Below are 57,671 nucleotides of genomic sequence, written 5' to 3'. Positions count from 1 at the left end.
AAATTAAACCGAATACCATGTATATTATACCGATTTCAACTAATTTATTATAACTGTGCCAAAATTTATTTTGCTGCTCATTATAATTTTTAATTTTCTTTAATTGAATATAAAAATATATACAGTATAAAATATATATTAAGGCGAAATTAGCGATATTAAAACAAAATGAAATTATTTTAAAAAAATAAGGTGTAAATCCAATATTAGTAATTTTATTCAAAAATAAGAATATTTCTTGATTTAAGCCGCAAAAATTATAAAAAACTTCAAGCATCATTTTAAATATTTATGTTACAAGTAACAGTACTTGGATGTGGGGCATCTATAGGCGTACCGGTAATCGGGTGCGAGTGTAGTACTTGCACATCTCCTTCACAGTACAATAAAAGGACTAGATCAGCAATATATATTAATGATGAAAATAGTCAAATATTAGTTGATTTTGGTTTTGATATTAGAAATCAACTCTTACGCGAAAAGATAAATAAGCTCGATTGTGCTATATTAACACATGGTCATTCTGATCATGTGAACGGTATAGATGATTTGCGAGTATTTACTTTTATGCAAGATAAGACATTTGAGATATATACAGATCACAATAGTGTAGCAAAGCTTCATACAAAATTTGATTATCTATTTAACATGTGTAAGTTACTTGCAACTAAATCTATTAATTTTTTTGATAAGATAAAAATTAATACTATAGAAGTACAGTTTTTTAGACAGCATCATGGTCCTATAGATAGCTTAGGTTTACGTATAGGTGATTTTGTTTATTCGCCTGATGTGATTGGTTTTCCTCCTGAATCAGAAAAATTTTTAAAAGATATAAAAATATGGATATTAGATTGTATGGATTATAGATCAAATCCGAACCATGCAGGACTTGATAAAGTTCTAGCATGGCGAGAAAAATATAATCCTGAGGAGATATTATTAACTAATATGAGACACACAATAGATTATCATGAGATTAAGAAAGTACTTCCAAAAAATGTTAAGCCCCTTTATGACGGTTATAAATTTATGGTTTAGTTTATGATTATTTTAGAAAAAGTTTGTAAACATTACGGCAAAAATTACGCAATTAAGAATATTGATTTAAATTTTACTACCAAGGAAACTACTGTAATAATTGGTCCTTCTGGAAGCGGTAAAACTACTTTGCTTAGAATTTTAAATAATTTAGAAGAACCAAGTAGTGGTACTTTTTTAGTAGATCAGCAAAAGCTAATGAAAAAAGATAGAAGGAGGCTTTGTTTAAAAGTTGGTATGGTTTTCCAAAATTTTAATCTCTTTCCTCATTTCACTGTAGGAGAGAACCTAATGTATACACCGATAAATGTTTTAAAACTGCCGAAAGAACAAGTAATTTCTATGGCAAAAGAATTGCTTACAAAATTTAAGTTAATACAAAAATTTTACGCATATCCGACAAGTTTATCAGGAGGACAAAAACAGCGTATAGCAATAGCAAGGGCTTTAATGGTGAAACCAGAAATTTTGTTATTCGATGAACCGACTTCAGCGCTTGATCCTGAAAATATTAAAGATGTTATAGAGAATATAAATTTATTAAAAGCTCAAATGAGCATGGTAGTGGTTACACATCATGTGAAATTTGCAAAATTAATAGCAGATCGGATTATTTTTATGGATCAAGGACAGATTTTAGCAAATCAACCTGCGAATGAGTTTTTTAAAAAACCTGCATCGCATCGAGCTAGGTTATTTTTAGAAAATATAGGTGATTTGATTTGATATGTACATTTTATCATAATGAGCTTGCAGTAAAAACCTTGTGTTTTTTCTAGATATCTTGGTCAAATTATGGCATAAAACACAAAATGTGTATTTATATAGAAATTACACATAAATATCACCATTGCTTTAAGTATATATTACTATCATCATCGTACTGTTTTGATACAGATATGAGTAAGAATTACTAAAAAACTATGTATTACAAGGAAGCGAAATTTTATACAAAGGTTAAATGAAGAACACAACATTTTGAAATCAGAAAGCAGTTACTATTGATAAAAGTTGTTTCAGTAATGGCAATTACATTAATGATAGAAAATTTAGATTTTAAAAATTCACATTGCTATACTTAAAAAATTCTATTAGTCTTAATTATTTAAAGGCCTATAATAGGTTATCAGTTATTAGAAAAGATTTAAATTAAGCAAGGAATGAGTAACTTAAATATTGTAATTTTGCTAAAAAACAACATAACTAGTTGTAAACTAGGAATACTATCACTAATATCATTTTTAGTTTACTTAAAAATCAAGTTTCTATTCTACAATAGATAATTTGCATTTAAAAAACATAAACTATATTATCTAGGATATAATGTATAAACTTGTTTATCTGAATTTAACAGTAATAATAGACATATAAGAGATAATAACTGCTATCCACATTGTTATCCAAAGGTTGTATCTGCATCTATTATGCTATTGTATTGGATATTCTTAAAACAAAGTGAGGTTCAAATTAAGTATTTAATCTTTACTCAGTCTATAATTTATAGCTTTATATCAGATTATAATGAATCAAGAATTGCAGTTTTTTTACTGAAAAATGTGCTAGGGCTTTTATCTGATTATACAGATTAATAATATATATACTTATTCTTTGTTTACTTTTACTTAATATATTATGAATAAAAGACTCATAAAACTTATTTTTATTGTTTGTAGCGCTGTAATTGTAACTGGTGTATTATACAAATGTATTAATCAGACTTATCCAAAGTTTTTTAAAGAGTTACAAAATATAGTGAGTTTTTATGCATTATTATTACTATTATTTAGTATAATTTACAGTACTTTTAGTAAAAATGAAATATGTAGATCTTGTTTCCAATTAGCAATGTGGGCAGCAATTTTTTTGTTGATAATAACTGGTTATGCCTTTAGATTTGAACTGCATTATGCTTATCATAGAGTAATTTCTGCCTTAATCCCATCATATAAATGGTCTACCCAAGTCGGAGAAATTATTATAGCCCGTAGTGGAGATGGGCATTTTTATATCAATGCTTGTGTAAATAACGTAAAAATAAAATTTATGGTCGATACTGGTGCAAGTGATATAGCTTTGACTAAAGAAGATGCTCAAAAATTAGGATTTGACTTAACTAAATTAAAATATACTAGAACTTATCTAACGGCTAATGGCGAGAATAAGGCTGCACCTATAACATTAAATAGCGTAGTAATCGGTACAGAATTTAAGAACATAAAAGGACATGTTGGGCTTGGTAATCTTGATATTTCACTACTTGGTATGTCATTACTTGAGCGTTTCAAAGGTTTCAGGATTGACAAGGATTTATTGATATTGAATTATTAGACTTAATCAGCATTGTGAGTTGCCATAATAGGTTGCTTTACAATCTCCTGAAAAATCCTAGGATTAATTTTCCTCTCACAATGATGATTTAAGCAATAAAAATGCTAACTTAAAACGGTATTTTAAAGCCTGGTGGTAAGCTCATACCGTTTAAAGCTCCTGATAAAGAATTTTGTGAATCTTCATCACATTTTTGTTTAGCATCATTAAAGGCAACTTTAATTAAATCTTCAAGTATTTCTTTTTCTTCTATTTTTAATAAAGATTCATCAATTGAAACCTTTTCAATTTCTCCTTTGCCAGTAATAATAATTTCAACCAGCATGCCGCCTGCTTTACCAGTATACCTTGTATTTGCCATTTGTTCTTGTGCTTCTTGCATTTTTTTTTGCATTGATTGTGCTTGTTTTAAAAACTGATTAAAATTTACCATAATTCTATCCTTTAATTTTTAGTAATATATCTGTAATTTTTACATTCGGGAAATGTTTTTTTATTAAACTAAAATCGTTACTTGTTTCAATCTTATTTATTAACTGACCCTTTAAAGTTTGTTTGTTTTGCTCTTTTATGACTATAAATTCAGGCTTTTCTTTAGTAAAAGCAGTTAACAAATCTTCTATTTGTTTCTTTATCTTGTTTGTAACTTTAAGACTACAGAACTCTAATCTATTATCACTGAGTTTTTTCAGTTCTGTATGATTGAGCAAAAAATAATATATATCTATCTCATTATTTTTATATAGATATTCAAGAAAATCTAAAATTTCAAATTTTTTTTTATTCCTGAATTATCTGCATTCATTATATTAGCATTAGAATCATTAAGTAGCGGCAGTGACGTTGAATATATAGATTTTATAACTAACATTTCCGTCTCTATTAGTTGATTATAGGAAATTTTTATTTCTGTGACTCCCTTATTATATATTTGCCATAAGATTGATAAGTGTGCTAAACTGATTTTAGCTAATATGCTTTTAGTCCTATAATTAAATGATTCATATATTGGTAGACTATAATTAGGTAATATTTTTACTTTGTTAAGATAAGCAATAAAATCTGCTACTGATTGTATAAAAGTTTCAAGATTAACCGAAAAACGATAATAAAGCTTATTTATTAAATTTATAGCTTTTTCTGTTTCTTTACTAATTATTTTTTCTATAAATTCTAATATAAATGAAGCATCAACAAGTCCAAGCATTTGATTAATTATTTGAGAACTAATTATATTATCAGATTTCGCAGACATACTAGCTGCTTGATCTAAAATAGACACTGCATCACGTGCTGAACCTTCAGACTTATGAGCTATAATTCTTAATGCTTCTATATCTGCTATTAAATTTTCTTGCTTAGTTATATATTTAAGTAGCTTAAAGATTTCTTCAAAACTTAAACGTCTTAAATCATAACGTTGACATCTTGAGATAATAGTTGAAGGTACCTTTTGTACTTCAGTTGTTGCAAAAATAAATATTACGTGAGGTGGTGGTTCTTCTAAAGTCTTAAGAAGTGCGTTAAATGCTCCTTTAGAGAGCATATGCACTTCATCAATAATAAAGATTTTATGTTTACCTTGTAGAGGTTTATATTCAGCAGATTCTATAATTCTACGTATATCATCTATGCTAGTTTTACTTGCTGCGTCAATTTCAATTATATCTGGGTGATTATGATTATTAAAACTGACACAATTTGTGCATTTTTCACATGTTTTAATAGTCATATTTTCAGTAATTAAGGCAGAACAATTTACGGCTTTAGCAATAATACGAGCTGAGGTAGTTTTGCCAACACCTCTAATACCAGTTAAAAGATAACCTCCGACTAGTCTATCGTTTAAAATAGTATAGCTTAAAATTTTTACTAGTACTTCTTGCCCTTGCAGTTCAGTAAAATTATTAGGACGATATTTCCTTGCAAAAGGAATATATTGATTAGATGAATTTTCTAGCACAATTATGATTGTTATAAGATTTTTGATGTTATATTTTGTCACCGCTAGCAGTAAAGGTATACGGCCATCTTTATGAAGTAATAATACACTTCTGAGATTGCTTCGTCGAATTACTACAAAATTCTTATGTCAATGACTATTAATTGGTTAAGCAACGATACTAGTAATGACCCACAGAATCTTACTCTGGCTGCTTCTTTTCAGATCTGACCAACTAAGCAAGAGCAATGCCCACTACTAGTATAATTAACATAACCTGTTTACTTTGAAGAAACAACATATTTTTTTTCTATTTCTGATTTTATTAGTCTTTCAGGTGGACTGAATATTTCAGGGTTTTTAAATTTAAATAAATCATCCGAAAATTTTCGTACTTTAGTTATTTTATCAAAAGTAATAGTGACCATATTATGGTCTTCAAATATTTTTAATTTTTCAATTTGTTTAATATTTTTATTAAAAGTAATTTCGCTGCGCTTTTCTGTTTTACTATGATAGATAGTAATATTAACAATATTTCCTTTGTTAATTATTGATTCCAAAACAAAATCCTTATCATAATCCTCATTATCTTCTAATAAAAAATTGAATATATTTTCACTGCGATTAATTCGGCTTACTTGTTCCATATCATAATCATATATCGATACGAAATTTTTAGTACCTATTATAACTAAAGGGAAAGGTGGATAATAATTACATCTGAAATTATAAGGTTTTTGGATTAGTAATTTTCCTTTAACTATTTTACCGTAAGAGTCTTCTTGAGTAAAATCTATCGCGACTGATTTTATCGTGCGTAGATAATTTTTAAACTCTGAGAGATGTATATTATTATTTGAATATGCCTTAATAGAGCTTAAGCAAAAACAAATAATGATTAAGAACAATATTTTTTTCATTTTTATTGTTTTGTATTTTAAATTATGTTTAAAATACTTTAGTTATATTATTAAAACAAATATTTTATGAAAATTGTTGCTTTAAAAGAAAAAGTAAAAAATGAAACACGCGCTGCTATAACACCTGAAGTAGCTGGATTACTCATTAAAAAGGGATATGCAGTGACTGTAGAAAAAGATATAGGGTTCTATGCTGGTTTTCTTGATGAAGAATATGTTGCAGTCGGTACTAAGATATCTTCAGTGCCTCTTGAGATTATTTCTGATGCTGATATTATATTAAAGGTACAACCTTCATCTGTTACAGATAAATATAGCGAGCTTGAATTCGCAAAAGAAGGGGCAATTATCGTAGGATTATTATCACCATATTTAAATCATGAATATATAAAAGCAGCAGCTAAAAAAAATATTACTACTTTTGCTATGGAGTTTGTGCCGAGAATTACTAAAGCTCAAAATATGGATGTTTTATCTTCTCAAAGTAATTTAGTAGGTTATAGAGCGGTTATTGAAGCAAGCTATCATTATACTAAAGCTTTTCCAATGATGATTACGGCAGCAGGTACAATTCCAGCATGTAAAACTTTAGTACTTGGTGTAGGTGTTGCTGGTCTTCAAGCTATTGCAACAGCAAAGAGGCTTGGTAGTATAGTTGCTGGATATGATGTAAGAATTGCTACTAAAGAACAGGTAGAAAGCTTAGGAGCTAAGTTTGTATGTGTAGAATTACAGGAAGATTTGCAGGATAGCTCAGGTTATGCTTCAGAAGGCTCTGAAGCTTATAAAGCTAAACAAGAAGAGTTTTTAGCTAAAATTATTAAAGGATATGATATAGTTATTACTACTGCACAAATTCCAGGGAAAAAAGCCCCTATTCTTGTTACAGACAAAATGATAGCATCTATGATGCATGGTTCAGTGATTGTTGATATATCGACTAGTACAGGTGGAAATGTAGAAGGTTCAGAACCGGATAAGATTGTTACTAAGCACGGTGTTACAATAATAGGTTTATTAAATCTTGCATCTAAGATTGCTAGTGATAGCTCAAAATTATATTCTAAGAATTTGTATAATTTTCTAACATATGCGTTGCAAGACGGTCAATTTAATATGGATGATGAGTTAGTGCGTGATATGTTGATTACAAAAGACGGTAAAATTGTTAATTACATAATAAGAGAAAAATATGAATCAATTACCGATAATGGCTAAACAGGCTGCTGAAATTGCCTCTAACACTCAAGAATTATCAAACAAGTTAAAAGATTTGGTAATAGATACTAGTTGGCAAACAAACGCTACTATAGACCCGCTAGTGTTTGCTATAACTATTTTTGTATTAGCTTCTTTTGTTGGTTATTATGTTGTATGGAAAGTAACTCCTGCGCTTCATACTCCGCTTATGTCTATTACTAATGCTATTTCAGGTATTATAGTTATTAGTTCTATGATTGTTACAAGTAATTCTGCTTTTGAGTTTTCTAGTCTACTTGGGTCTTGTGCAACTTTGCTTGCGTCTATAAATATTTTCGGCGGATTTATAGTAACAACAAGAATGCTTGAGATGTTTAAGAAGAAGTTATAATGTCGTATTTTTTTATAAATGAATACCACCATATCATCACATGAATAAATGATGTTGTGACATTAAAGTTCATTATAAATCCAGCTCTTTATATTCAACGGTAACTACTTCGTATGATTTTAATCCTTTTGGTGTTATGACTTCTACAAAATCACCCACTGATTTTCCAATTAAAGCTTTTGCTATAGGAGAAGCGATTGAAACTCTTTTTTTAGTTATATCGGCTTCATATTCTCCTACAATAACATATGTTACTTCTTCTTCAGTATCGTCGTCGATCAAAGTAACAGTAGCTCCAAATTTTATGTTATCCCCCGATAATTTACAAATATCAATAATTTCCGCTCTTGCCGTCATATCTTCAAGCTCTTTAATACGCCCTTCTATAAATGCTTGTTTTTCACGCGCTGCTTCATATTCTGCATTCTCGGATAAATCTCCATGTTCTCGTGCTTCTGCTATATCTTCACTAATTTTTTTACGTTCTACGTGTTTTAAATGTTTAAGCTCGTGTTCTAATTTTTTAAAACCTTTAGCGGTGATAGGAAATTTTGTATTCATAAATATATTGTATAAATTTAGTAATTTTAGTATACTATTTTCAATAAAATTGATTTTAGCAAGTATATTTGTAATAATTAAATTTGTCAAATAAGCCTTTTGAATTATTTAGTGTTTCCTAGATACATTGTGATTGACTGTATACTTTGTATTGTCGAAGTATCCAGATAACAATTAAAATACAAAAATTCGTATAAACTAGATCTCGTAAATATAAATCACGTGATGAAAACTGTAGTGTTATTTTTATATAGCAACAAATTAGTAATTTTATGGAAATCGCAGATTTTGACTTTGAGAAAAAGCGTAAAATTTTTCACATATCAGCTATAATATTCCCGATGTTTTATTTATTTATCCCAAGAATCGCTATTGTATTACTATTATTTATAGTCACTGCTATTACATTATATTTAGATGTAATGCGCCATAATAATGCAAAAATTAGAAAATTTGTAACTCGATTTTTTTCAAAAATTATAAGATTAAAGGAAAATAACGGGTCTTTTGCTTTAAGCGGTATTAGTTTTATGATGTTAGGTTTTTTCTTAACTTCTATTCTTTTTCATAAAAATTTAGTTATTTGTTCGTGGTTGATTTTAATTATTTCAGATTGTTTAGCGGCTCTTGTCGGTATTAAAATAGGAAACAGTTTGAGTAATGGTAAATCAATAGCTGGTTCTTTTACTTTTTTCGTTTCTGCGCTTTTTATAAGTATATTAGTTTATTTCTATTTAGGATATAATACAAGTTTTATTATTATCATTATAAGCTGTATAGGTGCTACGGCAGCTGAATTTTATTCAAACGATTTAAGAATTAATGATAATTTATCTATACCGTTTTCTTATTGTTTATCGACTACTATTTTCTCCTACATAATATAATGAGAGTTACACAGGAATTTTATGAGCTTTTAAGAAATCGCATTAACATATCTGATGTAGTAAGACAAAAATTAGCTTTAACTAGAAAATCTAGTAATTATGTAGGCTTATGTCCTTTTCATCAAGAAAAGACACCATCTTTTACTGTTAGTGATAGTAAGAGATTTTTCTATTGTTTTGGCTGTAAAGCATCTGGTGATGTTATAAAATTTACTTCTAATATTAGTGGTCTATCTTATAATGAATCTGCTATAAAGCTTGCAAACGATTATGGTATAGAGATACCGAAATTAACTGTAAAACAGAAAGAATTTTATGAAGAATCTGATAATATTTTAAATATTTTAGAGCTTGCTAATAAATTTTTTAGAACGCAGTTAACTCCTGAAATACTAAATTATTTAAATCAAAGAAATATTACTGAAACGACAATAAAAGAATTCTCAATAGGTTTTTCTCCAAGAAATAATAAATTTGCAAAATTTTTTCTTGATAAGAAGATAGATATTACAACGCTTGGTCAAGCAGGTTTAATTGGCAAGCGCAAAAATGGTGAAATATATAATTTATTTTCTAATCGTATTACTATTCCAATTAGAAATATTTACAATAAAATTGTAGGTTTTGGTGCTAGAGTATTAGGGAACGGGTTACCTAAATATTTAAATTCATATGAAACTATAGTATTTCAAAAAAACGATACTCTATACGGTGAGCATAAAGCGATAAGCAGTAGCTATAAAAAAAATCGCTCGATTTTAGTAGAAGGTTATTTTGATGTTATAGCACTACATCAAGCAGGTTTTAGTGAAGTGGTTGCGAGTCTTGGTACTAGTGTTACTGAGAATCACTTACACAAATTATGGCGTGCTTGTGATGAAATTATATTATGTCTTGACGGTGATAATGCAGGAATAAAAGCTAGTATAAGAACTATTAACTTAGCATTACCGCTTGTTAATAGTGAAAAGAAAATTTCTTTTATTAGATTACCAAGTGGACTTGATCCTGATGATGTAGTAAATAAAAACGGTGCTGATTTTTTTGCAAAGCTTATAGATAAAAGAATAAGCTTGTCAGAAATGATTTGGTATATTGAATATAGTGGCAAGAATTTTAAAACTGCAGAAGAAAAAGCTAATTTAGAGAAAAATTTAAAAGATTACTGCAATAAAATATCAGATAGTAATTTAAAAGCAAGTTATTACAGGTTTTTTAAGGATCAAATATGGCAAAATTTAGTCATAAAGCAGAAGAAAATTATAACTCAGAACTTCAATTCATCTCTTATAGCTTCAAGTCACTGCTATTCGGAGCTTGAAATGCTAGAGCATGCTTTTTGTGCTTTGTTAATTAAGTTTCCTATAATGCTTGCAGAAAAAGATATTAGGGATTTCATCTTAAATTTAAACTTTAATAATAAATCGCTTGAAGAATTTCGTAATTGGTACTTAAATGAGATTATAGATAATAAAGTAGAAGAAAGTGAAATTACTGCAATTGTGGAAAAAACTAGCTTTTTTGATATTTTTTTATTATTATCAAAAGCTGATAATTTGTTTTTAGATATCTCATTTAATAAAAATAATATCAGACTAGATTTATTATGGCAGTGGCTGTATAAGAAATATTATCTAATAAATTTACAACAAGAATACGCTATTAGCATAAATGGTAATCATGACTTTGAAAAAGTTTTATTATATAAAAAAGAAATTCTAAAGATTGTAAATGAGCTTCAAGTGTTAAACGAATCTTTTATTAATCAGACGATAACTTAAAAGCAAAAAGCATATAGGTATTTAATGAGCAATAGCAATATAGACAATGATCCAGCGAAAATAGATAGTTTACTTAGAAAAGCTAAATCTAAAAAGATACCGGTCACTTATGATGATATAAACAAAGCTCTCCCTCTTAATAAAAATCCTTCAATAAGGCAATTAGAAGAAGCTATATTAAAATTTTCTGATGCAGGAGTAGATATTTTAGAATCTAATGAAGATGATGAAATTAAGCTTGATATCGGAATTGATGAAGAATTTAAGCTATCTACTAATGTTGATAATGAATCTGAGGATGAAGTAGAGGAAGAAAATATAGGTAGTACTGATGACCCTGTGAGATTATATCTTAAGGATATGGGAGGTGTTGATCTTTTAACTCGTGAAAATGAAGTAGAAATAGCAAAAAGGATTGAGGAGGGACGCAAAACAATGACTGCTTCCTTATGCAGAAGCCCTGTTGCTATGCGTTGTTTTATAGTATGGTATGAAGATTTAGTTAATGAAAAAATGTTACTACGTGATCTGATCGATTTAGAAGCTAACATGTTACATGATGAAGTGCACGAAAATGATGAAGAACATAATAGTGAAACTGAAGTAGAAGAGCATGAGGATAATCACTTATCTATGTCTAGAGTAGAAACGCAAATATTGCATAATATAATAGATCGTATGAAAAAGATTTCTTTTATATGTGAAGAGCTGCTCATTGAAGCTAAGAAATGTTATGAAGAATCTTTTGATCCGAAAGTTTTGCAAAATAGTAGAAAATATAATAATAATTTAGAGTTATTAATACATGAGGTTTCGGAAATACATTTTAATTCTAAAAGAACGGAAGAGATTTTAGGTAAAATGTATGGAATAAATCGTGATTTAATTAATAAAGAAACAGCTTTTTTAAAACTTGCTGAAAAATACGGAGTCACACGTCAAAATTTCCTTGATGAGTATATAGGATCGGTTATCAATGCAGCATGGAAAGAAAAAATGCTCAAAAATAAAAAAGTTGCTTGGAAAGAGTTAATTACTAAAGAATCAGATTATATAGATCAAATGATTAATGAATTATCAGTTATAGAATCTAATACTGGTCTTTTAGTTAATGATTTTAAAAAACTAGTAAATACTATACAAAAAAGTGAGAGACAAACGCTGCAAGCAAAAAAAGATATGATAGAAGCAAATTTGCGTTTAGTTATATCGATTGCGAAAAAATATGCTAATAGAGGCCTACAGTTTTTAGATTTAATCCAAGAAGGTAATATAGGACTTATGAAAGCAGTAGATAAATTTGAATATCGTCGCGGTTATAAATTTTCTACTTATGCCACTTGGTGGATTAGACAAGCTATAACAAGAGCAATTGCAGATCAAGCAAGGACTATACGTATTCCTGTGCATATGATTGAAACAATTAATAAGATACTTCGTACTTCAAGACAAATGCTTAATGAGCTTGGATATGAACCAACAGCAACAGAAATTGCTAACCGTCTTTCAATGCCACTTGATAAAGTGCGTAAAGTTATGAAAATAGCTAAAGAACCTATAAGTCTTGAGAATCCAGTGGGTGATGATAGTGATGGTGGTCAATTAGGTGATTTTATCGAAGATAAGAATGCAGTAGCACCGATTGATGCAGCAATTCAGTCAAATTTACGAGAAGTTACCACTAGAGTACTTGCGACACTCACGCCTCGTGAAGAAAGAGTACTGAGAATGCGTTTCGGTATAGGTATGAATACTGACCATACATTAGAAGAAGTAGGACAACAATTTAAAGTAACTAGAGAACGTATAAGACAAATTGAGTCAAAGGCTTTAAGAAAGTTACAACATCCCATTAGATCAAAAAAACTTAATAGTTTTAGAAACGGTGGAAAACGTGGTGATGGTAATCCATCAGATTTACTAGAAGCATGATAATACTTATATACTCATGTGGTTTTATTATGGACATTGTATCATAGCAGGCATTCTTAGGTCTAATGGTAAAGTCATAGGATGACAGTGAGATATTATGTATCGATATAAAATTACAATTGAATACTTAGGAACGCATTTTTCAGGATGGCAAAGACAAGCAGGAGTGCTGTCGGTACAGCAGATATTGGAAGAAGCGATTTATAAATTTTCAGGTGAACAGGTAACATTGTTTGGATCAGGGAGAACTGATGCTGGTGTACATGCTATAGGTCAAATAGCACATTTTGATCTTTCAAAATATTTAGAACCTTACAAAATTATTAAAGCTATTAACTATTTCGTAAGACCGTATGCTGTAGGAGTATGGAATTGTGAATTGGTCTCCAATAATTTCCATGCTAGATTTTCAGCCACTTCACGGCATTATATATATAGAATTGTTAATAGAACTTATCCATCTGTAATTGATTTAAATAGAGTATGGTGGATTAGTGCACCTTTAGATGTTCTAGCAATGCAGCAAGCTGCTACTTATCTATTAGGTAAACATGATTTTACTTCATTTAGGTCTAGTTCATGTCAATCAAAATCACCTATAAAAACTTTAACTGAAATTAACATTATTAAAGAATACGAAGAAATAAAATTATATCTCTCAGCTCCATCATTTTTACATTATATGGTACGTAATATTGTCGGTAGTTTAGTACTTGTTGGTAAAAATATTTGGCAAGTAGAGCAAATTAAAAATGTTTTAGATGCAAAAGATAGAAAGGTAGCTGGTCCTACCGCTCCTGCATTCGGACTTTATTTTATAAAAGCAGAGTATTAATTTTTTTAAAAAGAATTTATCTTATAATTTTTAGTGCTACTATAACAGTAGCTGTGTTATCGCAAGACAAACTAAATAAGTGTAGGATAATTAATTCTACACTTCACTTGTCAAATACAATAGTTAATATTTTCTATGTTTGACAATGATTTTGTTTTTTAAAATTCAGATAAAGAAGTATAACTGTAGAAAAGTAGACAGGAAAATTGGATTAATTGAAATATTTTTAGATGTCAATTATTTTTAAAGTTAATATACAGTAATGTACTATTCATTAGTTCAAGTGTCAAGAACAGTTATACCTTAATTTATTGTATGATCTTCTGATCATATATAAAATATTTTTTCAAATTTCAAGCAATGAGTGATGCATTTTTATTTGTATCATATGAACATAATCATAACAAAGAATCAGAAACAATTGTTATGTTAACTACATAACTTTAACATACTAATCTTAATTGATGTGAATACATTGCTTTCTTAATTATTGTCTAAGTTAAATTATTAAGATATTTTGTTAAATAAAGCATATTTCTAATAAAGCATGGAAGTGTTGACAAAAAAGAATTAAAATTAAAGATATCCAAATATATAAAAAATTTTAATCTTATAACAAAGCTTCGATAGTGCTATATTGTTGTGTGATGAATTTGAATGCAAATACTCAATAATAGTAGAAATTCTTAATACTATAAATGCTTCTTTGATTGCAGGAGAAAAACTATAGTTGCTCTTAATCATATTGTGGGATCTTTAAAAGATAATCAAACTAAGTATTACAAAATAATAAAGAACAAGCAGAATAATCAATTAATTAACGAAAAACAACATAAAATTTCTGTAGATTGTGCTAAATAGTACAAGCAAGATATTAGATGTTATAAAATAAAATTGTTAGTAATTATAAAACTGATCATTTAATAAGATTCTTCTTATTTTGTATACAATATATTTGAAATTATTTTGCAGAAAATTTCTGAATATATCAGTAGAAAAAGCTAACAAGTATCAATGGAATTAAATGTTTACAAACAATTTTTGTTATACACTTTTATTTATAAATCTAATTTATAAAAATTCTCAAGCAGAAATTTTTTTTCATAAATTGTAATCATTACAGCAATCATGATAAGGTATTAGATTTTTCTGCTAATAATAAATAGTAAAGTACTTAGGCGATTAAACGTTATAATATAAGGCAGTGTGGAACAGTAAATTTCACCTCTTTATCATCCCGAACCTTAATCGTGAGATTCAAAAAAATACAATTTTAATATTTTTTAGAACTCGTGATCAATTTATTAGATGATATAATAATAAAGGGCAGGTATCTTATGTTACTATTAAGCTCAATAATTTTTTATTGATGTTAGTTAAGTTAACTATATCATTGCCTCCAGATTGAGCAATGCTTGCTTTTCCACCTCCACCGCTTCCGCCTAAGAATAAAGAAAGTTCTTTTGCAATTATACCTGCATTAAATTTATCCGTTATAGCTTTACTCACTGCAACCGTAATGGATAATTTACCAACCCCATGTGCGATATATACCACTATTAAATTTTCTAGTTTTTGTGTTAGATTTTCAGCAGCTTGACGTAATATTTTATTGTTTATATTCCCTACTTTTTTATACAATAGCTTTATTCCTGCTATTTGTTCAGCTTGCTTTTTAATTTGCTCTATACTTAAATCTAAACCAGCTAAATGAGCTTTTTCTAATTCTTTCTCAAGCTCTTTGTTACGCTCTAAAATATTTGTTACTTTGGTAATAAGCTCATTTTTATTAGTTTTTACACTGCTTTCTATTAATTTAATTAAATTATCTTTTTCTCTTATTAATTTAATTACGAACTCACCACAAACCGCTTCAATTCTACGAACACCTGCTGCTATAGAGCTTTCGCTTATAATTTTAAAAGCGCCAATATCGCCGGTACGTTTAACATGTGTACCGCAGCATAATTCTAAAGAAGTTTCCCCTATTTTAACTACTCTTACTTCGGAGTCGTATTTCTCGCCGAATAGTGCAATAGCTCCTTGCTTAATAGCATCTTCAGTAAACATAACTGTAGTATTTACTTCATGATTGTTTCTTATAATCTCATTTACCTTATCTTCAATTAACGTGATTTCTTCGTTGGTTATGGCTTTAGAATGATTAATATCAAAGCGTAAATAAGTAGAAGTGACTAATGAACCTTTTTGTATCACTTGTTTACCAAGAATTTTATGTAGTACTGCATGTAATATATGTGTTGCAGAGTGATGAATTCTTAAATTCTTCCTATATTTTATGTCTATATTAAAATTAGCATTTTCTCCTATGTTAATCTTCCCCTTTTTCAAAATACATTTATGTACTATAATAGAGCGTAAATATTTTAAAGTATCTATTACTTCTACCTCAGAATCTTGCGAAAATATCATTCCAATGTCACCCATTTGGCCACCAGATTCTCCGTAAAAAGGAGTTTGATTAGCGATTAACAAAAATTGTGTATCTACTTCCTGAATAGTATCAGCTAAATTATTGTTTTTAATTAATGCAATTATTTTACATTTTGCTTCATTAAGTGTATATCCTAAAAATTCCGTGCTACCGTATTGCTCCTTGATATCAAACCACAATTGATCAGTTTTTGACTCACCTGAACCAAGCCAAGATGTTCTAGCACGTTCTTTTTGTATCAGCATTAACTCTTCGAACCCTTTATGGTCAACGGCAATATCGCGGTTTTTGAGAATATCTTCGGTTAAATCAAGTGGGAATCCATATGTATCATATAATTTAAACGCCACTTCTCCTGATAATTTATTGCCTTTTGTTAATGTTTTTGTTTCTTCTGTAAGGAGTTTTAATCCACGTTCTAAAGTAGTTTTAAACCTAATTTCTTCTTGTTCTAGAATGCTACTTATAAAGCCTTCTGCTATCTTAAGTTCAGGATAAATATTGCCCATTAAATCAACAAGTTTTGGTAATAATTTATACATTAACGGCTCTTTTGCTCCCAGCATATGAGCATGACGCATAGCTCGTCTCATAATTCGACGGAGTACGTAACCACGTCCCTCATTTGAAGGGATAATGCCATCAGCTATTAAAAAGCTACTTGCTCGCAAGTGATCTGCTATAACTCGGTAAGAAAATTTAGCTTCTCCATCTACTTTTACTTTTACTATATTTTCAGTAAAATTAATTATTTCTTGAAATAAATCTATGTCATAATTGTTGTTAACATGCTGTAATACTGCAGTCATACGCTCAAGGCCCATACCGGTATCGATTGATTTTTTTGGTAACTCTATTCTAGTCTCTTTATTGATTTGTTCATATTGCATAAATACCATATTCCAAATCTCGATAAATCTATCACAGTCTTCATCTTTAGTACCTGGAAGCCCACCATATATTTCTTCTCCGTGATCGTAAAAAATTTCAGAACAAGGCCCACAAGGACCAGTATCGCCCATAGACCAAAAATTATCATTTGTTTTAATTTTTATTATACGATCATCCCTCAAGCCTGATATTTTTTCCCAATAAGAAGCCGCTGTATCATCAGTATGGTAAATTGTTACATAAAGCTTATCTTTTGGCAGTTCAAATTCTTTAGTTAATAAATCCCAAGTGTAATATATTGCTTGTTCTTTAAAATAGTCACCAAATGAAAAATTACCTAGCATTTCAAAAAAGGTATGATGTCTTGCTGTATAACCGACATGTTCAAGGTCGTTATGTTTGCCTCCGGCTCTAAGAGATTTTTGACTAGTTACTGCTTTATTATAAGATCTTTTTTCTTGTCCTGTAAAAACGTTTTTGAATTGTACCATTCCGGAATTAACAAACATTAAACTAGGGTCATTGTCCGGAATTAAAGAACTAGCTGGTACATGAGTATGATTATTTGCTTTAAAGTAAGTTATAAATTTACTTCTAACTTCTTCAGTGGTAAATTTAGTCATAGTAAGATATATTATTTAATGTTATTTCATTCTAACTGGAGTATGTTCGTCATGAGCTGGAAAAATTGAAAATTGTGACGGCACAATCTCGTATCAAAGTTCTGATATTGCCGCAGCTTCCTACTGATATTTGCAATGACGGTTTGTATACCCATGCAGAAACGATGTCCAGTATAGTAAAATACACTGAATTATGATTAAAATAAATTTATTTATGAAAAATATTTTTGATGCGATTAAACTATATTTTATTACTATATTAAAAATATTTTCTTTTAAAAGAGAAAAGATAGTAGTGTTATTAGGTAATAAAGGTGTATTTCTTAGTACTTTTCTTAATAATAAATTATTAGATCAATTATTTATTCCTAATCATGGACAGGTAGATTTAACGCCATATAAAAACTTTTTGAGTAAATTTCCAAAAAGCGATGTTTATTGTTTACTTGATGGTAGTGAATGTAAGGCGCGGTATGATCATATACCTATATTACAATCAATAGTTAAAATTGATCCTATTGAACAATTTATTGAAGGTTATTTTAATAAAGAAGACATTATATCACATTGTGTTTACGAAATTAGTACAAAACCAAGTGAAATTTGGTCGACTTTAATTATGTCGTGTCCATTTGAAGCCCCTTTAAGTGATATCATTTCATGCATTATAGATAAAAGATCGCTTAATTTAAAAGGAATTTACTTTTTAACATTAGAGCTAAAAGTTATTATAAATAAAATCGTTCAGAATATACAAAATGATAAATATAACGATTATTTTCAAGTGTGTGTATATGTATCACAAACTAGTGGTATAAAATTTATTATCAAACATAAAAATAATATAATAACAATTAGAAATCTTGATTATCCATTTGACAAAACAACTAACTATGTTCAAGGTATTATAGAACAAGAAATTCATGATTTCTTTATATTATTTAAAAACTATATAAGTAATCTTGATCAAAGAGTTTGTGTAATTCTTATAGTAGATGATGAGTTAAAATCTTTATTAGAATCAACAAATTTTGAAGATCGCAATGTAATCTTTATACCGGTTGATAATATATTAAACAAACAAACTTTAGAAAAAGAAAGATTTATAGATGCTAATATTAGTAGGTTGTTTCTAGAATATAAGAGTTTTCCAGCTTACAATAATAATTTAAAATTAATAAAAAAACTAGTAACTATAAAAGATTTGACATTTAAATTATATACTGCACTACTTATAATATTACTATCAGTAGTTTGTATTATCAAATATAATACAAAACAGAATTATAAAGATATTAATTCTATTAATGAAAAATATTATGCAACAAATCAAGAATATGATAGTATAAAATATAAATATCCTTATATTAAAAACACTACCAGTCTAGCTGATTTATATGTAATAGAAAAATTACTAGAAACGCCTGTACCGTTGCCATTTGATTTGCTTGAAATGCTCATAATTAATTTAAATCCAGCTTTTAAATTAGAGGAAATTAAATGGGAATTAACAAATATAGATAATATTTTATTAATTTCTAAGAGACAGTTAATAATCAAATTAATACTTAAATATCATACTAATAATCTATCAATAGATGAATCACTTAAGCTGTTAGATGATCATATGCAAAACGTAAAAAATAAATTATCTCATTTTCAGATAGATTATGTCATATATAAGGATAAAATACTTGATATATTCGGTAAGTTAGTGATTCCTTTATCTGTTAATGTAGTTGATTATAAGACGTAAGTGTCACAATTTATCTTATCCACTGTGTCCAGTAAAACAATAAAATACTAAAACTATTAGTATTTTACTTGGGTCTAATGGTAAATCCACAGTATGACAAAATAAATTTTTGATTCTTATTGCCACGTGAATGAAAGTCTTACTCAATAACTCAAGGTAAAAGTAATGTTTGAAAAATATATTATGTATTTAAAGAATCTTATATTCTTTCAATTTATTATATATTTCTTCTTTATTTTTTTAACTATTTGGATAATAAAAAATTTCCAGCAAGAATACAGTAAGTCTATTCTTGATAAACAAGCTGCACAAGAGAATTTGACAGAAGAGGTTTTAAAGCTTTATTCTGTCATTAACTCTAAAGAAGAAATATTAGAATCTTACAAAAAGTATGTAGCTTTAAGTGTACCAAATAGTGTAAGGCGCTTCAATTATCAAGAATTAATCCCTAGAATAAAAAGCTTAGGTAATAAATATAATTTAGTAGATCCTATAGATGTTTCTATAAATTCAGTATTTTTTAAAAATAATGTGCAGGTAATTGAAGGCGAAAATGGATCGATTCATGTCAATAATTATAGTATAAATATAAAATATGCATGTGCAGACTTCTTGACTTTTCTAAAAATCTTCTCTGAAATTTATTCTTATATGCCTCCTAATACTCTTATATCTTTTGTACGAGTGCGTAATGAAGAAGTATTAACACCTAAGAATATATATAAACTTTCAGTAAATCACGCTCCTCATCTTATTTATACTAAATTGATATTATATATAAGAGAATTATCCTCAAAGTAAATTACTAAAATGAATAATGCAATAGTACTTAATAATGTAAATACTAATTTATTTAAAAAAGATATTGTTAATAATTTTGTTAATAATCTGACTGAATCTACTTGCTCTACTATTGCAAATATGCTTGCTATAGATTATACGCTAAGACTAAATTCTAAGCCGGAAGCTGAAAAATATATTAAAACATGTGTCGCTAGACTAAAAAGTTATTTAGGTATGCGTGTTATTAATGATGATAATTTTTCTGTAGCATTAGAGCTGTTTGCGATAATGATTTATGAATACGAAAATGAGCAAAATAAAGATAATATTTTAGAACAATCACAAAATATAATAGCAACAAATCTTGTAGAAGTTTATTTTGCAGATGAAAAAATAACGAGTGCTGAAAAAGAAAAAATTACAAATATATTTAAGACGCTTTTAAAGGAGAAGAATTTTGACAAAATAATAAATTATGCGGAGTCGCACAAAAAATTATTTAAGATGTCTGTAATGTATGCAATGAAAAAATATAATGATATTGATCAATCAACAATCTGTATAAAACAAGAATTTTCTAAAATATTAGATATGTCTTTAGCATTTACACAAAAATGTAATATTTTTAAACAAACAACAGGGAAAATTGTAGGTGCTGTTTGTGCTTTATTAGTCGGAGCAATTAGTGTTGCAACTGCGGGAGCAGCTTTTTCTATCATAGTTGTACCGACATCAATTTTTGCTATCCGATATGCACCTGCACTCGGAGAAAAAATTGGAGAATTAATTTTAAATAATGATAATGTAATAAAGCTAGAACAAAGTAATATAGAAAAGTTTATGAAAACATTACAAAATAATAAAGAAAATCTTTTATCTCAAGAAAAAAGAAAAAAAATTAAAAACAATATTACAGTTGTCACTCCTACAATAAATTCTAAATTAATTAAAAAAGTGGTTAATAATAAAAAAAACATAGATAGGATTTACTAAAATAGAATTTTAAAAATTTGCTATATCGTCTTTGTAAATTATTGGATACTGAATGTTAAATTATATGCTCTGTCCATAGAGACAACTTATTTTTTAAGTTAATCCTTGTGTATCTACTCTCTTATTTTGTTTGGATTTTACTTGAGAATGTACAATATTCCTTTTATTATCTTTTTAAAATAAATAAAATAACTGAATGAGAAAAATAATCATATCGGGAATGATAGGTAATGCTGCTGAGTGGTTTGATTTTGCATTATATGCACAATTTGCCTATATTATAGGGCAGCATTTTTTTCCTAATTCTGAAATGCGTGATACCTTAACTTTTGCTGTATTTGCTGCAGGTTTTATAGTGCGGCCACTCGGTGGTATTATTTTTGGTAATATTGGAGATAGATTAGGTAGACGTGCAGCTTTAGTTATTAGTATTATAACTATGACAGTACCAACTGTCGGAATAGGGTTATTACCGAGTTATAACACTATTGGAATTGCTGCTCCAATTATTTTAATTATTATTAGGCTTATCCAAGGTTTTTCTCTTGGAGGTGAGTTTAGTGGATGTATTTCATATATAGTCGAGCATGCTTCGATTGAGAAGAGAGGGCTTGCAGGAAGTGCTTCGTTTGTTAGTATGTGTGCTGGGATGCTGCTTGGGCTATTAACTGCGTCCGGTTTTTCTTATTTTATGTCTGCTGATATTCTATTTGAATGGGGATGGAGAGTACCTTTTATCTTAGGATTATTTATTGGTTCTATAGGTTTATATATCAGAAAAAATTTAGCAGAAAGTCCTATTTATAAAAAAGCTAAAGATAAGGGACGGTTAGCACGTTTCCCTTTACGCGAAACATTAACTCAATATCCAAAAGAACTCATGATTGCACTTGGTCTTTATATTACAGTAACTGCTCCTTTTTATACTTCAACGGTTTTTATCGGTAATTTTATGCAAATACTTGGTTATAGTAATCAACAAAGCAGTATTGTAAATAGTATAATATTAATCGTAATGATGATAGTATTTCCTATATCTGCGTATGTTTCAGATAAGGTTGGGCGGCGTCCTGTATTAATATGTGCGATTATCTTGTTAATTTTATTAGTTTATCCTATTTTTGTAGCCTTAGGATCCATGAATATTACTTTAGCTATAATCTCTCAAGTAATATTTGCTGGAATTATAGCTACTTATATGGGACCTATCCCAACGGTTTTAGTTGAGATATTCCCGACTAGAGTAAGATTTACAGGTGTTGCACTTTCATACAACCTTGCAGCTGCTATATTTGGTGGTACTGCTCCAATGGTTGCAATGATTCTAACAAGAATTACTGGCGATAATTATGCTATTTCATATTATTTAATTGCACTTGCCTTGTTATCTTCTATAATCCTAAAATTCTATAAAGAAACATATAAGAAAAATCTAGTAAATTAGGTATAGATATGAGTGAAGTGTTTGAAATACCTAACGGTGAAAGTAAGGTTTTACTACATTGTTGTTGTGCTCCTTGTGTAGGTCCTATAATGGAAAAGATGATAGATAGTAGCATTGAATATACGCTTTTTTTCTATAACCCTAATATTCATCCTAAAAAAGAATATGAGCTTCGTAAAAATGAAAATATTAAGTTTGCAAAGAAGCATAATATAGAATTTATTGATGCAGATTATGATCCGCAAAATTGGTTTAGAAGGGCTAAAGGGATGGAGTTTGAACATGAGAGAGGTAAACGTTGCACAATGTGTTTTGATATGCGTTTTGAGCGCACAGCTTTATATGCTTATGAAAATGGTTTTAAAGTGATTACTAGTTCTCTTGGTATTTCTCGATGGAAAGATATAACACAAATTAATGAATCAGGAATTAGAGCTGCGTCTCATTACGATGGAGTAACTTATTGGACTTATAATTGGCGTAAAAATGGTGGGGCAAGTCGTATTTATGAAATTGCTAAAGAAGAGCATTTTTATAAGCAAGAATTTTGTGGTTGTATTTATTCTTTGCGTGATACCAACGCTTGGAGAATAGCAAATGATCGCCCTAAAATTGATATCGGCAAAGAGTATTATTAGAATTGCATATATTATGTGAAGATCAATAATATTGATATTTAAAATTAACAATTTAATTTATAGAGATATGAAGATAATAAACTTACAGAACTTCATTGCATCATGGTATTTAATGAGTATTATGTCATGAATTAGGTGTTCAAAGATCGCAAGATAAAGCTGACAATTTGAGTTCTAATATATAACTTGATTATGAAAAAACTATCATTTCAACAAATTATTCTGATATTACAAAATTATTGGCAAGATTATGGTTGTGCGATATTGCAGCCTTACGATGCTCATGTTGGAGCAGGTACGTTCCACCCTGCAACTGTGCTTAGATGTCTTGGTACCAAACCATGGTTTGTTGCATATGTTCAGCCATCAAGAAGACCATGTGATAGCAGATACGGTATGCATCCGAATAGAATGCAACATTATTATCAGTTTCAAGTTATTTTAAAACCATCACCAGATAATATTCAAGATTTATATCTTAAAAGTTTAGAATGTTTAAATTTAGATTTAAAAACCCATGATATTAGATTTGTTGAAGATGATTGGGAGTCACCGACACTTGGTGCCTCAGGGCTTGGTTGGGAAGTATGGTGTGATGGTATGGAAGTATCACAATTTACTTATATGCAGCAAGTTGGTGGGATTGAGTGTTATCCTGTTGCCTGTGAAATCACTTATGGCTTAGAGAGACTTGCTTTATATATTCAAGGTATTGATGAAGTAAAAGAGCTCGATTGGAACGGACAGATAGGGGAAAAAGCTTTAAAATACGGTGAAGTAGATTTTGAAGCTGAACGGCAATTTTCAAAATATAATTTAGAGTTTGCAGATAGTGAGATGTTGTTAAGACATTTTAAAGATAGTGGAGAACAATGCGAGAGGTTAGTGAATGTGAACTTACCTATGCCAGCTTATGATGAGTGCCTTAAAGCAAGTCATTACTTTAATCAATTAAATGCGTTAGGTGTAATTAGTGTAACTGAGCGTGCTTCTTATATTTTACGAGTGCGTTATTTAGCTAAAATTTGTTGTATCAAGTGGTTGGAGTTAAGTAGTGAGTGAATTATTATTAGAGCTATTTAGTGAAGAAATACCTGCATTTATGCAAAAAAATGCTGAAGAAGCTTATTTAAATATATTCACAAAAATTTTTAAGGAAAATGAAATATTTGCACAAGTACAAGTCTTCGTAGGACCTCGTAGGATAACACTACATGCTACCAATTTGCCAAAGGTTATTTTGCCAAAAGAGGAAGAAATTAAAGGGCCAAGTATAGAAGCTCCGGAAATCGCGATTAACGGCTTTTGTAAAGTGCATAATGTTAATAAATTCGATCTTTCTACTAAATTAATAAATAAGAAGCTATATTATTTCTTTGTAAAAAAGACACAAGCAAGAGAAATGAAGGAGATTTTGCCAAAGATTATTATAGATGCTATTAATAAATATAGTTGGATAAAATCGATGTTTTGGGGTTGTTATAAAATAAAATGGATAAGACCTTTACGAAATATTTTATGTATATTTGACGGTGAAATATTACCACTGCAATTTGGACATTTAAGCGCTAATAATATTACTTATGGGCATCGTCTTACTAATAATAAAAAATTAGAAATAATAGATTTTGAAAATTATAGAAATAAGCTTTTAGAAAATAACGTTATTTTAGAAAGATTAAAGAGAGAAGAAATCATTAAGGTTGGCTTATTAGAGTTGGCAAACGCGCAAAATCTAAATATAAAACAAGATGCGCGTTTAATAGAAGAAGTAACAGGGCTTAACGAATTTCCTGTCGTATTACTTGGGAAAATACCGCAAAAATTCTTAGAATTACCTGAGGAAGTAATAATCTCTGTGATGCGTAAACATCAGAAATATTTTTGTCTATTCGATAAAACTGGAAATTTTGCTCCATATTTTCTCTTTGTTATTAATGGTAGATTTGTAAATATTGAACTCATTCTTCAAGGAAACGAAAAAGTTTTATCAGCGAGGCTTGCTGATGCTTTATATTTTTATAAGCATGATATAGCTAAAACTTTAGAATCAAGATTCTCTAAATTAGAATCTGTAATATTTCATGCAAAGCTTGGTAGTTTAAAAGAAAAAGTCGATCGTATAACCGATATTTGTCGTTATATAGCTCCAGATAATATAGATTTAATTATGGCAGCTAGACTTTGTAAGAGTGATCTTGTTTCTGATATGGTTGGAGAATTTCCTGATTTACAGGGGATTATGGGCTATTATTATGCAAAGCATGAAGGGCTAAATGAAGAAGTAGCTAAAGCAATTAGAGACCATTATAAACCTCAGGGTTTAAACGATAATGTACCTAGCGGAAATGCTACATTACTTGCTTTAGCAGACAAGTTGGATAGTTTAGTAGGTTTGATTATAGTTGGTGAAACGCCAAATGGTTCAGGTGATCCATATGCTTTAAGGCGTCAAGCTCTTGGTATAATAAGAATAATAATTGAAAATAAATTAGAAATAAATTTTATTAATTTAATTAATTTTGCTGTAAGTTTATACAAGGTTCCAACTAATACTCATTTAGATTCAGTAATATCTTTCTTTGAAGAAAGAGCAAAATTTTACTTTAAAAATGATTATGATATTGCATTAATTAATGCAGTTCTTGATTTAAATTTAGTGGATACCAAATTTAAGCTTGATACATTAAAAGAATTTTTAGTACAAGATGTAGGTAAGCAATTATTAAATGCTTATAAACGAGTTAGTAATATAATTGGTAATCAGAAAATTACTGGCTTAGTTGATGTGAGTCTATTTAGTACGCAGTATGAAAAAGAATTATTTGAAGTAATTCAAATAATTTCTCAACAAATTATAGCTATAATAGCTAATAAAGATTATAAGAAAGCATTAAATTTATTATCATCTTTATTGAAACCAATTACTAGCTTTTTTGATAACGTACTTGTTAATGATTCTGATCCAAAAATCGCTCAAAATCGTTTATCGTTATTACACAATACTTGTGAAGTATTTGATAAAGTAGTTAAGTTTTGTCGTTTGTAGCTTCGTTATCGCATATAGCGTTGATATTTGGATTACTGCTACCTTTGTTATTTTGTGTTTTATTCACGGTACTATTAGTATATTAGTAGTCTTTTGGATATTGTTGTTAAGTCACAATGTGACACTTAATTGAAACCTAACAAAATTAATGCTCAATAAAGCAGTACAATTTATCAAATCCGGTAAAGTAGTTGTGTTTCCAACTGAAACAGTTTATGGGATTGGTGCAGATGCGACAAATAATGAAGCATGTTTAAAAATTTTTCAGTTTAAAAATCGTCCAGTTATTAATCCACTGATCGTGCATGTTGCATCCATAGTGCAAGCAAAAGCTATAGGTGAATTTAATAAACTTGCTGAAAAAATAGCAAGGAAATTTTGGCCTGGACCATTATCTATCGTTGTTCCATTAAAAGATAATGTAAATATTGCCCCTAGTGTAACTGCAGGGCTAAATACAATAGCACTTCGGATACCATCTTATTCTATAGCATTAGCGCTTATCAGACAATCAGTTGTACCTATAGCTGCACCAAGTGCTAATCCTTCAAACTATATTAGTCCGACTAACGCTGAGCATGTTACAAAACATTTTAAAGATAATCGTGAAATTTTTATTTTATCTCCTGAAATCTATCAATGTGAATATGGTTTAGAGTCAACGATCATTGATACTACAACTGTTATTCCTACTATTCTTAGAGAAGGGTTCATCACGTCTGAAATTTTAGAAGAGTTACTTGGAGTAAAAATTTTAAAAGCATCAGAAATAAATAGCATAGTAAAAGCTCCCGGCATGCTTCAAAAACACTATTCTCCCAATGTGCATATTAGATTAAATGCTATAAATTTAAATGATAAAGAAATTGGATTAAATTTTGGCAATAGTAATCTTACAGGAAAATTTGCATTGAATTTAAGCACTGAAGGTAACTTTATAGAAGCTGCAGCAAATCTTTATTCATATTTAAGAATTCTTGACGATTATGCAGCTCTTAATGATATAAATTGTATAGCAGTTGCGCCAGTACCTTTAACGAATATTGGGGCTGCCATTAATGACCGGTTAAAGCGTGCTGCAAAATCATAAATTTTGCTGTTCTATTTTCATTAATCGCTTTTTGATGATATTTGGTGATTATATAATTATCATGCGGTTTTAAATAATCATCGTTATGAATAATTTCAAAATTACCGTTTTGTCTTATTAGTGTAATTGTTTCATAAAAATAATTTTCGATATCTGAAGCAAACACTAAATTACCATTATTTTTTAGCTTATTTTGCAAAATGTTAAGACGTTCCTTATTCAAAATACGTTTTTTCTTTTTTTTGTTTTTTATCCATGGATCAGGAAATAAAATATAGATTCCATCTAAACTATTATTTGGTAAATCGTTTAATATTAAATCTAAATTATTAGGGAATAATAAAAAATTCATTATGTTATGTTGAGCTGCATGTTTTAAAACATTTGCAACTCCGTTTAAATATACCTCTACTCCAATAAAAAGTGTATCAGGGTTAATTTTTGCTTGGTTAATGAAATGCTCGCCCATACCAAAGCCTATCTCAAGAAATATTTTACGCTTTTCACTTGCAAATTTTTCTTTGGAAAATAAATATTTTGGTAATTCGTTATCTAATAATTTTTGTTGCATTTTTGATAAGCTTTTGCCGATTCGTCTTGCATATGATCTATTTAGATTAATAGGTGATATTTCTATTACTCTGTTGTGTGATTGTAAATCTTGATAAATATGATCAATATTATAGCCATAATTCAAAAAGATTTGACACACTTTTTCTGCTTGACTAAACCCTATTTCTAGTATAATCTTACCATTTGGTTTTAAGAATTGTTTTGCATTTTTGGCAATTATACTATAAGCTTCCAAACCATCTTCTTCAGCAAATAATGCAATGTGTGGCTCGTAATTTATTGTTTCAATTGCCATTTCTAGTTTTTCAGAATGCGATATATAAGGCGGATTGCTAACTATAAGATCAAACTTTTGCTTGTTTAGTTTTTCAAACCAATTGCTATGAATAATCTGAATGCGATCAGTTACATTATGTTTTATGGTATTACTTTTAGCAACTTTTATTGCATCGACACTTATATCGGTTGCAATTACGCTCGTGTTTGGTAGTTCGCATAATAAACTGATAGCAATGCAACCGCTACCTGTTCCGAGTTCGAGTATGTTGTAATGCTGTATTGTCTTCACTGAATCTAGGCTTTTTAATTTGGAGCACGTGTTCAAGTCATTGCGTGACACTACTAATCCTATGACCACATCTATCAAAATTTCTGTATCTATACGTGGGATTAATACATGCTTATTCACAATAAATTCACGCGAGTAAAATTCTTTAATACCTGTAATATATGCTATTGGTTCGTGCTCTAACCTTCTCTCTAACAGTTTTTCAAAAGCTTCTATTTCAGCTTCACTCAATTGTTCATTAAGCTTAATAAGTAAATGCTCAATAGGTTTATTTGTTACATGCTGTAATAAAATACGCGCTTCTAATTCTGGTAAATTAATACCTATTTTATTTAATTTATCGTTAGCATTATTAAGAATTTGCTTTATAGAATATTGCATTGGATAGAGGTATTTTTTTGCATCTTTTCTAATATTGTTTATTATTGTTGCATAATGAATGTACTAAGGAAATGTTTATTATCGATATTATTATCTATATGGTTGGTATGTTGATCTGAATTTAATTTATTATGAGCTTTAACAATGATTGAAAATAGCACGCATCATCTATTAAATTATTTGTCAGAGGAGCGATTAAAGTCGAAAATGCTAGTTTGCATCTAATATTCTTGTAGTAAATATGTTTCTGATTTTATCAATCTTAATTACAGATTTTAAGATTTAAGTCAGAAAGTCCATTTTTTCATGATTAAGCTCTAATTAGAAAATTGACTATGTGAAATATAAGCTTTTTATTTACATTAGCTACTTCTGCAGCTAAATCATTAGCATATCTTATGATATGTAAAGATATAAATATATTATTCATTATAATTGAAATACAATTTATGTCAACCTATCTTTTACTTAGATTTTTTATTCTTAAAATCTTGTCTATAGTGCCTAATCGGTTATGATCTCTTGCATATCTCTTGGTATCGCACAAGAAAATTCCATAATCTTATTACTAGTTGGATGTGTAAAACTTAAATACCAAGAATGCAGAGCTTGGCGTTTAAAATCTATTAATTTAGCTTTTAGTTTAGGTGGCGAATTAATAATTTTACGGTTGTTATTACCATAAGTTTGGTCACCAACTACCGAATGCTTTAAATTACTTAACTGTACTCTGATTTGGTGCGTTCTACCGGTACTAAGCTTGCATTCCACCATACTAAGAGTGCCGCCGTAAAATAGCTCTAAAGTCTTGTAATGCGTAACAGCTTTTTTTCCACCGTATTTTAATATTGTCATTTTTTTGCGGTTATTTCTATTACGACCTATATTATTATTAATTATTCCTTCTAGTGGATTAATTACCCCCCAAACTAATGCTTTATATTTTCGTATCACCTGCCTTTGTTCTATCTGTTTGGCAAGTAGCATATGAGCTTTATTATTTTTAGCAACAACCATCAAACCTGTAGTTTCTTTATCTAAACGATGTACTATTCCTGGCCTTTCTGCTGAACCAATATCTGATAAATTCTTTGTATGGTGCAGTAATGCATTAACAAGAGTATTATCATGATGTTTTGCACCTGGATGTACAGTTATACCTGCTGCTTTGTTAATTACTATCAAATCATCATCTTCATAAATTATATCAAGTGTTATATTTGCTGATGTAATTTTTAGTTCTTCAGGCTCTTTAAAAGAAAATAATATAGTATCATTCTCCTTGACCAAAACATCAGAATCAGAAATAATCACATCATTAATTTGTACACAAGAATTCTTAATAGCTTTTTGAACTTGATTTCTTGAGACCTTTTCAAGGAGTGATGATAAAGCTTTATCAAGCCTTGTGTTGTTTAGTTCCTTTGGTATATGATATGTTAACATATTTTATTGTAAGATAATGAATGATATTTTTAAATGGTTAAATGCAATCGGTGTTGAATATTATTGCTACGAACACACACCACAAAAAATACCTAATAATACTGAACTCACTGAAAAGCAACAAGTAGAACTTATGCATACAACAGAAGCGGCATGTAATAATAATGTTCATGATAATATCACTTTATCAAGATCTCTTGCAGATAAAGCTAATAATATCGCAGAACTACGAGAATCTCTACTAAATTTTAATGGTTGCGAACTTAAGAAATTTGCTACTAATACAGTTTTCGGTGATGGTAATCCACAAGCTAAAATTATGTTAATAGGTGAAGCTCCAGGGAATACTGAAGATTTAAAAGGGATACCTTTTTGTGGTGAAAGTGGTAATTTACTTGATAATATGTTGTATGCTATAGGGATTTCACGGAAAAATAATTTTTATATTACTAATATGGTATTTTGGCGTCCTCCTGCTAATAGACAACCGACTCTGGAAGAAGTTGATATTTGTAGACCTTTTGTAGAAAAACATATTGCCCTAATTAATCCTAAGTTACTTATTCTAGTTGGTAGCACTGCTGCAACTAGTTTACTTGGAAAAAATTCATGTATTACTAAAATTAGACAAGAATATTACTTTTATACAAATAAATATATATCAACTCCTATTCAAACTACTGCAATCTTTCACCCTGCATATTTACTGAGACAACCTATGCAAAAACGCACCTCCTGGTATGATCTACTAAAGATTAAGGAATATTTAGTGAATAATAGAGTTATTGCATAACTTGTACATCTAATACTATATATATTTTTCCATATATTTAAGCGTACCATATATTTAAGCGTAATATATGTGTAACAAATACAATGTTTATAGCAGCAAACAGTAAATATTTTTGTTAGAAAATTAGATATCATGACACTAGATTAGTGTACTTGAAATTTATTAAATCAAATGCAGCTCATATTTTTTATAAAATTATTCTGTTATTAAATGCATGTAATATAAGATAAATAAAGTATAAAAATACTTTAGAAATAGTAAAAGAAATTTATCACTGAAATTGTTTGTATTATGTGGTTACAGATTTTTTAAAAGAAAAAAATATTAGTATGGTATATTGAAGTGTTAGCGTAATATTTTATGGATCACAATAAGGAGTTATTTTTTCTGTAAAAGATATAGTAAGAAGAGGAGGAGGTATAGCATATAATAAAGCTAATATAAAAATATTATCTAGAAAATTGCATTTTTATTCAAAAAAGCTTTTAACTTATAGCGAAAATAGAGGTGTATGTGTTTTTAATTTTCATTAACCTTACACGTTGAGTAAGATATCAAAGAAAATTTATAAATCATAATTCATTTCTAATTTCCTATAATTAGGGTTATACTTACTGATGTAAAATAAGGTATATACATTATGACTAATGGAAATAATAATAATTTAGAATTTGCGGAATTAAAAATTAGAGGTAAAATGTTTAAATTACCTATACTTAAAGCAAGTATAGGTAAAGATGTAATAGATATAAGTAGGGTATCTGCGGAAGCCGATTGCTTTACTTACGATCCAGGTTTTATGTCTACTGCTTCTTGTCAATCTACCATCACATATATAGACGGTGATAAAGGAATCTTATGGCATCGAGGATATGATATTAAAGACTTAGCTGAGAAAAGTGATTTTTTAGAAGTGGCATATTTGATGATTTATGGGGAACTACCAAGTAGTGAGCAGTATCATAATTTTACTACAAAGATTGCTCATCATGCATTAGTAAATGAAAGATTACACTATTTATTTCAAACCTTTTGTAGTTCTTCTCATCCTATGGCTATTATGCTTGCAGCTGTTGGTTCTCTTTCAGCATTTTATCCTGATTTATTGAATTTTAATGAAACAGACTATGAACTTACCGCTATTAGAATGATTGCTAAGATACCTACTATCGCTGCAATGTCTTATAAATATTCTATAGGGCAGCCATTTATTTATCCTGATAATTCATTAGATTTTACCGAAAATTTTCTACATATGATGTTTGCAACTCCTTGTACTAAATATAAAGTAAATCCAATAATAAAAAATGCGCTTAATAAGATATTTATCTTACATGCAGACCATGAGCAGAATGCTTCTACTTCAACAGTACGAATTGCTGGCTCATCAGGAGCTAATCCTTTTGCATGTATTAGCACTGGTATTGCATCACTTTGGGGGCCTGCTCACGGTGGAGCTAATGAAGCAGTGATAAATATGCTTAAAGAAATTGGTAGTTCTGAGAATATTCCTAAATATGTAGCTAAAGCTAAAGACAAAAATGATCCATTTAGGTTAATGGGTTTTGGTCATCGAGTATATAAAAGTTATGACCCGCGTGCTGCAGTACTTAAAGAAACTTGTAAAGAAGTATTAAATGAACTAGGGCAGTTAGAAAATAATCCGTTGTTACAAATAGCAATAGAACTTGAAGCTCTTGCTCTTAAAGATGAATATTTTATTGAGAGAAAATTATATCCAAATGTTGATTTTTATTCAGGCATTATCTATAAAGCTATGGGTATACCGTCGCAAATGTTCACTGTACTTTTTGCAATAGCAAGAACCGTAGGTTGGATGGCGCAATGGAAAGAAATGCACGAAGATCCTGAACAAAAAATCAGTAGACCTAGACAACTTTACACTGGTTATGTACATAGAGAATATAAGTGTATTGTAGAAAGAAAGTGACGAATTAAAATTCTATTTACTAGGTTATTAATAAATTTGTCTCATAAAGTCAAACTAAAATTATATGAGATATAAAGGTGATAAATTTAGTGATTTAGATGATGAATTAGAAATATAATTACTTCATCTAAAATTTTTTAGCAAAAATCATCATTTTAATAAAAAAGATGCTTTTTGTATTATGTGTTGTCCAATGCGCGATAATTTTTATTTTTTAAATATTACGGAAACCTAGAAAAATTAGAATAATATCACATTCTATAATCAAGATAGAATACCATTAAATAAATTCACATCTGCAATCCTTTTGGAAGATTAATCAGAAGATTAAGAGGAAATTTATAATTTATATTATAATAATTAAAGCTTACTAACAACTTTTAAATTTTAAAACACTTATATCACTAACAAGAAAGTAAAATGCATTTTATTGATGAAGTTAAAATATATATAAAAGGTGGAAACGGCGGCAATGGTTGTATTAGTTTTCATCGTGAGAAATTTGTTGACAGAGGTGGACCGGATGGTGGAGATGGTGGATTTGGTGGCAGTGTTATTTTTAGAAGTAATCACCATATTAATACATTAGTGAACTATCGATATCAACAGCATTTTATCGCAGAAAACGGTGGAAACGGCAAAGGTTCAAATCGCAGTGGTAAATCAGGAAAATCATTAATTCTTGATGTTCCAATCGGTACTCAAATTTTTTCTGAGGACGGCAATATATTATTGCATGATTTCACGGAAGATGAAAAAAGTTTTGAAATAATTAAAGGAGGATGTGGTGGTCTTGGTAACAGCCATTTCAAAACATCTGTTAATCAAGCGCCAAGAAAGCGTACAGAAGGAGAAATTGCGCAAGAAATGTGGATTCATTTGAGACTAAAACTACTTTCTGATGTTGGGCTTGTTGGGTTACCCAATGCAGGTAAATCTACTTTTTTATCTGTTGTAACAGCAGCGAAACCTAAGATTGCTGATTATCCATTTACTACTTTAGTGCCAAATCTTGGAGTTGTATATATTAATGATGAAGAGTTTGTAATAGCTGATATTCCAGGTTTGATTGCAGGAGCTCACCAAGGACACGGACTTGGAGATAAATTCTTAAAGCATATAGAAAGATGTAATGTATTAATACATTTAATAGATGGTTCTAGTCATAATGTAATCGCAGATTATGATACTGTACGTTTTGAACTTGAATCATATTCGGATTATTTAAAAAATAAAATCGAAATCATATGTATTAATAAATGTGATGTTCTTACTGATGAGGAAATACAAAAAAAAATAAAGAAGCTTCAGAGAGTTACTAATAAAGTAGTGCACCCTATTTCTACTTATACTAATCTAGGTGTGAATAAAATAGTTAAACTTGCTTTAGAGATTATAAAAAATCAAATATAGTAATATTTAAGTATTAACTACGTGCACCAATTTTTGTAAAGTAAAACTATAGTAAATAAGAAAATCTGATTTAAATTTATTATTTCTACCTAAATCTACGATTACTAATCATGACTTAATTGTTCTACGTTGTATTATAGCAATGACAATTAATTAACTTTAAATTAAACTAATACGTTGCTGTTCTTCGGTTTCAAGATATTTTTCTAGCTCTTCCTTAGAATATCTCTTTTCTTTAAGTTGTATTTCATTATTAAATATATATTGTACAGTTTTATCTTCTAATGCAGGACCTCTAAGCCCTTCAATGGCTCTAGGATTATTTTTGTAAAAATCAAATATCATATTTTCTTGTCCAGGAAAATTACGTGCTTGCTGCATAATAACTTTTTTCAAATCATCAGGCTCTAGTTGTAAATTTTTAAATTTTGCGTACTCAGCAAGTAATAAGCCTATGCGTACACGTCGTAGTGCTAATTTATTATAATATTCTATTATTTCTTTAGAGGATTTCCCATTTAATAATGATCCATCATGTTTATTTTTATCGGTTTCGGATTTTAAAATATTTTTTTCTTGCTCTAATAAAGATTCTGGTACATCAAAATCTAACAATTTTTCTAACTTATCAAATAAGTTCATTTTCATTATAGTATTAATAGCTTCTTCTGACTCATTTTCTATTTGTTTAGCAAAATGTGTACGTAATTCTTCAAGGCTATTACTCTGGAATTTTTTAGCAAACTCCTCATCAATAACAGTAGGTTCTGCAGTATGTACTGCTTTAATTTGTACTACAAAATGAGCATCTTTACCTGATAAATTTCTAGCATGGTAATTTTCAGGAAAAGTAACATTAACATCTACTTTACTACCTGTTTTAGAACCTATTAATTGTTGTTCAAAACCTGGAATAAGTGTATTACTACCTATTATTACCTTAAAATCATTTAATTTGCCCTCATCAAAAGCTCTATCCTTAATATATCCGATTGCATCAATAGTAACCTGATCACCATCTTTTATTTTTGTTTTACTTTCTTTAGTATAACATTTTGTTAATGCAGCAAGTTTTTCTAATTGTGCTTCGACATCTTTAGAGTTTACTGCTAATTTTGGACGATCTAGTGAGATTTTCTTTAAATCTGGAATAGTAATCTTAGGTAACAATTCTATTTTTACTGTAAATTCTAAAGCTTTATCGGGTTCGTTTTGCAATTCTTCAATTTTTGGTCTGCCGATTATATTTAGATTATACTCTTTAATAACGTGATTTACTAAATTGTTAATTCTTTTTTCTATTATATCATTCCTAATAGAAATACCGTATTTCTTCTTAACAATTGAAATAGGTACTTTACCAACTCTAAAACCCGCTACTTTAACTTTTTTGGTTAAATCAAGTAATTCTTTTTGAATGTCGTAATCTATTTCACTTAAAGGAGTAGAGATTCTTGCATGAAAATTCAATCCTTCATTTTTTAATACGATAATCCCCATTTTAATAATCCATTAATTCTGTATATAGCGTGCAATCAAAATAAACTATAGAGCTGAAATATGCAATAGTTTTTGTAAAATCCTATTATAGGCATTTCTAACTGTGAGTTTTGCAAAATTTACATTTGCTGTTAGATTAATTATCTATTTTTGTCATTAATAAATATTTAGTATGAGTACTTAACAGAACTTTTCTATAGAAGTAAGACCTTGCTTCTTATAATTTTAAAGGCTTACAACAACTTTGGATTCATCAAATATAGATCGGTTATTATATAGTCAAAATCCTTCTGTAATTTCTATTGTTTTTTGCTAATGCTTGAGCATTGAGTAATTGTTTATCATTGCTTGCTCACTCTTTTTCTTGGTTATTCCGTATAACTATCAACTATCTATCTTACTATTTTAGAACTCAACTATTCTTAAGTATAGGTTTAATGAGTGTCATAATTGCAGTTTTATCATCAAAAAAGGACATTGTCATTATTATTAAGTTTTACTTTGTAATCAACTAGCTATAGTCGATTTGTATCAGTGCTTTTTCTTTTTTATGATTTCTACTGTGTTTTGGTCAAGAATAGAGCTTTAAATAAATTTATAGTATTCTATGGTATTTTTTGCAATAAACGTGATGATGAAGGAGTAAAAAAGCAAATAAATTTTGTATAATGTTTGTTACTTTGTTTACCATTATTGTAATCACGAGCTAAACTACTGAAAGTATTATTGATATATAATTCCTAGCTAACAAAAGAAATTATATATCAATTATGCAACACAGTTGAAAATTTCTTGTAATTATGTCATGCAATAAGATGTAAACGTACTTCTTTGTTCAGTTCTTTTGTAGAGGATAATTCTATATCAAGCTCTGCAAATATATGTACTAATGCTGTAGATAAATCGTTAATCATTTTATCAGTATGGGCAGGTGTTGGGATGATACGTAGGCGTTCTGTACCTCGTGGTACTGTTGGAAAATTGATATGTTGAACGTAAATACCATATTCATTAAGGAGCATATTTGATACTTTCGTTGCTTTAATCGGGTCACCAATAATTATTGGTATTATATGACTTTCATTTTTCAAGTAAGGTATATTAAAATGTTCAAAAGAGTTTTTAAGCTTTGTCACTACTTCTTGATGTTTTATTCGTTCTTCATTTGATACTTTAAGATGTCTAATACTATGGGTTGCAGCAGTAGAAATTACTGGTGGAAGGGAAGTGGTAAAAATAAATCCTGGGGCAGTTAGTCTTATAGCGTCGATTAAATTATAGTTGCTCGTGATGTAACCACCGATAGTACCGTATGCTTTAGCAAGTGTTCCTTGGATAATATCAATTTGATTGCTACAATCAAGAAGTTCAGAAATGCCACCACCCTGTTTACCGTATAAACCGACTGTATGTACTTCATCGATAAATGTTAAAGCATTATATTTTTTAGCTAAGTTGATTATGTCTTTGATAGGTGAGAAAAAGCCATCCATAGAGTATGCTGATTCAAAAACAATAATTTTAGGTTTATTTATATCAACTGATTGTAGAAGTTTTTCTAGGTGCTGAACATCTAAATGTCTATATACATACTTCTCAGCTCTTGAACTTGTAATGCCTGCAATTATTGATGCATGATTTAGTTCATCTGAGAAAAATACTATATCAGGTATAATTTTAGCAAGGCTTGCAAGTGTTGTATCATTTGCAACAAAACCAGAAGTAAAAACTAAAGCTGTTTCTTTGCTATGTAAATCTGCGAGTTCTTTTTCGAGTTCAAGAATAGAAATATTATTACCCCCAATATTGCGAGTTCCACCTGATCCTACTCCGTATTCTAGCAATGCATCTATAGAAGCTTGCATTACTTTTATATGTTTGCTCATACCTAAATAGTCGTTAATACACCACATAACTATTTGTTTGTCTTCATACTCTGCAAAAGGGAAATTATCTGCTTGTCTTTTTAAAGACTTAAATTCTCGATATCTTCCTTCACTTTTAATTTTGTCTATATGTTTATTAAATATAGTATCGTAATAAGACATTATTGGTTTGTTAGAAATTTTTATGTGAATTGTAAAATGTACTATGTCATACTTGTTGCTTGAACACAGAAAATACCAATATTCCTATTGGGTTCTGTGATAATGTAGCGTGACGACAATGGATTTTAACTATTTTACATTAAAATTACAAAAGTTTAAAGTTATAATATAGCTTTTTGTAAAATATCATTTAATCTCTTTGAAAATGCTCCTGTATCAGCAATCGGTTCACCTTCTAAAATACAAGCTTGATCAAATATTAGATTTACCAATTCCTCATTATTTTTATTATTTGCTTTTAGATCATTAAAAATTTTTTCTATGATTTTATTTTTCGGATTTAGTTCTAGATTTTTAGCAGAAGCACTTGCTATTTGTTTCTGCTCTATTAAAAAGCGTTCCATACGAATATCCATAGCAGTGTCGCTTACTGCAAGACAAGCAGGGCTTAAAGTAAGTTTTTTAGATATTTTAACTTCTTTTACTAACTCGCCTAGTATTTCTTTAAAATAATCTGTTAGTAATTTATACTCATCATCAGATTTTTTACTATCTGTATTTTTATCCTGAGGTCGTGAAGTAGTATGCTCTACATCTATATCACTTCTTGTCGCTGATTTAATGGCATATCCTTTATACTCGCTATTAACGTTGACCCAAAAATCATCTACTGTATCGGTAAAAAGTAATACATCGATATTTTTATTTAATAACCCTTCAATTTGTGGACTTGAAAGTAATTTATCAGGGTTATCACCGCTTAAATAATATATAGTATTCTGCCCTTCTTTAAAATTTGCTATATATTCGTCAATGCTAATCATTTTATTATGCAATGCACTTCTGAATATGCATACCTCTAATAATTTTTCATGATCGGTTGTAGCTTCACATAAACCCTCTTTTAAAGCACCTCCGAAATTAGTCCAAAACTTATTATATTCTTCAGGTAATTCCTCTTTCTTTTTCCTAAGTTCACCAAGTACTCGCTTTGTAATAGCATTTTTAATTTTTTCCAGTACGTTATTATGCTGTAGTGATTCACGGCTAATATTTAATGGCAAATCTTCTGAATCCACTACACCCCGTAAAAATCTTAAATATGATGGAATTAAATCAATATTTTCATCAGAAATAAATACTCTTTTTATATATAATTTCACTCTCCTTTTACGATCAGGATGAAATAAATCAAATGTTTTGCTTGAAGGGATAAAAAGTAGATTAGTAAATTCTATAGCTCCTTCATTTTTATTATGTAAAGTAACCCATGGATCATCAACTGAATAAGATAAGCTTTTATAAAATTCTTTATATTGTTCTTCTGTAATCTCTGACTTCGGTCTTGTCCATAATGCAGATGCTGAATTAAGCTGGATTTCATTATTACTCGCTTCATCACAGAAATATATAGGTACTGCTATATGATCGGAATAGCTTTTAACTATATGTTTTAATCTAAAATGGTCAAGAAATGTAGTTTCTGCCTTTTTGATATATAAAACGATTTCGGTACCTCTTGCAAATTCTTGTTCTGAATCTGCAACAATATATTCACCAAGGCCGTCTGATTCCCAAGTATAGACTTTATTCTCACCAGCTTTTCTTGAGGTAACAGTCACCTTATCTGCTACCATAAAGCTTGAATAAAATCCAACACCGAACTGACCGATTAGCATATTATCTTTTTTAGAATCACCGGAGAGGTTTTTAAGGAAATTTGCTGTACCTGATCTTGCAATAGTACCGAGATTTTCTATTAAATCCTCTTTATTCATACCAATGCCATTATCACGTATAATAATCTGTTCATTATCCTTATCAACTTTAACTATAATTTTAAAATTGCTATCACCCGATATTAATTCACTATTACTTTGTGATAAATAACGTAATTTATCACAAGCATCCGAAGCATTAGAAATTAATTCTCTCATAAAAATCTCTTTATTACTATAAAGAGAGTGAATCATTAAATTTAAAATCTTGCCAACCTCGGCATCAAATTTCTTTTTTTCTTGTGTCATACTAAACCGATTTTCTTGTTTTTAGATTTGTTACATAATAACACATATCTCTAGAGTCATCTCATGTCTTGTCAACGGTGTCCAAATTATTTACCATATTTTTGGATACAGTAAGAAATGAGATGACAGAAGAAAAATGTAATAAAACTATTTATTTAATATAGGAATTAATAATCAAATTTAAATAGTCTTCGTTAATATTTTTTATCAATATTGTTTTTAAGCTATGAGTATGACCTTTAATAATTTCTATACTACTACGTGATAATTTCCATTCTTTTGCTAGATAATTGATGATTCCTTCATTAGCTTTACCTTGCTCCGGTGCTGCTGTTATAGATAATTTTATATATGGAATATTGTTGATAATTACAAAATTATTAATTAGATTCTGTTTAGAATATGGCTTTACTTTAATATTAATTAAAGCTTCATTTTTAAAATTGTTGTAGATATAAAATTTATTCATAAATATTTTAATTGATCACATTTTTTATTCTTTCTAATAAAAAAAGAATTCTTGCATAAAACTATTTAAACTGATATAAGGTTTACCGTAAGCTACATGCACCCTTAGCTCAGCTGGATAGAGCAACAGATTTCTAATCTGTGGGTCAGAGGTTCGAATCCTTTAGGGTGCGCCATTCTTCATTTTTGTTAAAACATATTAAACTGCAGATGCAATCAAATAAAGCGTTTTTCCATTTTCCAGAAAAATTTGATGAAGCTAATTTTTAATTATTGCACCAGATCTCTAACTAAGAAGCTTTATTTTTTATTTTAAAATTGATTCTCTTCTCTTATAAGAGGAATTAAGCAACCATCATACCACTTAAGCTCATTAAAAAAATAAATCATGAAGTTTTTGCTGATTCTATGTATTGGCAACACTTTTTGTTAAATAACATGATCAAGGTATATTAATTTTACTGAACCGCTTAATTCGTTTTACATTTATGTAGAGTAGAAATTAATAATTGTAATATTATTAAATATTTCCGTTAAGCGAGAAGTAAGAGTTATCCTAATAAATGAAATATAGCTATAGAAATACAAAGGCAATTTTTAAAGCTTATTTTTTTTCAGACAAAGATGTCAATAGCAAATAATTTCATAAGAAAATGCCTAATTACATATCTATTGTTAGAGTAATATGTTCTTGTACAAATTCAATTAAAAAATCAGCAATTATTAAACTATTTTGGTATAAACAAAATATCCTAATTTTTCTAATAATAAAATGTATTAGCAATTCTTTGAATCACTAAAATTTAAAGGAAGTATTATAAAGTAGTATAATCAAATATTGATGATTATAATATGTCATTAACAAGCAACATAACCTAACAGAGATTTAATTGAGAAGGTGTATGCTTTTATGAAAGTAATGAAATTGGATAGTGATATATTGAAAAAGATACACTGATTCAGTAAGAAGGAATACATAAAGTGGCGCTAAAATGTGAAATTAAACATAAGTGATGTTAAAGTAAATATTACTTTAGTAGATAGTAGAAGCAATTATTACATATCTTTAATTTTAAAACGTAAGAACTGTTAAAGGGCAACATATTAAATAATTATTATATAACTACTTTAGAAGAATATGTACTGATTTGTGTAATGACTTAGGAATGCTAGATTTATTTACTCAACCCTTGCAATATGTTTCTTATAAATTTTGTTATAATAAGTATTACTTATTTGTCTTCTGTAATTTGTTATTGTTAATAATGCAAAATTTGAATTTAACTTAGACTCATATGTAATGTTATAGCAGTAAAAATTTTAAAAATTTGGAACTTTCCAAAATAATTTGGTATAGCAGGCATAACATTAAGTTCAAAATCCATGATAAGTGATTGTCTAATGACAATAATTAATAAACATTGCAATAGTAATATGAAATCTAGTTGCTTTATATGGTATATCTTATAATAGTTTAGAATACTTTATATGCTTATAGGGTCTAATTTAACATTTTATTTTAACTTGTTTAAGAGCACGGTTAATTTTGTTAGTATAATATATTGCAAAATTCAAAACAGAATATATGTCATGTATAATCCATTATACCAATATGGCGATGTTTTGTTATTAATTTTTTCTTTCTAAAAAGATTTAATATACTTTTATATATCTCGATTAGTTTTTTGAAAGTTTTAAGTAATGTATGCTTTACATTAGCAAATTTAGGAGTTTCTTGCAATTCACTTCTTGCTACTGTGCTTATAACGGTAATATTTCAAAAATGTATAACGTCAATTTAAGATATAATATAGTAGCAACTATTAAAAGTTGCAAAATTAGTAGCGGAAACCTGTAGCTAAGGATACAATAGGATATTTTATTGTAGTAAACTCAGTTAGATAAATTTCTAATCTTATTATATTTATCATTGAGGATAGGATAGAACAATTTTCTATAATATTACAATAGAGGTGTAATATATCAGCAGTAAGAAATAATGCAGTTACTATAGCACGGGAGTTGCTACTGTAGTTTTGCGTTCATTATGTATCGCTTAAATATCAAAAAACAATAACATGAATAGCCTATAAGATAAAAGTAGAAAGTAGCACATAAAACTGAGCTATATAGTTAAGTAGAGTAAGCATCAACTTTTGGGCAAAAGCTCATTAATATATGGACATATCACAATATCAACGTACCTAATTACAAATAAGATTTAGCGCCTGCTTTTGTATCATTGTTAAACTTTTATTCCTTGTCAGAGCCTATATAATAGGTATCAAAAATTAAATTGTAATTATACTGTTTTGTATAAAAGTCAATTAAGGATTTTATATAATTTTGCTTAATTACAAATTAGAGGAATGTCTAATATATTAGACCAAACTTTATCCCAACCTTTTGTATGAGAAATATTAGGCAAAGTGTGGTGTTTTACACATAGTGAGCTACTGATTTTTACGTACAGTTCTGCTATGAAAGGTGGCACTTTTTTGTCATTCATGCCGGATAAATGTAATTGAGGAATATTATCCACCTGTTTTGCATAATTTATCGGGTTTAATGATTTAACTAAGTAACCGCGATAATTATGATATTTATCAAATTTTTCAGTATCTAAATTACCAGCAATGGTTATAATATCTTTAACATTACTATTTTGAGCAGCAATTAATATTGCAAGTCCTCCACCACCAGAAAAGCCGATTAAGCTAAATTTTTGTCCATTATTGATAATATTTATGACATTGTTAATTGAGTCTACGACTTCCTGTCCCATTCTTTTATCTACCCAATAATCGCTAATACATTTTGAGTTCATTTCTAAAGGAGTGTATTGACAAGGGCGTGCTATATAAACAACATTAGATCTTTTATCAATTGTAGCAAGCTTTAAGAGCATTAGATTAACAGGGGTAGGATTGTTAGAGTTAATGCCGTTATCGGTGAGGTGCCCATCTCCTTCAATATAGAATACAAATGGTAGATGATTAGCAGTAATACGTTGAAAAGTTGTCAGAGTAAAATTACCACCATTTATTAACTTCATCTGAAAATTATTTTGATGCGCTATCTCTTGTGCATGCTTTATCCTATTAGCTACATCATGAGTTGTAGAACAACCTAAGAGCAATGAAGTAAGTAATAAAACAAATTTTGACATAATTGCTTATGTGATTTAATGTTTCCGTGTGATTTGCTTCTAATCTAATTTAGACTAAGCAATCTCAGTATATTTGACTAGATTATAATGAAGTCTAAGGTTGCTCGCAATGATTGTAAGTAATTAAAATGGTATTTCGTCGTCTAAGTCGCTATGATCAAAAGAATGATTTTTAATTTCAGGATACTTATACTCGTTATGTCCTGAACCTTGTGTATGATTATTAGAGTTTTTGTTATCTAATAATATTAATTGAGAATTAAAATTTTGTAATACAACTTCCGTTGTATATTTTTCTTGACCTGAATTATCATTCCACTTGCGAGTTTGCAATGAACCTTCGATATATAATTTACTACCTTTTGTTACATAGCGTTCTACAATAGATACCAGTCCTTCACTAAATATCACTACTCTATGCCATTCAGTTCGTTCTTTTCGTTCACTTGTAATACGATCTTTCCAGGTTTCAGTTGTTGCTAAGGAGAGATTAATGATTTTTTTCCCTTCACCTGTAGTTCTGATTTCCGGATCACGTCCTACATTCCCTATTAATATTACTTTATTTAAACTACCTGCCATAGATTACTACCTATTTTAAATATTATTATTGCAATAATAAAATAAAAGAGCCTATAATACTACAGATTTTTTAAAAATATCTCAAAATTTTGTAGTAAAGTGATTATGAACGAAGAATATATTAAGGTACGCGGTGCTAAAGAGCATAATCTAAAAAATATAAATGTTGATATTCCAAGGAATAAATTCGTTGTTATCACTGGTCTTAGTGGTTCAGGTAAATCTTCTTTAGCGTTTGATACTATTTATGCAGAAGGTCAAAGGCGATATGTCGAAAGTTTGTCTTCATATGCTAGACAATTCTTGCATTTACAAAATAAACCGAATGTTGAATCTATTTCTGGGTTATCACCAGCTATTGCAATTGACCAAAAAACTACTTCCAAAAATCCTCGTTCTACTGTTGGGACTATAACTGAAATTTACGATTATCTTCGGTTATTATATGCAAGGGTTGGAATTCCTTACTCTCCAGTCACAGGTCTTCCGATACATAGTCAAACAGTTGCTGAGATGGTAGATATAATTAATGAACTACCTAAAGGTACAAAAGTATATTTACTAGCTCCTATTGTTAGAGGACATAAGGGTGAGTTTAGACGTGAAATTATCAATCTGAAAAAGCAAGGTTTCCAAAAATTAATAGTTAATGGTGAAGTTTGTGAAATTGATGATTTACCAAAGCTTGATAAAAATAAGAAGCATAATATAGAGGTTATTGTTGATAGAATAGTTTTAGATGAGAATTTAGGTAATAGGCTTGCAGATAGTTTAGAGAGTTCATTAAATCTTGCTGATGGTATTACTTATTTAGAAATTGTGGAATTACCACAAGCAGTTAAGAGTCAATTTAAAAAAAATCAGCGTATTACTTTTTCCGAAAAATATTCTTGTCCGGTATCAGGTTTTCATCTTACTGAAATAGAGCCGCGCATATTTTCTTTTAATAGCCCTTTTGGAGCATGTCCTAAATGTGAAGGCATAGGTAAGGAATTTTTCTTTGACAGGGATTTAATAGTTCAGGATCAAAGAATTTCTATTAAAGATGGCGCAATAGTACCTTGGGGTAGTACATCTTCTAAATTTATCCTAGAGACATTAAAAGCGCTTGCCGATCATTATAAATTTTCTATTGAAGTACCTTTTATAAGTTTATCACAAAATGTGAAAGATATTTTATTTGAAGGTTCAGGAGAAGAGGAAATAAAGTTTGAATTCCATGACGGTTCTAAAACACAAATAATAAAACAACCTTTTGCTGGTATAATACCAAGTTTACAGGAAAAGGATCGTACTATCGAATCTGTTTTAATTAAAGAAGAACTTGCTAAATTTAAGTCAGAGCATAAATGTACTGCTTGTTCAGGGTTTAGATTAAAAGATGAAGCATTATGCGTTAAAATCGCAAATCTTCATATAGGTGAAGTAGCAGGTATGAGTATTGCAGCTTTACAAAAATGGTTTAGTCATTTAGAAGAAAAATTAAATCAAAAGCAATTATTTATTGCTAAGCGTATTCTTAAAGAAATTAATGAGAGATTAAAATTTCTTATGAATGTTGGTCTTGATTATCTAACATTATCACGAGAAGCAGGTACTTTATCAGGAGGTGAGAGTCAGCGCATTCGTCTTGCATCTCAAATAGGCTCAGGTCTTAGCGGTGTTTTATATGTACTTGATGAGCCGTCTATAGGTCTTCATCAACGAGATAATACAAGATTAATCGCAACACTTAAAAGGCTTAGGGATCTCGGTAATACCGTTTTGGTAGTAGAGCATGATGAAGAAACAATGTATGAAGCAGACCACATTATTGATATAGGACCAGGAGCTGGTATTCACGGTGGTCGTGTTATTGCAGAAGGTAATGCTGAAAAAATAAAGCATTTTGAAGAAAGTATTACAGGTAGATATCTAAGCGGTCGTCAAACAATTAAAGTACCATCTGAAACAAGGGTAGGACATGATAATAGGGCAATTGAATTACTTGGTGCAGTATCTAATAATTTAGATAATGTTGATATCAAAATTCCACTAGGTACTTTTACTGCTATAACAGGAGTATCAGGAAGTGGTAAATCAAGCTTAATGATTCATACTTTATATAAGGCAGCTTTAAAGCATTTAGAGCCAACTAGCAAAGTATTTCCAGGTAAATATAGAGAATTGAAAGGACTTGAATATATTGATAAAATTATTGATATTAATCAATCTCCGATAGGCAGAACTCCGCGTTCAAATCCTGCAACTTATACAGGTGCATTTACTCATATTAGAGATTGGTTTGTAGAATTACCTGAGTCCAAAGCTAGAGGATATAAAGTTGGAAGATTTTCCTTTAACGTTAAAGGTGGCAGATGTGAAGCGTGCCAAGGTGATGGGCTGATTAAAATAGAGATGCATTTCTTACCTGACGTATATGTAAAATGTGATATTTGTAACGGTCATAGATATAATAGAGAAACTCTTGAAATAAAATATAAAGGTAAATCTATCGCTGATATTTTGATGATGACAGTAGAAGATGCAATGCAATTTTTTGATAAAATTCCTTTGATTTATGAAAAATTAATTACATTAAATGAGGTTGGGCTTGGCTATATAAAAATTGGTCAGTCTGCTACTACTCTTTCAGGAGGTGAGGCACAACGAGTTAAACTTGCTAAAGAATTATCAAGACGTTCAACTGGTAAAACGCTTTATATACTTGATGAACCGACTACAGGTCTACATATAGATGATATTAAGAAATTACTGAAAGTTTTACATAAACTTGTCGATATGGGTAATACCGTTTTAGTTATTGAGCATAATCTAGATGTTATAAAAACAGCTGATTATATTATTGATGTTGGTCCTGAAGGTGGTGACAAAGGAGGTAAGATAGTTGTATGTGGTACTCCTGCTGATATTGCTGCGTGTAAAGAAAGTCATACCGGTAGATATTTAAAGCAATATTTAGTGTAATATAATATAAATTCATGTACTCTATGTTTAATATATTTAGTATTTCCCTTAATACTAAATTATTAATCAGAACTAATCTAGTCATTACTGTTTTCTAAAAATTCTCAATATTTTATACTTTTAAGTATAATTATACATTCATATAGTATTTATAACTTGGACAGATGTTTGGAGCAATAAATTTGATATAGACAAATGCTTAGAAAAATAAATTAAAAGAAATTAATAATTCAAAAGTGAAAGTGACTTTACAAAGGTCTAAATAGACTAAAAGAAAAAGCTTAAGAGTAATACTATGCATTTTGAATTTATAAAAAACTCATATAACTTAAAATGACACTGTACATATTCGTTTTATGAAGATAGTTTTAATCAAATTGAAGAATTCTGAAGAATAATATGCAAAAAATTATCTGAATTCCATTTGTAGGCACGTTAGTAGCAAAGCATTTGGTTTTATAAAAGAAAAGATTAGCTATTTTAATAGAGATAGTAAGTGGATAGAAAAAAAAGCAAAAAATATAATTTTTCTAAATTGCTTGTACTACTACGTAGTAGTAATTCTTGTAATTTATGAGAGAAAAAATGTGTGTGCAATGGTATAAAAAGCAAGTGTCTGTTTTATATCATTACTCATGATAAATAGAAAATAAGTGTTCAATATATATGCTTGAATTAAAATGTAGTAAAAATCGTAAATAGAATTAAACTTAGGTGAAAATACTAATAACCTAGTGCATCAACATTAATATTGAAGACCTAAATGATGTTATAATAGATTAACTAAGTTTTAACAGGATGATGAAATGTTTTGGATTAACTTAGGCGTTATTTTTGAACAAGTTTCAGATATAGAAAATTAGAGAAAAGAATTATTTTTTATAAACGTAGAAAAAATAGCTTTAATATAGTACCATCCATTTTTTTTCAAGTAAAATCGAAATTTGTTAATTCGATAATACATAGTCAAAATCCATAAAAAGTAGAGTGATATGTGATGCATACAAAAATTCAGTTATAATAGATTTCTTGCATAAATGATAATATGCTAATGCTTATGGTCATGGTGGTGAGTATAAAAACCTAAAGAAGAAAGAGCGTTTGAAAATTCAGAGTTAGGTGTTATTTCATGTGGTATTCCGCTACAACATATGTGACCATTTAAGCATATTACTTGATCCGAGTTTTTTATTACAGTAAATAAATCGTGTGAGATCATAAAAACTGTAATATTTAGTTTTTTACGAATAAAATGAATAAGCTGGTAAAATTCTTGTTGGCTTGTGACGTCTAAAGACTGTAACGGTTCATCTAAAATCATTAAGTCAGGATTATTAATTATTGAACATGCAAGAACTACTTTTTGAAATTGTCCACCTGAGAGTTTAGAAATTTCTTGTTCTTTTATGTATTCAAGGTCAATAAATGAACTAATCTCTTTAATGTTTTTATTAAAATGATTTGGTGCTAATAAGTCTAAAAATTTTTTTACCGTAATGGGTATATCAGTGGTCAATCCAAATTTTTGTGGTACATATCCAATTTTTAATTTGCGATCAATTATAATCTCGCCGCTTGTAGGCTTTTCAAGCCCAAGTATTAATCGCACTATGGTAGTTTTACCTGCACCGTTAGGCCCGATTAGAGTAGTTATATTATTTTTTTTTACAATAAAACTAACTTTACTTATTGGTGTCTTATTTCCAAATTTTTTAGATACGTTACGAAATTCGATTATAGACTTTTGCATGTTTTAGTTTACTTCTTTCAACACGTATCTTGTCAACACAAATCTAGTCCTGAGATCCACCACAATTAAATTACAGGATGATATTTTAATTCGCTACTTGCCATTGCCCGTCAGGTTGGCGGCATGCATTTCCATATGTTGTTTGTTGTTTTCCCCCTATTACAACTGTTTGAGTGTATTCACGGCAATATTGACCTGTACTGTTCCTATAAGTTTTATTAGGTGTTACGTAACCATGATTGCCATTATCTGGATTGCGCCATTCTATGTTACTACCGCTAGGAGCAGATTCTAAAGCTCTTTGTGATGTTAGTTCTAGAAGTTTTCTATCCTGCTCATCCATACTTGCACCGATTTGTCCACCAAGAACTGCCCCAAGTAATGCGCCTACACCTACTCCGACAAGTTGTCCTTTACCGTGACCGAATTGAGAACCAAGTAATGCACCGCCGGCGCCACCAAGAAGTGTTCCAGTCCCTTGTTTGTTCATACCACCCGGACCATTACATGCTTGTAACATAGAAGCTGCAAGAGCTAAAATCATTACTTTAGATAATAGTTTCATATAATCCTCTTTAATCTATTATTTAATAAGTATATGGTTTTTAGAATTTTGTAAAGTATAAAACTCATTGAATTTTATATTTTCTTTGTTAAACTTATAACATAAATTTGGAAGATTTGTCATGGATAATAATAGCCATCATCGATTAATAAAATCTGTATCTTATTTATCGGTTACTACGGCATTAATTATTTTAATTATAAAATTATATGCTTGGGTTGTTACCAGTTCACAATCAATACTTGCTTCTTTAATTGATTCAATGCTTGATGTAACTTCTTCCTTTATTAATTTAGTAGCTTTAAGATTTGCATTGCAACCACCTGATCATTATCACAGGTTCGGACATGAAAAAATGCAAGATTTAACTATTTTTTCTCAATCGATATTTTTCTTCGCTTCGGCCTTTTTTGTAGGATTTGCTTCGGTTAAATCTTTATTTATAAAAACAAAACCGTGGAATATTAGCGATGGTACTAATGTAATGTATTTATGTATATTCTTAACAATTATTTTAGTGCTTTATCAAACTTATGTAATTAAAAAAACAGGATCGGAAATAGTAAAAGCCGATAAACTTCATTATTTCACGGATTTACTAACTAATGTTATTGTTATTATCTCTATAAATTTAAGTGATTATTTTTGGTTTGTTGATCCGTTATTTGGAGTAGTTATTTCGTTATATATATTTCACTCTTCTTACTTTTTATTTAAAAAGGCATTTAAAAATTTAGTGGATCATGAATTACCTGAACAAGATAGACAAAAAATTATCTCGATAGTTAATAATCATTCAGGTGTAAAAGGTATGCACGAAATGAAAACTCGGTATGCTGCTCAAAAAGCTTTTATCCAGTGCCATTTGGAAATGGATGGGAATATATCGCTTTATAATGCTCATAAAATTAGCGATGAGATTGCCTTTGAAATATTGCAGAAATTTCCAGAAGCTGAAATAATTATTCACCAAGATCCTTTTGGTGTGGAAGAACATGTAAATTACCGTGAATCTATTGTTAGAAACTGATTTTAATAATTTCTTCATGGAGCAAGCTTTAAAACAAGCACGGCTCGCTTTTGATAAAAATGAAGTCCCAGTTGGAGTAGTAATTGTATATAGGTTAAATCAAAAAATCATTGTTAGTAGTCATAATAATATCGAAGAAAAAAACAATGCCCTTTGTCATGCTGAAATTATTGCTATTAATGAAGCATGTAATCTTATATCTTCTAAAAATTTGAATGATTACGATATTTATGTTACTTTAGAACCGTGTGCTATGTGTGCATCTGCAATATCTCATAGCAGATTAAAACGTTTATTTTATGGAGCGTCTGACTCCAAACAAGGAGCAGTTGAAAGTAATTTACGATATTTTAACAGTAGTGCTTGTTTTCATAGGCCAGAAATATATAGCGGGATTCTTTCTGAACATTCTCGGTTCTTAATGAAAGAATTTTTTCAAAAGATGCGATCTACTATAGATTAAAAAACCTAAAAATATTAGTATTTAGTATTTTTAGCTGTGTCACGTGATCAATGTCGCGTAAGTGTAACTACACATGCAAGTGTTTTGTAAAAATGTCGTCAAAGAAGTAATAAAATATGCTAAAACTATTAACACCTTATTATTTTAATAAATTATCAAGGGTTATAATACCTATATTAGCTGTATTTACTCTTATAATGATGATTATAGCTCTTTATTTAGCACTTATAGTTTCGCCTATAGATTATCAACAAGGTGAATTTGTACGTATTATGTATGTTCATGTACCTGCTTCTTGGATGGCTCTTGGTATTTATGTTTTTATGGCAGTATGTAGCTTTAGTTATTTAGTATGGAAAACAACTATTAGCTATTTGCTAGCCGTAGCATCTAGTGATATTGGAGCTATTTTTACTTTGATTAGCTTAGTAACAGGCTCGTTATGGGGGAAGCCTATATGGGGAACATGGTGGGTTTGGGATGCGCGACTTACCTCGATGCTAATATTATTTTTATTATATCTCAGCTATATTATTATAGTGAATAGTGTAGATAATATAAGGAAAGCACAAAATCCTGCTTCTATTATTGCTCTTATTGGGCTTATTAATATACCGATAATAAAATTTTCAGTAAACATTTGGTATAGCCTACATCAACCTGCTAGTGTTTTAAGATTAGGGAGTCCAACTATTCATGCTTCAATGTTAAAGCCTTTAATTACAATGTTTATCAGTTTTATATTATATTTTCTATTAATATTACTTTTAAGAACTGTTATATTAATCGACAAAATCAAAAACAGATAAAAACATGACTTATATTGTAACCGATGAATGCGTAAAATGTAAGTATACAGATTGCGTTGAAGTATGTCCCGTAGATTGTTTTTATGAAGGTGAATTTATGCTAGTTATCAATCCTGATGAATGTATAGATTGTGGTGTATGTGTTCCTGATTGTCCTATAGATGCCATCAAGCCTGAATCACCTGAGTTAATAGAATGGGTAGAACGTGCAAAAGATTTTATAGAAAATCAAGGATGGAAAAATATTACCAAAAAAAAATGCGCTTTGCCTGATGCCGATAAATTTAAAGATGAGCAAGATAAATTTAATAAATACATCATAAAAAACATGCATTAATTACATGTGTTGATTTTGCAACAAAATTTAATAAAAGCTTTATTATATGAATCTAATTTCCTATTAGATATAGCACTAAAAAATATAATGTGTTATATATGCCATTAAGACATTAAGAAAATGTTTAATTATTTAATTTGAGGTGATCATCATGAAAAAGTTACTTTTAATTGCTGCTACAAGTGCAACAATTTTATCTTCTAGTATATCGTTTGCAGAGTGCATGGATAATGAATGGTATTTAAGAGTAGATGCCGGTGTAGCAATGTTTAATAAAGAAAAAGACAAGACAATAGGTGTTAAGTTAAAATCTAATAAGGCTATGCCAATTGATTTAGGTATTGGTTATTATATTGCTGAAAATGTACGAGCTGATTTAACTTTAGGAACCACAATAGGTGGAAAGCTCAAAAAATCTGGAGCAGCAACTAATGCACATTTTACAGGTACTAACGTTTTAGTGAGCCATAAGCCTATTGTTACACGTTTACTTATTAACGGTTATGTAGATTTAACAAGTTTTGATATGTTTGATATTTTCGTTGGCGCTGGTGTCGGTCCTGCATTAGTTAAAGAAAAAATTAGTGGAGCAAGCGGTCTTGCATCTAATACTACTAATACTAAAAATAAAACCAATGTATCATATAAGTTGATTTTTGGTACTGCTGCGCAAGTTGCAGATGGTGTTAAAGTAGAATTAGCATATAGCTGGATAGATGATGGTAGAACAAAAAGTAAGCATGTAATACACGAAGGGGCAAGTGTACAAACCGGTGGTATGCGTTATCAAAGTCATAACATAACAGTAGGTCTAAGATTTGGTATATAAATTATAATAAGAATATATAGTTTTAGTTAATAACTTAATTGTCATACGATAGCTTCCTACGGTATCTAGAAATACAAAAAAAGGCTAGAAAGTGGAATTAAAATTCTAAGATAATTTCTTAGAAATGTTACTTAAAACTATTTTTTATCGAATTTAGATAAAACTATTATCTAATCTCGTTTTTACTAACAACTAATAAAATTTAAAGGAAAAAATTTAATAATATGAAAAAATTACTTTTAATAGCTGCTGCAAGTACAGCGCTTTTAACTTCTAGCATTTCATTTGCTGATTGTGATATAGATTCATCTACTAATTCATCGATGTCATCATCTATAGAAAATCAGTGGTATTTAAAGCTTAATGCTGGTGGAGTTATGTTTAACAAAATGAAACCTAAAGGTAAAGATTTTAAATTAAAAACTAATACAGGTTTTGTTGGTAATGTCGGTGTAGGTTATTATATAATGGATAATTTAAGAACCGATTTAACAATTGGAGCAGTAACAAGTGCTCATTTAAGAAAATCAACAACTGGAAAAAATAGCACGGACAGTAGTTCAACCTTAAAACATAAACCTACTATTGTAAGTGCATTACTTAACGGTTATATAGATTTCGTTGATTTAAGTATGTTTAAGGTTTTTGCTGGTGCTGGTGTTGGACTTGCAATGGTAAAAGAAAAAGTTACAGGAAAAGAAGCTATTGCAATTGTTAGTGACAAAAACACAATTTCTAACGATCATCATCTCACTACTAAAAATAAAACAAATTTTGCTTATCAATTATCTTTAGGTACTTCATTTGAACTAGCACAAGGTATTAAAGTAGAGCTAGTTTATGCTTGGATAGATTACGGTAAAACAAAAACCACTACTAAAACCATTCATGATGTACAATATAAATATGGTGGAACACGTTATAAAGGTAATAACTTAATGGCAGGATTAAGATTTGATATTTAATTAACTAAAAATTAGTCCTTACATTTTTTTACACGCATTAACAGAAAAAAGGGTCTTTAATTAATGGCCCTTTTTTATTTGTATCATTTGATATCGAATAGAAAAGGTTATATTTTATTCTGTAGTTTCGTCATATGATGTTATATCAACATTGTTGTATGAGCGTAGTGTATTATCCTGTGTTTTGCAATGTGTATAATAAAAAAATAATATTAGTATTTTTAAAATTCGCGGAATAATGGCTATGGAATGATTCATGCTTGTATTGCAAGCTTTCAATTGTACTATTATCCTATCTTAGGTTTCGCTTTATAAAACGTTACGTTCATTTGATGTATTGCTTCGAAGCCTAAATAAATTTTAATACGTTCTAGAATAATATCTTGATAATAAGGTAATTCTGCTGCAGTCGCATTATCTTCTGCTTGTATAAACAGTATATTAATCTTTTGTTTTTTATAAGTGTATGTTTTGATTTTTAAAGGTAATGCTTTAGTGCTGAAGTTAAACCCCACTATTTTATTCCAATTGATCATGATTTGAGGCAGTAAGGGATGTTGCTTAGCAAATATACGTTTAACTATTTTATCAATATCTTCTTTAATTAGTTTCATTTTAATAAACTGTGCATTGTTAAAGTTATTACAGCTATTGCAAGCATTATAGATAATACAGGAAAATGTAAAGATATAACTGATATGGTCATTAAAAATATATTACAAATTGCTATAATCAATACTACTTGTTTATGAGATTTACCTCTTTGTACTGCTTTTTGAAAAAAATGTTTTAAATGAGGTTGCCAAATTTTTTCTTTATTTAGTAGTCGAATTAATATGGTTAGTACTGCATCGGTAATGTAATATAAACTTGCAATAGCACAAGCTATAAATAAATTAGTGCTTGTAAGAGCAAGCAGTAGCAAACAAAGACCAGTTAAGAATCCAAGGCTAATACTGCCAACATCTCCTAAAAATATTTTTGCTGGATGCCAATTAAATATTAAAAAACCGCAAGAACAACCAAGAATAATAACATTTACACTAGCTATAAAATATGGGTTATCAATAATCGAAAATTGTAGAAAACATAATACAAGCATAGTGCTAGATAGATGGATAGATTCTACACAACTCATGCCATCTATACCATCCATAAAATTATATATATTGATAAAGCCACTTAAAGCTATAATTAAAATATGATGTATTAGTATATGTGAGTTTATTTGTGAAAAGAACACGATAGCAAAAGCTGCACAAATTAAGTGAACTATTAATCGAATTAGAATAGACACAGCTTTTAGGTCATCTAAAAAAGAAATAGAGGCAATTACTAATAATAAAGGCAATATTTTTATTGAATTAACAAGGTTATGACTCATAATATATTCAAAGCCGCTCAAAGCAATCATCACAACAATTACAATAGCAAGACCGCCACCACGAGGTGTTATCTTATCATGAGAGCGACGATTACTTGGCACATCAACCAAACCTATTGCAGGAAGATATTTTGTTAATATATATGTTAATATGGTGGTCGCAATAAAAGAAAAAACAAATAATGCACTATAGCTATTTATATTCATAGTAAAATATTAAATTTAATATTTGTTATTACTGATCATTACGTTATCATGTACCTTAATGTTTAAGGTTTAGTATTTCATTAATATTTTATTAGTCATATGAATATCAATATTAGTACTATATATTACATTGGTGCTAAATTTTTTCTTTATCAAGATTAATTAAACTGTAATATAAAAATTAACAAGTAGTTTACGTCTTTATTAGTGATAGACGACAATAACAATACTTGCAGTAATTCATAATGGACAAATTTTCTTGTATATCGACCGACACCTAAACGTTCTTTGGTGGTATATTATATAATTATGTGTATCTATTTATTACATCCTATCATATTATTTTTAATATCTTTATAAAGAAGTAAAATTTTCACATCATAGTTTGACCATGTGTCCCATAAACATAAGTTTGAAAGCTTATAATACTGGATCCACTTATCAAGTTCGCTAATATGGAGGATAATCAAGTTTTTTAGGTGATAATGTAAATATTTCAAAGCCATCTTTAGTTACGCCTATAGTATGCTCAAATTGTGCCGATAATGATTTATCACGCGTGGTAACTGTCCATCCATCTAATTTACTTAATATAGTGTCGTAATTACCTGCATTTATCATAGGTTCAACAGTGAAAAACATTCCTTCTTTTAACGTTAGACCTGTGCCGTTGCGGCCGTAATTTAATATTGAAGGCTTATCATGAAAAACCCGTCCAATACCGTGACCAGTATAATCTCTAACCACAGAATAATTATGTTTTTCGGCATAACTTTGAATTGCATACCCGATATCGCCGAGTTTAGCACCTGGTCTCACTACTTCAATTCCTTTCATCATTGCATCATAAGTTACTTGAATAAGACGCTTTGGTTTAATTGCTACGTCACCGACGTAATACATACGGCTAGTATCACCATACCAACCATCTAAAATTACCGTAACATCAATATTTACTATATCACCATTTTTTAATGGTTTATCATTTGGAATTCCGTGACAAACTACATGATTTATAGAAGTACAAATCGATTTTGGGAAGCCTTTGTAATTTAACGGTGCAGGAATTGCATTATGAGAAGTAATAAAATTATGACAAAGGTCATTCAAACTATTAGTAGTGACATTAGGTTTTACATGATCAGTAATAAAATCGAGTGTCTCTGCAGCTAATTTGCCTGCTGCACGCATCTTTATAAAATCTTTATCAGTGTGGATTTTTATAGTCATGAATTTTGGTTACTTTTACCTCAAATACAAAAATATATTTTCATAATACAAAATGCTTCTTTTAATGTAAATAACTTCTCTATTTATTCAAAAGTTCTGCTATATTATTTGATTTAGGTTTTGGAGATGATATTACTTGTAATAATTGTTTAACATAATTTGTTAGGCTAGGTTATTACTTTTTTGTAATTTTAGATTAAATTTTTGTCTATTTCTTTTTATTTTTAGATGTAGCAGATATATAAAATCTTTTTTCATGATTTTCGGCAGTTATACAACTATGATTAAATTATATAAGCAAAATAAAATTTTTGCACAGATTAATCTTACAGAGATCTTTTGTATTTTGGTTACTTTCTTTTTAGCAAAAATTTTCTTTTTAAAGTTAGTCATGTAATATTTCATTTTTAGATGGTTTTTGTCAATTGAGTAAGAAATTTCTTGTCTTTAATAGAACCTTAGATGATAAAAAGAAATATATTTTATCTTGCATTTATATTTCGAACTATGTTTCTCTTTATAGAGATCGTATAGGTTCCTTCTTTCTTAACTTACAGTTCATTTATAGTGAATTATAGTCAAATATTTAATTCAAAATAAAAAAAAGTTTTGCTTAGTCAATTGCTCTAATATAATATTTACGTCTATTCTAAATAAAACCTTGCATAAAAAA

The 57,671-nt window shown here is 29.1% G+C and carries 45 protein-coding genes, 1 tRNA gene, 1 other RNA gene and 1 pseudogene (1 of these 48 cut by a window edge); 28 read left to right on the top strand and 20 right to left on the bottom strand.

What is annotated here, in order from left to right; genetic code table 11:
* Positions 1-277, bottom strand: partial view of a phosphatase PAP2 family protein gene (locus RT_RS04230; RefSeq protein WP_044286913.1) — the beginning only. It extends 383 nt beyond the left edge of the window; 277 of the gene's 660 nt are visible here — the first part of the coding sequence; the start codon lies at positions 275-277; its stop codon lies beyond the left edge, outside the window.
* Between the two features lie 14 nt (positions 278-291).
* Here RT_RS04230 and RT_RS04225 point away from each other — a divergent pair, with 14 nt between their 5' ends.
* The 3 genes from RT_RS04225 to RT_RS04215 all read left to right on the top strand — a co-directional run bounded on the left by RT_RS04225 (position 292) and on the right by RT_RS04215 (position 3,369).
* Entirely contained in the window at positions 292-1,041 is a 750-nt protein-coding gene (locus RT_RS04225) for an MBL fold metallo-hydrolase (RefSeq protein WP_011191287.1), read from the top strand.
* Positions 1,042-1,044: 3 nt separating this feature from the next.
* On the top strand, positions 1,045-1,767 hold the full coding sequence (locus tag RT_RS04220; protein ID WP_011191286.1) for an amino acid ABC transporter ATP-binding protein: 723 nt from the start codon (positions 1,045-1,047) through the stop codon (positions 1,765-1,767).
* A gap of 906 nt (positions 1,768-2,673) precedes the next feature.
* Complete coding sequence (locus tag RT_RS04215; RefSeq protein WP_011191285.1) at positions 2,674-3,369, top strand: TIGR02281 family clan AA aspartic protease; 696 nt, start codon at positions 2,674-2,676, stop codon at positions 3,367-3,369.
* 109 nt (positions 3,370-3,478) lie between these two features.
* Here the strand turns inward: RT_RS04215 and RT_RS04210 are convergent, their stop codons facing one another.
* From RT_RS04210 to RT_RS04195, 4 genes and pseudogenes are all read right to left on the bottom strand, one after another.
* Positions 3,479-3,802, bottom strand: a complete 324-nt coding sequence (locus RT_RS04210) for a YbaB/EbfC family nucleoid-associated protein (RefSeq protein ID WP_011191284.1) — start codon at positions 3,800-3,802, stop codon at positions 3,479-3,481.
* Between the two features lie 4 nt (positions 3,803-3,806).
* Positions 3,807-5,383 (bottom strand): annotated as a pseudogene (dnaX, locus tag RT_RS04200) (DNA polymerase III subunit gamma/tau).
* Between the two features lie 101 nt (positions 5,384-5,484).
* An RNA gene (gene ffs, locus RT_RS04345) (signal recognition particle sRNA small type) lies at positions 5,485-5,578 on the bottom strand.
* 14 nt (positions 5,579-5,592) lie between these two features.
* The gene (locus RT_RS04195) at positions 5,593-6,234 is read right to left on the bottom strand and encodes an outer-membrane lipoprotein carrier protein LolA (RefSeq protein WP_011191281.1); all 642 of its coding nucleotides are present in this window, start codon (positions 6,232-6,234) and stop codon (positions 5,593-5,595) included.
* 66 nt (positions 6,235-6,300) lie between these two features.
* On the opposite strand from RT_RS04195, the gene RT_RS04190 reads away from it, so the two are divergent.
* Both RT_RS04190 and RT_RS04185 read left to right on the top strand, forming a co-directional pair.
* Positions 6,301-7,452 carry an NAD(P) transhydrogenase subunit alpha gene (locus tag RT_RS04190; RefSeq protein WP_011191280.1) on the top strand — a complete coding sequence of 384 codons (1,152 nt, stop codon included), beginning with the start codon at positions 6,301-6,303 and terminating at the stop codon, positions 7,450-7,452.
* Positions 7,427-7,825 carry an NAD(P) transhydrogenase subunit alpha gene (locus tag RT_RS04185; protein WP_011191279.1) on the top strand — a complete coding sequence of 133 codons (399 nt, stop codon included), beginning with the start codon at positions 7,427-7,429 and terminating at the stop codon, positions 7,823-7,825. The genes RT_RS04190 and RT_RS04185 overlap by 26 nt, the downstream gene beginning before the upstream one ends.
* Positions 7,826-7,897: 72 nt before the next feature.
* Here the strand turns inward: RT_RS04185 and greA are convergent, their stop codons facing one another.
* Positions 7,898-8,386: a transcription elongation factor GreA gene (greA, locus tag RT_RS04180; RefSeq protein WP_011191278.1), complete on the bottom strand. Its 489-nt coding sequence runs from the start codon at positions 8,384-8,386 to the stop codon at positions 7,898-7,900.
* A gap of 272 nt (positions 8,387-8,658) precedes the next feature.
* On the opposite strand from greA, the gene RT_RS04175 reads away from it, so the two are divergent.
* The 4 genes from RT_RS04175 (at position 8,659) to truA (ending at position 13,821) form a co-directional block, all read left to right on the top strand.
* On the top strand, positions 8,659-9,273 hold the full coding sequence (locus tag RT_RS04175; protein ID WP_011191277.1) for a diacylglycerol/polyprenol kinase family protein: 615 nt from the start codon (positions 8,659-8,661) through the stop codon (positions 9,271-9,273).
* On the top strand, positions 9,273-11,054 hold the full coding sequence (gene dnaG, locus RT_RS04170; RefSeq protein ID WP_011191276.1) for a DNA primase: 1,782 nt from the start codon (positions 9,273-9,275) through the stop codon (positions 11,052-11,054). The genes RT_RS04175 and dnaG overlap by 1 nt, the downstream gene beginning before the upstream one ends.
* 24 nt (positions 11,055-11,078) lie before the next feature.
* Entirely contained in the window at positions 11,079-12,986 is a 1,908-nt protein-coding gene (gene rpoD / locus RT_RS04165) for an RNA polymerase sigma factor RpoD (RefSeq protein WP_011191275.1), read from the top strand.
* Between the two features lie 97 nt (positions 12,987-13,083).
* Entirely contained in the window at positions 13,084-13,821 is a 738-nt protein-coding gene (gene truA / locus RT_RS04160; protein ID WP_011191274.1) for a tRNA pseudouridine(38-40) synthase TruA, read from the top strand.
* A gap of 1,335 nt (positions 13,822-15,156) precedes the next feature.
* On the opposite strand, the gene alaS is transcribed toward truA, so the two are convergent.
* Entirely contained in the window at positions 15,157-17,790 is a 2,634-nt protein-coding gene (alaS, locus tag RT_RS04155; protein ID WP_011191273.1) for an alanine--tRNA ligase, read from the bottom strand.
* 193 nt (positions 17,791-17,983) lie between these two features.
* On the opposite strand from alaS, the gene RT_RS04150 reads away from it, so the two are divergent.
* From RT_RS04150 to RT_RS04115, 8 genes are all read left to right on the top strand, one after another.
* Positions 17,984-19,546, top strand: a complete 1,563-nt coding sequence (locus RT_RS04150; RefSeq protein ID WP_011191272.1) for a hypothetical protein — start codon at positions 17,984-17,986, stop codon at positions 19,544-19,546.
* Between the two features lie 165 nt (positions 19,547-19,711).
* The gene (locus tag RT_RS04145) at positions 19,712-20,347 is read left to right on the top strand and encodes a hypothetical protein (protein ID WP_011191271.1); all 636 of its coding nucleotides are present in this window, start codon (positions 19,712-19,714) and stop codon (positions 20,345-20,347) included.
* Between the two features lie 9 nt (positions 20,348-20,356).
* A complete protein-coding gene (locus RT_RS04140) occupies positions 20,357-21,322 on the top strand; it encodes an RP853 family protein (RefSeq protein WP_011191270.1) in 966 nt (321 codons plus the stop codon).
* 196 nt (positions 21,323-21,518) lie between these two features.
* Positions 21,519-22,766: a metabolite/H+ symporter gene (locus RT_RS04135; RefSeq protein WP_011191269.1), complete on the top strand. Its 1,248-nt coding sequence runs from the start codon at positions 21,519-21,521 to the stop codon at positions 22,764-22,766.
* An 8-nt stretch (positions 22,767-22,774) separates the two neighbouring features.
* Entirely contained in the window at positions 22,775-23,404 is a 630-nt protein-coding gene (locus RT_RS04130) for an epoxyqueuosine reductase QueH (RefSeq protein WP_011191268.1), read from the top strand.
* Between the two features lie 192 nt (positions 23,405-23,596).
* Entirely contained in the window at positions 23,597-24,466 is an 870-nt protein-coding gene (locus RT_RS04125) for a glycine--tRNA ligase subunit alpha (RefSeq protein WP_011191267.1), read from the top strand.
* Positions 24,459-26,453, top strand: a complete 1,995-nt coding sequence (gene glyS, locus RT_RS04120) for a glycine--tRNA ligase subunit beta (protein WP_011191266.1) — start codon at positions 24,459-24,461, stop codon at positions 26,451-26,453. The genes RT_RS04125 and glyS overlap by 8 nt, the downstream gene beginning before the upstream one ends.
* Before the next feature lie 148 nt (positions 26,454-26,601).
* A complete protein-coding gene (locus tag RT_RS04115; protein WP_011191265.1) occupies positions 26,602-27,543 on the top strand; it encodes an L-threonylcarbamoyladenylate synthase in 942 nt (313 codons plus the stop codon).
* Here the strand turns inward: RT_RS04115 and trmB are convergent.
* Together trmB and RT_RS04105 are read right to left on the bottom strand one after the other, a co-directional pair.
* Positions 27,509-29,065: a bifunctional peptide chain release factor N(5)-glutamine methyltransferase PrmC/tRNA (guanosine(46)-N7)-methyltransferase TrmB gene (gene trmB, locus RT_RS04110; protein ID WP_011191264.1), complete on the bottom strand. Its 1,557-nt coding sequence runs from the start codon at positions 29,063-29,065 to the stop codon at positions 27,509-27,511. The genes RT_RS04115 and trmB overlap by 35 nt on opposite strands.
* Before the next feature lie 504 nt (positions 29,066-29,569).
* Entirely contained in the window at positions 29,570-30,511 is a 942-nt protein-coding gene (locus RT_RS04105) for an RluA family pseudouridine synthase (protein ID WP_011191262.1), read from the bottom strand.
* Between the two features lie 16 nt (positions 30,512-30,527).
* Here RT_RS04105 and RT_RS04100 point away from each other — a divergent pair, with 16 nt between their 5' ends.
* The 3 genes from RT_RS04100 to obgE all read left to right on the top strand — a co-directional run bounded on the left by RT_RS04100 (position 30,528) and on the right by obgE (position 34,668).
* Complete coding sequence (locus tag RT_RS04100; protein WP_011191261.1) at positions 30,528-31,304, top strand: uracil-DNA glycosylase; 777 nt, start codon at positions 30,528-30,530, stop codon at positions 31,302-31,304.
* Between the two features lie 640 nt (positions 31,305-31,944).
* On the top strand, positions 31,945-33,255 hold the full coding sequence (locus RT_RS04095; RefSeq protein WP_011191260.1) for a citrate synthase: 1,311 nt from the start codon (positions 31,945-31,947) through the stop codon (positions 33,253-33,255).
* Positions 33,256-33,675: 420 nt separating this feature from the next.
* Positions 33,676-34,668: a GTPase ObgE gene (gene obgE / locus RT_RS04090; protein ID WP_011191259.1), complete on the top strand. Its 993-nt coding sequence runs from the start codon at positions 33,676-33,678 to the stop codon at positions 34,666-34,668.
* Positions 34,669-34,827: 159 nt separating this feature from the next.
* Here obgE and tig read toward each other — a convergent pair whose 3' ends face one another.
* The 4 genes from tig to RT_RS04070 form a co-directional block, all read right to left on the bottom strand.
* Positions 34,828-36,168, bottom strand: coding sequence for a trigger factor (gene tig / locus RT_RS04085; RefSeq protein WP_011191258.1), 1,341 nt, complete (start codon positions 36,166-36,168; stop codon positions 34,828-34,830).
* Positions 36,169-36,971: 803 nt separating this feature from the next.
* Positions 36,972-38,216, bottom strand: coding sequence for a 5-aminolevulinate synthase (gene hemA, locus RT_RS04080; RefSeq protein WP_011191257.1), 1,245 nt, complete (start codon positions 38,214-38,216; stop codon positions 36,972-36,974).
* 161 nt (positions 38,217-38,377) lie between these two features.
* The gene (htpG, locus tag RT_RS04075; protein ID WP_011191256.1) at positions 38,378-40,243 is read right to left on the bottom strand and encodes a molecular chaperone HtpG; all 1,866 of its coding nucleotides are present in this window, start codon (positions 40,241-40,243) and stop codon (positions 38,378-38,380) included.
* A 151-nt stretch (positions 40,244-40,394) separates the two neighbouring features.
* Positions 40,395-40,712: an A1G_07140 family DUF167 domain protein gene (locus tag RT_RS04070; protein WP_011191255.1), complete on the bottom strand. Its 318-nt coding sequence runs from the start codon at positions 40,710-40,712 to the stop codon at positions 40,395-40,397.
* A 98-nt stretch (positions 40,713-40,810) separates the two neighbouring features.
* Between RT_RS04070 and RT_RS04065 the strand changes: the two genes are divergently transcribed.
* Positions 40,811-40,887: transfer RNA gene (locus tag RT_RS04065), tRNA-Arg, on the top strand.
* Positions 40,888-43,061: 2,174 nt separating this feature from the next.
* Here the strand turns inward: RT_RS04065 and RT_RS04060 are convergent.
* Positions 43,062-43,880: an alpha/beta hydrolase family protein gene (locus tag RT_RS04060; RefSeq protein WP_011191254.1), complete on the bottom strand. Its 819-nt coding sequence runs from the start codon at positions 43,878-43,880 to the stop codon at positions 43,062-43,064.
* Between the two features lie 123 nt (positions 43,881-44,003).
* Positions 44,004-44,462 carry a single-stranded DNA-binding protein gene (locus RT_RS04055; protein ID WP_011191253.1) on the bottom strand — a complete coding sequence of 153 codons (459 nt, stop codon included), beginning with the start codon at positions 44,460-44,462 and terminating at the stop codon, positions 44,004-44,006.
* 105 nt (positions 44,463-44,567) lie between these two features.
* Between RT_RS04055 and uvrA the strand changes: the two genes are divergently transcribed.
* The gene (gene uvrA / locus RT_RS04050; protein WP_011191252.1) at positions 44,568-47,429 is read left to right on the top strand and encodes an excinuclease ABC subunit UvrA; all 2,862 of its coding nucleotides are present in this window, start codon (positions 44,568-44,570) and stop codon (positions 47,427-47,429) included.
* Positions 47,430-48,477: 1,048 nt separating this feature from the next.
* On the opposite strand, the gene RT_RS04045 is transcribed toward uvrA, so the two are convergent.
* Together RT_RS04045 and RT_RS04040 are read right to left on the bottom strand one after the other, a co-directional pair.
* A complete protein-coding gene (locus RT_RS04045; RefSeq protein ID WP_011191251.1) occupies positions 48,478-49,179 on the bottom strand; it encodes an ATP-binding cassette domain-containing protein in 702 nt (233 codons plus the stop codon).
* Positions 49,180-49,264: 85 nt separating this feature from the next.
* Positions 49,265-49,744 carry an RT0821/Lpp0805 family surface protein gene (locus tag RT_RS04040; RefSeq protein WP_011191250.1) on the bottom strand — a complete coding sequence of 160 codons (480 nt, stop codon included), beginning with the start codon at positions 49,742-49,744 and terminating at the stop codon, positions 49,265-49,267.
* A gap of 121 nt (positions 49,745-49,865) precedes the next feature.
* On the opposite strand from RT_RS04040, the gene RT_RS04035 reads away from it, so the two are divergent.
* The 6 genes from RT_RS04035 to RT_RS04010 all read left to right on the top strand — a co-directional run bounded on the left by RT_RS04035 (position 49,866) and on the right by RT_RS04010 (position 54,177).
* Positions 49,866-50,774: a cation diffusion facilitator family transporter gene (locus tag RT_RS04035; protein WP_011191249.1), complete on the top strand. Its 909-nt coding sequence runs from the start codon at positions 49,866-49,868 to the stop codon at positions 50,772-50,774.
* Positions 50,775-50,790: 16 nt separating this feature from the next.
* Complete coding sequence (locus tag RT_RS04030; protein ID WP_011191248.1) at positions 50,791-51,237, top strand: nucleoside deaminase; 447 nt, start codon at positions 50,791-50,793, stop codon at positions 51,235-51,237.
* Between the two features lie 116 nt (positions 51,238-51,353).
* Positions 51,354-52,046 carry a heme ABC transporter permease gene (locus tag RT_RS04025; RefSeq protein ID WP_011191247.1) on the top strand — a complete coding sequence of 231 codons (693 nt, stop codon included), beginning with the start codon at positions 51,354-51,356 and terminating at the stop codon, positions 52,044-52,046.
* A 4-nt stretch (positions 52,047-52,050) separates the two neighbouring features.
* A complete protein-coding gene (gene fdxA / locus RT_RS04020; protein ID WP_011191246.1) occupies positions 52,051-52,383 on the top strand; it encodes a ferredoxin FdxA in 333 nt (110 codons plus the stop codon).
* 151 nt (positions 52,384-52,534) lie between these two features.
* Complete coding sequence (locus tag RT_RS04015; RefSeq protein ID WP_011191245.1) at positions 52,535-53,212, top strand: outer membrane protein; 678 nt, start codon at positions 52,535-52,537, stop codon at positions 53,210-53,212.
* 224 nt (positions 53,213-53,436) lie between these two features.
* The gene (locus RT_RS04010; protein ID WP_011191244.1) at positions 53,437-54,177 is read left to right on the top strand and encodes an outer membrane protein; all 741 of its coding nucleotides are present in this window, start codon (positions 53,437-53,439) and stop codon (positions 54,175-54,177) included.
* Between the two features lie 287 nt (positions 54,178-54,464).
* On the opposite strand, the gene RT_RS04005 is transcribed toward RT_RS04010, so the two are convergent.
* From RT_RS04005 to map, 3 genes are all read right to left on the bottom strand, one after another.
* Entirely contained in the window at positions 54,465-54,791 is a 327-nt protein-coding gene (locus RT_RS04005) for a DciA family protein (protein ID WP_011191243.1), read from the bottom strand.
* Positions 54,788-55,768, bottom strand: a complete 981-nt coding sequence (locus RT_RS04000) for an MraY family glycosyltransferase (RefSeq protein ID WP_011191242.1) — start codon at positions 55,766-55,768, stop codon at positions 54,788-54,790. Before RT_RS04000 ends, RT_RS04005 begins: the two co-directional genes overlap by 4 nt.
* Positions 55,769-56,218: 450 nt before the next feature.
* Positions 56,219-56,998, bottom strand: coding sequence for a type I methionyl aminopeptidase (gene map, locus RT_RS03995; RefSeq protein ID WP_011191241.1), 780 nt, complete (start codon positions 56,996-56,998; stop codon positions 56,219-56,221).
* Between the last annotated feature and the right edge of the window lie 673 nt (positions 56,999-57,671).

The sequence above is a fragment of the Rickettsia typhi str. Wilmington genome (assembly GCF_000008045.1).
GTDB classification, from domain to species: Bacteria; Pseudomonadota; Alphaproteobacteria; order Rickettsiales; family Rickettsiaceae; genus Rickettsia; species Rickettsia typhi.
This window is presented reverse-complemented; position numbering and strand designations above follow the sequence as displayed.

Coding starts and splice junctions, on each gene's coding strand:
- RT_RS04225 (WP_011191287.1), top strand. CDS start 292: ATGTTACAAGTAACAGTACTTGGATGTGGGGCATCTATAGGCGTACCG.
- RT_RS04220 (WP_011191286.1), top strand. CDS start 1,045: ATGATTATTTTAGAAAAAGTTTGTAAACATTACGGCAAAAATTACGCA.
- RT_RS04215 (WP_011191285.1), top strand. CDS start 2,674: ATGAATAAAAGACTCATAAAACTTATTTTTATTGTTTGTAGCGCTGTA.
- RT_RS04210 (WP_011191284.1), bottom strand. CDS start 3,802: ATGGTAAATTTTAATCAGTTTTTAAAACAAGCACAATCAATGCAAAAA.
- RT_RS04195 (WP_011191281.1), bottom strand. CDS start 6,234: ATGAAAAAAATATTGTTCTTAATCATTATTTGTTTTTGCTTAAGCTCT.
- RT_RS04190 (WP_011191280.1), top strand. CDS start 6,301: ATGAAAATTGTTGCTTTAAAAGAAAAAGTAAAAAATGAAACACGCGCT.
- RT_RS04185 (WP_011191279.1), top strand. CDS start 7,427: ATGAATCAATTACCGATAATGGCTAAACAGGCTGCTGAAATTGCCTCT.
- greA (WP_011191278.1), bottom strand. CDS start 8,386: ATGAATACAAAATTTCCTATCACCGCTAAAGGTTTTAAAAAATTAGAA.
- RT_RS04175 (WP_011191277.1), top strand. CDS start 8,659: ATGGAAATCGCAGATTTTGACTTTGAGAAAAAGCGTAAAATTTTTCAC.
- dnaG (WP_011191276.1), top strand. CDS start 9,273: ATGAGAGTTACACAGGAATTTTATGAGCTTTTAAGAAATCGCATTAAC.
- rpoD (WP_011191275.1), top strand. CDS start 11,079: ATGAGCAATAGCAATATAGACAATGATCCAGCGAAAATAGATAGTTTA.
- truA (WP_011191274.1), top strand. CDS start 13,084: ATGTATCGATATAAAATTACAATTGAATACTTAGGAACGCATTTTTCA.
- alaS (WP_011191273.1), bottom strand. CDS start 17,790: ATGACTAAATTTACCACTGAAGAAGTTAGAAGTAAATTTATAACTTAC.
- RT_RS04150 (WP_011191272.1), top strand. CDS start 17,984: ATGATTAAAATAAATTTATTTATGAAAAATATTTTTGATGCGATTAAA.
- RT_RS04145 (WP_011191271.1), top strand. CDS start 19,712: ATGTTTGAAAAATATATTATGTATTTAAAGAATCTTATATTCTTTCAA.
- RT_RS04140 (WP_011191270.1), top strand. CDS start 20,357: ATGAATAATGCAATAGTACTTAATAATGTAAATACTAATTTATTTAAA.
- RT_RS04135 (WP_011191269.1), top strand. CDS start 21,519: ATGAGAAAAATAATCATATCGGGAATGATAGGTAATGCTGCTGAGTGG.
- RT_RS04130 (WP_011191268.1), top strand. CDS start 22,775: ATGAGTGAAGTGTTTGAAATACCTAACGGTGAAAGTAAGGTTTTACTA.
- RT_RS04125 (WP_011191267.1), top strand. CDS start 23,597: ATGAAAAAACTATCATTTCAACAAATTATTCTGATATTACAAAATTAT.
- RT_RS04115 (WP_011191265.1), top strand. CDS start 26,602: ATGCTCAATAAAGCAGTACAATTTATCAAATCCGGTAAAGTAGTTGTG.
- trmB (WP_011191264.1), bottom strand. CDS start 29,065: ATGCAATATTCTATAAAGCAAATTCTTAATAATGCTAACGATAAATTA.
- RT_RS04105 (WP_011191262.1), bottom strand. CDS start 30,511: ATGTTAACATATCATATACCAAAGGAACTAAACAACACAAGGCTTGAT.
- RT_RS04100 (WP_011191261.1), top strand. CDS start 30,528: ATGAATGATATTTTTAAATGGTTAAATGCAATCGGTGTTGAATATTAT.
- RT_RS04095 (WP_011191260.1), top strand. CDS start 31,945: ATGACTAATGGAAATAATAATAATTTAGAATTTGCGGAATTAAAAATT.
- obgE (WP_011191259.1), top strand. CDS start 33,676: ATGCATTTTATTGATGAAGTTAAAATATATATAAAAGGTGGAAACGGC.
- tig (WP_011191258.1), bottom strand. CDS start 36,168: ATGGGGATTATCGTATTAAAAAATGAAGGATTGAATTTTCATGCAAGA.
- hemA (WP_011191257.1), bottom strand. CDS start 38,216: ATGTCTTATTACGATACTATATTTAATAAACATATAGACAAAATTAAA.
- htpG (WP_011191256.1), bottom strand. CDS start 40,243: ATGACACAAGAAAAAAAGAAATTTGATGCCGAGGTTGGCAAGATTTTA.
- RT_RS04070 (WP_011191255.1), bottom strand. CDS start 40,712: ATGAATAAATTTTATATCTACAACAATTTTAAAAATGAAGCTTTAATT.
- RT_RS04060 (WP_011191254.1), bottom strand. CDS start 43,880: ATGTCAAAATTTGTTTTATTACTTACTTCATTGCTCTTAGGTTGTTCT.
- RT_RS04055 (WP_011191253.1), bottom strand. CDS start 44,462: ATGGCAGGTAGTTTAAATAAAGTAATATTAATAGGGAATGTAGGACGT.
- uvrA (WP_011191252.1), top strand. CDS start 44,568: ATGAACGAAGAATATATTAAGGTACGCGGTGCTAAAGAGCATAATCTA.
- RT_RS04045 (WP_011191251.1), bottom strand. CDS start 49,179: ATGCAAAAGTCTATAATCGAATTTCGTAACGTATCTAAAAAATTTGGA.
- RT_RS04040 (WP_011191250.1), bottom strand. CDS start 49,744: ATGAAACTATTATCTAAAGTAATGATTTTAGCTCTTGCAGCTTCTATG.
- RT_RS04035 (WP_011191249.1), top strand. CDS start 49,866: ATGGATAATAATAGCCATCATCGATTAATAAAATCTGTATCTTATTTA.
- RT_RS04030 (WP_011191248.1), top strand. CDS start 50,791: ATGGAGCAAGCTTTAAAACAAGCACGGCTCGCTTTTGATAAAAATGAA.
- RT_RS04025 (WP_011191247.1), top strand. CDS start 51,354: ATGCTAAAACTATTAACACCTTATTATTTTAATAAATTATCAAGGGTT.
- fdxA (WP_011191246.1), top strand. CDS start 52,051: ATGACTTATATTGTAACCGATGAATGCGTAAAATGTAAGTATACAGAT.
- RT_RS04015 (WP_011191245.1), top strand. CDS start 52,535: ATGAAAAAGTTACTTTTAATTGCTGCTACAAGTGCAACAATTTTATCT.
- RT_RS04010 (WP_011191244.1), top strand. CDS start 53,437: ATGAAAAAATTACTTTTAATAGCTGCTGCAAGTACAGCGCTTTTAACT.
- RT_RS04005 (WP_011191243.1), bottom strand. CDS start 54,791: ATGAAACTAATTAAAGAAGATATTGATAAAATAGTTAAACGTATATTT.
- RT_RS04000 (WP_011191242.1), bottom strand. CDS start 55,768: ATGAATATAAATAGCTATAGTGCATTATTTGTTTTTTCTTTTATTGCG.
- map (WP_011191241.1), bottom strand. CDS start 56,998: ATGACTATAAAAATCCACACTGATAAAGATTTTATAAAGATGCGTGCA.